Source organism: Nocardiopsis sp. CC223A, from assembly GCF_030766825.1.
Classification (GTDB): domain Bacteria; phylum Actinomycetota; class Actinomycetes; order Streptosporangiales; family Streptosporangiaceae; genus Nocardiopsis.
Genome location: NZ_JASFDV010000044.1, coordinates 1 through 52,749, shown reverse-complemented (window position 1 = coordinate 52,749; position 52,749 = coordinate 1). Strand labels below are relative to the sequence as shown.

Sequence of the window (52,749 nt, the reverse complement as noted above, 5' to 3'; positions counted from 1 at the left end):
GGGCGCCTGGTGGCCCCCGGCCGCCGTGGCCCTGACCCTGGGCACCGTGCGGATCACCCGGAACCTGCGGCGCGGCCGCAGACCCGCCGCCACGACGGTACTGGCCACGGCGGCCACCGCCGCGGCCCTGGTGGCGCCGCATCCGTTGGCCTGGCGGACCGCGCGCGGCACCGCCCGGGTCGATCCGCTCACCTGGACCGTGCTGGGCATCGCGGGCGACGCCGCCCGCGGCCTGGGGGCCTGGTGGGGGATGGCGCGGTCGTGCAGCGTCGCGCCGCTGCTGCCCCGGGTGCGCCGACCGGGCGCGGTCGCGAGCGAGGCGGACCGGGCGCCGGCCCCCGGACGGGCTGAGGCGGACTCACGCGTCCTCGTTAGGCACGGTTAAGTCACCTCACGCTGGGTGATGCCGGACGGCCGGGGGTGCGGTGCCCCTTTCGTGCGGCCGGGGCGACCCCGGGGCGATCCGGAGCCGGATCCCGGTGGGGCGGTGGCGGGTTTCCCGCAGATGACGACTTGCCGGCTCTTGGTCATATGATTGCCGGTTTTGTCGGGTTTCGTGTAAACGGTGATGACACGTCGCTTCGATTGCCGGACACGTCTTCGCAGCTCAGCGAGTTTTTATGGCTGCGTGTGACGCTCCCGTGTCTTTCTGTGCAAAGATTGACAAATCGACAGGAGTTCACCCGGCAAAGGTGCTCCGTTGTCTTTTCTTGATGCACTGGTTACCGTCGAGTGTCTAGCGATGCCCCAGACTCTTGACATTCCGGTCACGGATCGTGAATCGGACGCAATTGTGTTTCGGCAGTCACCGGGAGTGACCCCCACCGGTGGTGGCGGGATCACGGATGCTTAACAGGCCACCAGCCACACGGGCTCCGAACCGCTCACCTCCGGTGCTCTTGGCGAACGACCATCCCTGTCAACAGACCACCGCGCCGGGCTCGGCTGTGAGGTTCGGAGAGAGTTTTGGGCAAGTTCCTGGTCAGACGACTGTTGAACTACGTCGTGCTGATCTTCCTCGCGACGAGTTTCGCGTACCTGCTCGCCGCCGCCAATCTGTATCCGCGCGGCTACTTCGAGCAGATGCAGCCGCCGCCGACGGACGAGGTGATCAACACCCAGCTCGACACCCTCAACCTGAACGACCAGACGCCCCTGGCGCAGCGGTACGTCACCTGGTTGAGCGGCGTCGCCCAGGGCGACTTCGGGCAGACCATCCAGGGCGGCGACGTCACGCCCCAGATCTGGCTCAAGGCCGGCGTCACCCTGCGGCTCATCACCGTGGCCACCCTTCTGGGCAGCGCCCTGGGCATCGCCATCGGCGCCTACGCCGCGGTGCGCCAGTACCGGATGTTCGACAAGGCCGCCACCGTCGCCTCGTTCTTCGTGCTGGCCATCCCCACCGTCGTCATCGCGCTCAGCGTGCAGGTGTTCGCCACCGGGATCAACGAAGCGCTCGGCTTCCAGTTCTTCCTGTTCTCCGGCGAGTACTCGGCGGGCTTCCAGGGGAACGGCTGGGAACTCCTGCTCAACCGGATCCACCACGCGATCCTGCCGACCTTCGTGCTCGCCGTCGCGCTCTTCGCGGCCTTCGCCCGCTACCAGCGCAACATGATGCTGGACGTGCTCGGCGCCGACTTCGTGCGCACCGCGATGGCCAAGGGGCTCACCCGGCGCAAGGCGCTCTTCAAGCACGCCCTGCGCACCGCGCTGATCCCGACCATCACCTACTTCACCTTCACGTTCGGTGTGATGGTCTCCGGCGCGACCTTCACCGAGAAGATCTTCGGCTGGCACGGGATGGGCGCCTGGCTCATCGACGCGATCTTCCAGCAGGACGTCCACATCGTGGCCGCGGCCTCCTGCTTCATGGCCGTGACGATCATGCTGGCCTCGTTCCTCTCGGACATCCTCTACGCCTGGCTCGACCCGAGGGTGCGGGTGTGACAGTGACACGGAACCGCGCGTCCGCGCACATCCCACTCCGCCAGTACGTCCCCGCTGCCATCGAGCTGGAGAGCCAGTCATGAGCACGATCGAAACGAGCACGGAGCCCGCGAAGGCCCCGACCGTGCCGCCGGCGCCCAACCGGATCAAGGGCATCGCCAGCCAACTCCTGGGCACCCCCCGGGTGATCATCGGGCTCGGCCTGCTCGCCCTCCTCACCCTGCTCGCCTTCGTCGGCCCGCTCGTCAGCGGCTGGGAGGTCGGCGAGCGCGACTACGCCGCGCTCTTCGCCTCCCCCTCGGCCGACCACTGGATGGGTACCAACAAGACCGGCCAGGACGTCTGGACGCAGTCCACCGCCGGACTCCAGAAGTCGCTGCTCATCGGTCTGCTGGTGGCGCTGCTGTCCACCGGCATCGCGGCCCTGGTCGGCGCGTTCGCCGGCTACTTCGGCGGCATCACCGACCGCGCCCTGATGTGGATCGCCGACCTCGCCCTGGTCCTGCCCAGCTTCGTCATCCTGGCCATCCTCGCGGAGCAGTTCGGCGGCGAGGGGGGCTGGATCGTCCTGGTCCTGCTGCTGGCGATGTTCAGCTGGATGGTCACCTCCAAGATGATCCGGGGCATGACCATCTCGCTGCGCGAACGGGAGTACATCCACGCCGCCCGGTTCATGGGCGTCCCCTCGCACAAGATCATCCTCCGGCACATCCTGCCCAACATGTCGTCGCTCCTCATCGCGGACGCCACCATCGCGGTCAGCACCGCGATCATCGGTGAGACCTCGCTGAGCTACTTCGGCTTCGGCGTCCAGCCGCCGGACATCAGCCTCGGCGTGGTGATCGCGGACGGTTCCAAGTACGCCAACAGCGACTGGTGGATCTTCGCGTTCCCCACGGTGCTCCTGGTGATCCTGGTGCTCGCGGTGAACATGATCGGGGACGGGCTGCGTGACGCCCTGGACCCGCAGTCCAAGTCGCGCCGGTCCTAGGGGGGAAGCACACATGAGCGCACAGACCATCGAGAACACCGAGGCGACCTCGGAGCGACCGGGCGACGAGACCCCGGTGCTGGAGGTCAGAGACCTCACCGTCACCTTCCGCGGATTCAACGGCAACCCGGACGTGAACGCGGTCCGCGGCGTCAGCTACTCCGTCCGGCGCGGCGAGGTGCTCGGCATCGTCGGCGAGTCCGGCTCGGGCAAGTCCGTCTCCTCCATGGCCGCCATGGGCCTGCTGCCCGACCACGCCGTCATCACCGGCTCGGTCAAACTCCACGGCGAGGAGATCCTGGGCCTGGACGACCGCGAGATGGCCACCCGCCGCGGCAAGGTCATCTCCATGGTGTTCCAGGACCCGCTGTCCGGCCTGACCCCGGTCTACACCGTGGGCGACCAGCTCGCCGAGGCCGTCCTGGTCCACAACCCCAAGGCGACCAAGGAGGAGGCCCGCGAGCGCGCCGTCCGCCTGCTCGACCTGGTCGGCATCCCCAACCCCGAGGGCCGCTACCGCTCGTTCCCGCACGAGTTCTCCGGCGGTATGCGCCAGCGCGTCATGATCGCCATGGCGATGGCCAACGACCCCGACGTCATCATCTGCGACGAGCCCACCACCGCCCTGGACGTCACCATCCAGGCACAGATCCTCGACCTGCTGCGCACCGCCCGCGAGGAGACCGGCGCGGCGATCGTCATGATCACCCACGACCTCGGCGTCGTCGCCGGGTTCGTCGACCGGATGCTCGTCATGTACGCGGGCCGCCCCGTCGAGATGGGCACCGTCGACGAGATCTACTACGGCAGCCGCATGCCCTACACCATGGGCCTGCTCGGCGCCGTACCCCGCATGGACCTGGAGCGCCAGGGCGCCCTCGTCCCCATCAAGGGCACCCCGCCCTCGCTGACCGCCCTGCCGCCCGGCTGCCCCTTCGCGCCGCGCTGCCCCATCGCCGAGCCCGAGTGCTCGCTGGCCGAACCCGACCTGCTCCCGGTGGGCGGCCAACCCTCCAAGGCGCAGATCCGGGCCGCCCAGGAGGCGGGCACCTCCGGCGGGGCCGTCGCCGCCGACACAGGCGTCCAGCGGGTGGCGTGCCTCCGCTCCGGCGAGATCGCCGAGAACGCCTGGACGGCCCAGGACATCTACCCGATCCCGGAGATCCCCGAGGTCCCCGCCGCGAAGGTGCGCCGCGAAGACCGTGCCGAGATGCTGCGGGTCGAATCGCTGATCAAACACCACCCGCTCACCAAGGGCGCGGTGTTCAAGCGCAGGGTCGGCACCGTCTACGCGGTCGACGGCATCGACTTCGACATCCGGGAGGGCGAGACCCTGGCCCTGGTCGGCGAGTCCGGCTGCGGCAAGTCCACCACCCTCATGGAGATCATGGGGCTGGAGAAGCCGCAGGGCGGCAGCGTCAGCGTGATGGGGCGCGAGACGTCCAAGATGAGCGGCTCCGACCGGTTCGCGCTCCGCCGCGACATGCAGATCGTGTTCCAGGACCCGATGAGCTCGCTCGACCCGCGCATGCCGGTCTTCGACATCATCGCCGAACCGCTGCGCACCCACCGGTACCCCGAAGCCGACACCACCGCCCGCGTCTACGAGCTGCTGGAACTGGTCGGCCTCAACGTCGAGCACGCCACCCGGTACCCCTCGGAGTTCTCCGGCGGCCAGCGCCAGCGCATCGGCATCGCCCGTGCCCTGGCCCTGGAGCCCAAGCTCCTGGTGCTCGACGAGCCGGTGTCCGCCCTGGACGTGTCCATCCAGGCGGGCGTGGTCAACCTCCTGGAGGAGCTCCAGGCCCGGCTGGGCCTGTCGTACCTCTTCGTCGCGCACGACCTGTCCGTGGTCCGGCACATCGCCGACCGCGTGGCCGTCATGTACCTGGGCCGGATCGTCGAGATCGGTGACACCGACTCGGTGTACACCCGGCCCGCACACCCCTACACCCAGGCGCTGCTGTCCGCGATCCCCATCCCCGACCCGGAGAAGGAGCGCGCACGCACGCACATCGTCTTGGACGGTGACCTGCCCAGCCCCGCCAACCCGCCGTCGGGCTGCAGGTTCCGGACCAGGTGCCAGAAGTTCGTCACCCTCTCCGCACCCGAACAGGAGCGGTGCACGAGCGTCGAACCGGCGCTGGAGGCCACCAACGGTGGCGACCAGGCGACCGCATGCCACTTCGCGGAGCGGCAGTCGGTCCTCTAGCTCCCGTCCGGCCCGACCTGGCACGGGCCGACGCCGCCCCGCGCGTCGGCCTACCCATCCCCATAGGAGGAATCCCCATGCGAATCGGGAAGGCGCGTTATCTCGCCCCCGTCGCGGCACTGGTCGTCATGGCCAGCGCCTGCAGCAACGACGACGGACAGTCCACCGAGGAGGCCCAGGAGGAGAACGCCTCCCTGGAGGCGACCGACCTCAACCCGGCGCCCCGCGAGGACCTTCAGGAGGGCGGCCAGTTCGTCTGGGCCCTCAGCGAGTACGAGGACCAGTACAACATGGTCCACATCCAGGGCAACAAGGCCGACGTCCGCCGCGTCATGGCCGGCCTGATGCCCTCCATCACGCGCTTCCAGCCCGACGGCACCTACGAGCCGCGCGAGGAGTACGTGCTCGACTACGGGGTGAGCGAGGACGGCCTCACGGTCGACTTCACCCTCAACCCCGACGCCACCTGGTCCAACGGCGAGCCCGTGACCTGGGAGGACTACGCCGCTCAGGTCGCCGTCATCAACGGCGAGGTCGAGGGCGAGTTCGAGATCCAGGGCGACGACGGCTACAAGTACATCGAGGAGGTCGTCGAGGGCGAGGACGAATTCTCCTTCACCCTGGAGTTCTCCCAGCCGTACTCCGACTGGCCCGCCCTCTTCGACATCGTGTACCCCAAGGAGTACATGCAGGACGAGGAGCTGTTCGCCGAGGGCTACACCGAGGGCGAGGAGTTCGTCACCGCCGGCCCGTTCGCGAACCCCGAGTTCGACGAGGTCACCCAGCGCATCACCGTCAGCCGCAACGACGACTGGTGGGGCGACCCCGCGCTGCTCGACGAGATCATCTTCGTGAACGTGGCGATCGACGGCCAGGCCACCGCGTTCAACAACGGTGAGATCGACGGCTTCTACCTCGGCTACGACTCCGCGGGCTACAAGCTCCTGGAGGGCAAGGAGGGCGCGTACTTCACCCGCGCCGTCAACAACGGCCACCGCTTCGTCTCGGTGAACGCCGGCAGCGAGATCCTGTCGGACAAGAACGTCCGCCACGCCCTCGCCATGGGCATCAACCGCGACACCCTCGCCAACGTGGCCCTGAGCCCCGTCGACTGGCCCATCACCGGTGAGGTCAACCGCCTGCTGCGTTCCAGCCAGCACGGCTACCAGGACAACAGCGGCGAGCTGGGCGAGTACAACCCGGAGCGGGCCGGCGAGCTCCTCGACGAGGCCGGCTGGACCCTGGAGGAGGGCGCGGAGTTCCGCACCAACGCCGACGGTGAGACCCTGACCCTCAGCTACGTCGCCTCCGACGACATGCAGCTGGCCAAGGACGAGGCCGACATCACCCGCGAGATGCTCGCGGAGATCGGCATCGAGGTCGACGTCCAGCACGTGCCGGGCAACGCCCTGTTCTCCGACTACATCATCCCGGGCAACTACGAGCTGGCCGCGTTCGTGCTCACCGGCTCCAACCCGTACGCCACCAGCAGCGCGGGCAACTTCGGCGGCCCGTACGACGAGGACGGCGAGGACTGGGGCAACAACGTCAGCTTCCACTCCACCCCGGAGATCAACGACCTCTTCGAGGAGCTGGGCCAGGAGACCGACCCCGACCGGTACGCGGAGATCGCCAACGAGATCGACGCCGCCATCTGGGACGAGGTGCTGACCGTTCCGATGTTCGAGCGCCCCGGCCAGTACGTCCTCAAGGACAACCTGCACAACTGGGGTGAGTTCGGCCTCGCCGGCGACTACGTCTACGAGGACATCGGCTGGGCCAAGGACGAGGAGTAGCCTCCCCGGCCGTGGGAAACGGTCACCGGCGGCCCTGACCCGCCGCCGTTGACGTCCTTTCGGGCGCCGACCCCCTCGCGGGGCCGGCGCCCTCCTGTGTTCCGCGGGCCCGTGCGGGCCGGGTTGGGACCGTGGCCCGCGCTGTGGCAAGGTGTGGCTCGACCCCCTCGGTCCCCCCGACCGCCCCGCTCGCTGGAAAGCTCTCCATGACCGCACGTTCGCTTCTCACCGTTGTGACGGCCCTGGCGCTCGGCGCCGCCCTGGCCGCCTGCTCCGGTGGGGAGGACCCCGCTCCCGAACCCGCCCAGGCCGGGGCCGACTCCCCGGCGCCCGACACGGTCGACGAGAGCCCCGTCCCCTCGGAACCGGCCCCCGACGACGGGCCGGCCGCCCCCGTCGGCTGGGCCGCCCAGCCGCTGGAACGGGACGGTGAGGAGTTCCCCGCGGTCACCGGTGGCGCCGCCGGAGAGACCGTCACCGCCACCGGCGCCGACGAGCTCGCCGAGCACCTGGCCGCCGAGGAACCCCTCGTGATCGAGGTCTCGGGCGACGTCGACCTGGACGGGACCGTCGAGATCGGCTCCGACAAGACCCTCACCGCCGCCGCGGACGAGGCCGCCGTACTGACCGGGGGGCGCCTGGTCGTGGACGGGGCGGCCAACGTCATCGTCAGCGGCCTGACCCTGGACACCGCCGGCACCGCGGTGTCGGTGCGCGGCGGCGCCCACCACGTGTGGATCGACGGCAACACCCTGCGCGACGGCGGCGGCGACCCGCTCGTGAGCGTCACCGCCGGCGCCGACCACGTGACCGTCTCCCGCAACCACTTCCGCGACGCCGCGGCGGCGCTGAGCATCGGCGGCAGGGAGGAGGAACCGGGGGCGCTGCGGGTCAGCGTCCACCACAACCTCTTCGACGGCACCGCCACGCGCAGCCCCCGGGTCCGCGGCGGCGAGGCGCACGTGTTCAACAACCTCTACCGGGGCGACGCCGAGTACGGGGTGGAGTCGGGGTACGGCTCCGCCGTCCTGGTGGAGGGCAACTACTTCGACGGTTTCGGGATCTCCGTCCGCGTCGACCCGGAGGAGCCCGGCGCCGCCTTCACCCGCGACAACCTCCTGGTGGACACCGCCCAGCCCGAACTCTTCGGTTCGGTCGACGACCCGCCCTACGCCTACGAGCTCGACGACACCGCCGACGTCCCCGACATCGTCTCCGCCTCCGCGGGAGCCCCCGGCTGACCCCGCCGCCCGCAGGCGGCCGCCCGGCCCCGGGGTCGCGGCTCCGAGGCGGTTTCCCGGGCCCGCCGCCTGCGGGCCCGGTCCTTCACCGCCGTCCGCCCGTGCCGGTACCGGTAGTGGTACGGCCCCATGGTCGCCGTTCGCGGGTGGCGGCCACCGGCCGGAGGGTGTCCGCCCGGTGTTCCTCCGCCCGCCCGAGCCGGTATCCGCCCGGCCCCGGGACCGCGGTCCCGACAAGGTGCCCCGGGCCCGCCGCCCGTGGGCTTCCGCCGACGGCGGTTCGCGCCCGGCGGGGGCCTCAGACGGGCGGGTGCCCGTACTCGTAGAGCTCCTCCAAGCCGGTCGGGGTGCCGTAGGCCAGGCGCAGGGGGTCCCCGTCGGGGGAGAGCCACAGGGTGAACGGCACCCCCTCCACCGACTCCAGGGTGTTGGTCCCGGTCTCGGGGTCGTGGCCGCCGACCCACGCGGTGAACGTCCCCTCGTAGCGCAGGGCGGCGCGGGCGCCCGCCTCGGTGTCGAGCTCCTCCCGGCCCACGAGCTCCAGGTCGGCGGAGGTCTCGGCGATCTCGTGCAGCTTGGCGGCGCCGAACATCGCCGAGCACAGGTACCGGTCCGCCTCGGAGGGCTCCTCCGGGATCTGTAGCCCGTGCCCCGCCGTGGTGATCGGCACGCCGTCCCCCAGGTCGTAGTGGTACACCTCGGGGCCGTCCGCGTAGGTGAAGGACAGCTCGAACCGCGGGTTCCCGGACGCGTCGTAGGACGCGGTGCCCTCGCCCACCCGCCGCCCCTCCCGGAGCCGGGTGAAGGACAGCGCGTAGGAGTCGGCCCCCTCCATCCGCTCGGCGGCGTCCAGCACGAACGCGGCGGCGTCCTCGGGGGAGGGCCGTTCGGGTTCGGGCTCCTTCAAGACCACCCGGGCCACCCACCAGCCGCTGGCGGCCACGGCCAGGCACACGGCGAGGAGTACCAGGGCCATCGGCCACCCCAACCGCCCGACCGGGGCGGCGGGCTCGTTCTCGGGCACGGTGTCGGGCAACGACGACATCGACGACACGGCCTCGACCTCGATTCTGCGGTTCACGCGACCGCGCGCGGATCGCGGGGGGTACGGGGGGTCGTCGTCCGGAGCGCCCGGACGACATCGCGGTGTTGTGCGTGCCCAAGGTACGACGCGGTGACGCAGTGTTCTGTTCGATGATCGCGTACACGCGATCACCACCCGTGCTCACGAACCCCAGGACCCAGTCCCCGGCGGGGGAGTCCAGGGCCGGCCCCCAGAACCCGAACGTCCCGGTCCGTGCCAGGCGGCGCAGTACCTCGTCCGAGGCGTGCTCCCACAGCAGCCGGACGGCGATCCGGGCGGCCGGCACCTCCGAGAAGGAACGGCTGGAGAAGAGTTCGTGCAGCTCTTCCGCCTCCAACCGCAGGACGGTCGCCTCCAGCACGTCCGAGTCCAGCAGCGCCAGCACGGCCAGGGCGCAGTCCACCCTGCCCACCGGGTCCGGGCGCGGCAGTCCGCGGCCGCAGCGCAGCAGGACGTCCGCCGCGGCCACCGGGTCCAGGGTCCGGTCCGGATCGGCGGCGGGCCCCTGCACCACCCGGTGCAGCGACCGCTCCACCCCCTCCCAGACCGGGCGGACGGGGAGCACCGCGACGACCAGTACCGCCACCAGCGACAGCACCGCCGCGTACTCCAACAGCGCGTGTCCGCGATCCATGGCGCCCCCTCACCGCAGCCGGGGCGGCCGGCGGCCGAAGCCCCGGATGCGCAGACGCATCCGGTCCCGGTGCTCCTGGGGGCAGCTCCAGCCCCGGGCGAACAGTTCGTCGCGGATCCGGGTCAGCAGCTTCGGGGTGTGGCACTGGAGCATGTGGATCGTCACCGGGACGACCTGCCAGTCCGCCGCGCGCATCAGCGTGTACCGGGCCCGGTCGCGTCTCTCCGGCCGCGGCCCGTGATGGTGCAGCTCGCTGTCGTACTCCACCGCCAGCCGGTAGCACGGCCACCCCAGGTCGGCGTGGAGCGTCCGGGGGCCCACCGGCACCGGGCACTGCACCAGCGGCGGGGGCAGGCCCGCCTGCCGGATCACCGCGCGCAGCCACGACTCGGCGGGGGACTGGCTCAGCGGCGACGCGTAGCCGACCGCCGTGCACAGCCGCTTGGCATGCGTCCCCGTGAACAGGTGCCGGTGCCCCAGCACCCGCCCCGGGTCGACCAGCCCCCGGGCGAGGAAGGCGTCGATGCGCGCGGTCGCCACCGGCACCGACGGGGCCAGGGCCGTCACCTCCGCGGCGGTGCGGGCCGCCGAGGTGACGGGGATCCCCGCCACCGCCACCCGGTCGACGGGCGGTACCACCTCCCGGCGCACCGCCACCGGCAGGCCCCGCAGCGGTGTGCCCGGCGGCAGCGCCACCCGTGGCGGCAGCCGGATGATCCGCTCCTCGGGGGCGGTCAGGTCCACGCCCCACAGGTAGGCGGCGGTCAGGCCGCGCACCACCGCGTCCGGGGACAGCACGGGGACGATCGGCCGCAGCGTCCGCAGCAGCGGCTCCCGGTCCGGCAGCGGCTCCCGGTCCGACGGCTCGTGCCCCGGGACAGGGGGGCACTCGGGGTTCAGGGGGTCACAGGTCATGGATCCAGGTTCGGCGCGGACCCGGGCCCGGACAAGCCCTTCCCCGAACCTGTGGACAACCCTGCCGGTGGTGTCCCGCCGAGTGGTGTGACTTCGTTCCGCCCCCGGGTACCGAAGGCGACAACGCCCCGGTCGGCGACTCGTCCTCGTCCGAACAGCCGGTGTTCTCACACCACTCGACGGGACATGACCACCCTCCCGGGCCGCTACCGCATGTCCCCCGGCCCCGCGGCCAGGTGGATGTGGTCCACATGGTCCTGGGTGAGGTCCCCGGTGCTCTGGTGGAAGCGCCGCACCTCCATCCAGGGGCCCACCGGGTCCTTGGCCGAGTTCCAGAGGTGGTGGTCGTAGATCAGCCCCTTGACGCCCAGCCGGTGGGCGTTCTGGATGACCCAGTCGATCACGCCCAGCGCGCTGTCGTGCATCGGCGCGGTGGGGACGGTACCGATGGGCGCCATCATGTAGTCCACCGCCATGCCGTAGCCGTGGTCGCTGGTGGGCTCGTTGCGGTAACCGCCCGCGCTCAGGTAGAAGCCGCCGAACTCCGCCTGGAGGGTCTCGTGCACCTGGCACATGACCGGGTGCAGTTGCCCCAGCGAGGCGCAGTCCACGATCGCCCCGCCGCCGAACACCACCCGGCTGGGGTCGAACTCGTAGCGCCCCTCCTGGTCCACCAGGTGCACGCTCACCACCCGGCGGGCCTGGTCCAGGCTCGTGATGTCGCCGCCCGCGCAGTAGATCCCGCCGGCGTCGCGCCCGCACTCGGGGAACTCCGCGATCGCGATCGCCGCGGCCGTCCCCACCCGTGTGTTCCCGTCCTCCTCGCCGTCGCAGGTCACATCGCCCCAGTGCCGGGAGCCGTCCGCCTCCAGCTCCTTCTGGCAGATGGCCCCGCGCACCTCCACCCGCACGATGTTGCCGTTGCGCCCCATGACGTTGTCGCTGGCCCGGATGTCGGTCACCACCGCGTCGTTGGCCCTGGCATACTCCTCGGCGCGCTTGCGGGCGACGTCCTCGTCGAACAGGGGCATGGGGAAACGCCCCTCCACCAGGTCGTCGGCCGCCGACTCCTGTAGGGCGCTCACCGCCGCCAGCGCGGCGGCGTCCGCCGCGGTCTGCACCCGCGAACGCTGGTCCCCGGCCGCCCCCACGCGCACGAACAGCAGCGTCAGCGCCAGCAGGGCCAGGGTCAGCCCGAACAGGAGCAGGATGTTGGCCTGCCCGTCTTCGCGGTGACCGAGCAGGTGACGTCGTCGGGGGGCGGGGGGCGGCGATCCCATGCTGTCGTCCGAGGGGGTGAAGGGGCGGGCGGGGAGGTCCGGGGGTGGCACGGGGTGAGCACCCGGCCACATGGGGGCCCACCGGGCGCAGCCTACCCCGAGGTTCCCGGGACCGGTAGGGGATCGGGGTTCCCTGTGGACGGAAGGCCCGTGGCCGGGTGCGGCCGCCGGGGTGCGGTCGGCCGGGAACGTGGGAAGGGTGTGTTCGGCATCGGTTCCGTGACACACCCCGGTTTCCCGCGCGTGTGTCCGACAAAAACCGACTCCAGCGGAGAGGATGGACGCTGTCCGACACATTCCGTATCAGCAGATCCACCGCCCGGTCGGCGGTGGCCCGGTGAGCAGAAGGCGAGAGTATGCATCCACGTACTCCGATGACAGCGGTGGAACAGGACCGGTCCCTCCGTCGGATCGGGACGGTGCTCCTGGAGGCCGCCCCGCAGGACTGGATCAAACTCCGCCTGGTGTACGCGGGCCTGGTTGACTGCGAGTCCATCCACCTGGAGGCCCTGATGCCCGGCGGCGGCTGCGTCGGCCGCATCCCGCCCCTGGCGCTGCTCGACGAGCTCCGGGAGCTGCGGGCGGGGATGGCCGCCCCCCGCACCGGAACCTGGTACACGGTCTACTACGACCTGGAGCGCCCGGCCCGCTACCGGGTCCGCTACGACCACGACAACGAACCCCACTTCGACGAACCCCGCGACAACGACAGCTACCTGCTGGACCTGGAGCACTTCCCCCGGGACCGCGCCCACATGCCGGACTGGCTGCTGGAGCGCCTGGAGGGCGGCCTGGTCCCGGAAACGGTGTCGCCGTGGATGGCGCTGGCCGCCCCGGGAGCCTCGCGCGAGGGCCGCATCGACCCGGGCGACATGACCCCGGAGGAGATGATGGACACCGTCCAGGAGATCGCCGACCGCACCATCGCGGCGGTCTGGGGCCGGTGGCGGGAGATCGTCATCGACCACAAGGCGCTGATCGGCGTGGCCTCCACCCGGGTGGAGGTCACCCGCGAGGACGGCCCGGAATGGGACCTGCTGCCGCCGGAGGCGACCCGGCTGCTGGGCCGGCTGCGCACCGGCATGTACCAGCCGGGCAAGGGCACCTGGTTCACCGCCAGACTCACCGTCAAGGAGTCCCGCGAGATCGGCGTCCACTTCGATCACGGCAACCCGCCGGAGTTCGACGCCGAACCCGACCCCCGCGACTTCTACCGGGACGCGGTGCGCTTCCCCCGCACCGCCGACCACATGCCCGACTGGCTGCTGGAGCGGCTCGGCCGCGCGCAGCGCATGATCCGCGCCGAGAACGGCGGGCGCGACCCGTTCACCGGAGCCGCCGGTTGATCGCCGACCACAGGTGAACGTCGGCCACGGTGACCTTCAGGTCGCCGTTGGCCAGCGGCGACGCGGTCACCGAGCGCACGTACGGCCCGTGGTTCCAGCGCCGGGCGGTGTGCCCGAGCACGCTCCCGGCGCCGATCCGGCTCAGCGCCCCGGCCGGGCCGACCAGCAGCCGCACCTGCCAGGACGCCCGCATGCCGTCGGCGGCGGTGTACTCGGGGCGGGCCGGCAGCGGCGGCGTCCCGGTCAGCAGGCGGCCCTCCACGTCCAACGGGTACCGCTGTCCGGCGTCGGTGCCGCGCACCACCTCCACCGCCGCCTCCACCCCCTCGGGCAGGGCGTCGGTGAGCCGGAACGCGAACCGCAGCCGGTCGCCCCGCCCGGTGGCGCGCACCCGCACGTCCTCGACCTCCACGGTGGGCGCCAGTGCCGAGGTCATCAGCCCCAGCCGGTCGTTGACCGTGTAGTAGGGGCGCACCCGCGACCCCGGGCCGCGGGCCGGGCGGACGTCCTGGGCCGGGTACTCGATGATCCGCTTGTACCCGACGACCCCGGGCAGGTGGCGGCCCACGGTGCACTCGGTGCCGTTGGACAGCACCAGCCGCAGCTCCCAGGTCTCGGAGTCGCCGTGGCGGCCGCGCACCACCGCCGCCGGGTCGATGACGGCGGTGAACAGGCCGCCGATCGCCACCGGGGAGGAGAACTCCCGCAGCGTCCTGGGCGAGTTGCGCAACCGCACCACCATGCGGGCGCGGGCGTCGGCCTCGCCGTGCCCCAGCACCCGGCCCTGGACGGTGATGAGCCCCTCGGCGGCCTCCACGTGCTCGACCTCGGCGTGGTGGGCCGACCTGCGCACGTGCAGCAGCAGGCCGCCCTTGGCCGAACGGGTCGGGATCACCAGGGACAGCTCCGGGGTCCGTTTGGGCGCCAACGGGTAGCCCTGCTGGTGGATCTCCACGTCCCGCACCGGGGTGATGAGGTCGCCGTCGACCCGGGTCACCTCCCAGGTGTCGGCGGCCAGCCGTTCCCGGGCCGGGTCCACCAGCACCTGCCCCCGCCAGTCCGGGGCCAGGGTGATGCGTCGCCCCGAACGCACCAGTTCGATCAGGTCGGGCGGGTCGGTGAACGACAGCGTCACCAGTCCGTCGCCGCCGGCGCGCACCCGGCAGGCGACGGGGCGCTCGGCGCGCGGCGCCGGGACCGGGGGCGGGGGAGCGACGTCGGAGGCGGTCATCGGCGTTCCGGCCAGGTCGGAGAACAGGCCCTCGTGCAGGCGGACCACGTTCGCCGGGTCGAACCGCTCGGAGTCGGCCAGCGCCGCCGCGGACATGCGCCGCCGCAGCCGGTCGTCGGCCATGAGCCGGGACATGCCCTCGGCGATGCCCCGCACGGACTTGTTGGGCACCAGGAAGCCGTCCTCCTGGTCGCGGATGATGGCGGCGGGCCCGTGCGGGCAGTCGGTGCTCACCACCGGCAGGCCCGAGCGCATCGCCTCCACGATGGTCATCCCGAACGGCTCCTCGCTGGAGGTCACCGCGGCGAACGCGCCCTGCGCCCAGGCCTCCTCCACGTGCGTGTGCGGGCCCATGAGCCACACCCGGTCGTGCAGCCCCAGGGAGTCGACGAGTCCGGCCAGCGTCCCGCGGCGGTCGCCGCGGCCGTAGATGCGCAGCGTCCAGTCGGGGTACTCCTCGGCCAGCGACGCGAACGCCTTCACCAGCAGGTCGTGCCGTTTGCTGGGGGCCAGCCTGCCGGCGGAGACGATGGTGCGGCTGTTGTGTCCGTTGGTGGTGAACGGCGGGGCCGGGACCGAGTTGGGGATGGACAGCACCCGCACGCCCGGCAGCGGCATGTTCCGGGAGTAGGTGCGGGCGTCGGCCTCGGTGACGGTCACGAGGGCGTTCAGGCCCCGGTACTCCTCGGCCATGACACGCCGCAGCGATTCGGCGTGCTGCTCGTAGGTGAGGTGCTCCTGCCCGACCTTGACCACGTGGTCGGGGGCGCATCGGGCGATGACGATGTTGAGGCCGGGCCGGGTGCCGACGACGACGTCGGCGTCGGTGGTGGCCAGGTACCGTTCGAGCCGGTCGTCGGTGAGCCTGCTGTGGGTGGCGCCCCGGGTGTCCTCGGTGGGGAAGAGGACGGGGGGGAGACCGGCCCGTTCCGATCCCTCGTACAGCGGTCGGCCGCCCACCCCGGTGGACCCGTCGTGGTCGCGCACGTCGACGAGCGGGAGCAGGCGCACCCCCGGGGGCACGGGCAGGGCGGGCTCGTCGCGGTGGCGGAACACCGAGACGATCTCCACGTCGTGCCGGGCGGCCAGGGCCGCCGCCTGGTTGGCGACGGTGCGGATGGTGCCCCCGATGCCGTACATGTCGTTGATCAGATAGGCGATCTTCACCTGGCCCCCGTGTTCTCGGGGCCGGTCCGCGCCCCCGCACGGACCGGCCCCGGTCTTCGTCTCCCCGCACCGGGCACCCCCGCCGCCGAGGCGGCCTGAGCGGTACAGGAATGCACAGGCTAAAAGCGCAGATCGTCCTTGATGTGCTGTTATGTGAATTTCTGCCGGAAGGTTTGCCGCCGCATGTCGGTGTTTTACGCGCTGTTCACGGGGCCACCGGCACGGGGTGACAGGAGACGGGAGCATGTCCGCACCCGGCCGCCTCCACGCGGGGCCGGTGCCCTGACCCGGTCCGTGCATGCCCGCCGCACGAAGGACCGGTCCGTGCCCGAACACCCCTCGCCCGCCGCGACCCTACGCCCGGCCCACGGCAGACGGCGGCACTCCGCCGGCCGGTCGTGACCGTCGAAGCGCGGCGCCCGGCCGCGGGTGCGGCCATCCACCCGGTGGTGCGCCCCACCTGCAAGGAGGAGTTCACCGCAGAGGTCCACGGCCCGGAGCCGCTCAAGGACCGTGCGCGCCCCAGGTACCCGGCCCGGGGCGGTGCGCTGCTCGCGGCGGCCGTCGCGATGGCGGTCGCCGCCGTGCCGGCGTTCCCGGACATCTCGCTGACCTACCCGGCCGGGACCCGCTACGACCAGGGCCTGGGCGTCCCGTGCCGAGCCTCGGACGACCGTGCCCTGCCCCCGGTGGGATCCGCCGACCGTTCCCTCTTCCGGCCCCGGGCGGTCGGTGCCGGCCGCAGCCGCGCCCGGAGCGGGGGCGCGGCCGGGTGGTACCGGGTACGTTCCGGAGATGTGGAACGTCGCTCGGGACGGACCCTCAGAGGTATCTCCAGCAGACGGTGTAGGCGTGTTCCGGGAAGTCCCGGCTCCGCCAGGTGCTCCAGCCGTCGTAGCCGCAGAAACCGGCGGCGTTGTACTCACCCGTGCGTCCGGTCACCACGGCGTTCGCACTCGCGCAGCTGGTGGCGAAGATCGCGTGCGGACCCGAGGCCGTCTGGCTCACGCTCAGGCACTCGTTCCCCCGGGCATAGCCCAGGTCGTCCGGGTAGATCATCGACAGGCACAGCACGACGTCCAGGTAGTCATCAGAGTTGGTGAACGCCTTGGCATCGGTGTAGCGGGTGCTGTCCGTGCACCGGCCCATGTCGTTCTCGCGGCCGAAGCGTTGCAGAACCTCGAAAGCCCCCGTGCTGCAAGCGGTGATCCCCCAGGGGGACTCCGTGTCTTTCGGCCCGTAGACGCACTCCCCCACCTGCGCGTGGTAGGCCTCGCCGCCGATGTGGGAGAAGCTCAGGCACAGCACCCTGTCCGCGTCCGCGGAGGAGACGGCGAGGGAACTCCTGTCCACCCCGTCGCAGGAGTCCGGTGCGGTGGTGCCACGGAAGATGTCGACCACTTCGAACATGAGCTCGTCGCAGGGACCCGCCGGCACCGGTTCCGGGAGGAATTCGCTACCGGTGTCGTGGAAGCAGTCGCCGATCTCGGCCTCCGCGACCGGGTCGGGTTCCGGAGCCGGCTCGGGCTCTCTGAGCGGATCCGGTTCGGGCTCCGGGGGTGTTAGGGGCTGTGTCGTGGTATCGGTGCTGATCGGTTCGGTCGGTTCGCAGTACCGCGCCGCTCTCGAACCCTTCGCCGACGGCTGAGCCCGTTCGGCGCGCCGTCGCCGCGGGGGAGGACGGACCCCCGCGGGGCGGGGCGCCGTGCGCGCTCAGCCCGCCGCGGCCTCGGCGGGCCTCCCCGGGCGCAGCCCCGCGACGGCCCGCCGGTGCCGGGCGAGCCGGGCCGGCTCGTCGTCCATGTGCTCCACCTCCTGCGCCGGCAGCGGATCCAGGCAGGGCTCCACATCGCCCTCGCCCCCGCACGCGCACTCCAGAACGGTGCGGATGACCCTGGTGCCCGGCCCCGCCGCCAACAGCCGGCGGATCCGGTGCACCGTCTCCACGTCACCCGGCGCGTACACCCGCTGGCCCGCCGCCGTGCGCCGCGGCGCCAGCGGCCCCTGCTCCTCGTAGTAGCGGAGCAGCCGCACGCCGACACCCGTCCGCGCGGCCAGGTCCCCGATCCGCATTCCGGTGATCCGCACCACGTTCCCTTGCCCCTCTCACCGATGTGAGCTCTTGACGTCCGCGCATCTTCCCGGTGGCGATGGGCGGGGCGGTGGCCGCCCCACCGGTGGCCGAGGTCGCCGCCGAGACGGGGGCGACCCCCGTCCAGGTGCAGCTGGCCTGGCTGCTGCGCCGGGGCGCCCACGTCCTGCCGATCCCGGGGACGACCTCGGTGGGCCACCTGGAGGAGAACGCCGCGGCCGCGCGGCTGGAACCGACCGACGACCAGGTCCGCCGCCTGGACGCCCGGCCCCCGGCCGCGCCCTGACCGGGCCACCGCCCGCATTCCCCGGCGTGCGGGGAGGGACCGGCCCCTACAGGGCGGACCCGGCTCTGGGCCGCCTCACCGCACGTCGGTCGCCGAACGGGGAAGCGTTGATCGGCAGGGATGCCGCGACCGCCTCGTGGTGGTGCTCCGCGGCGAGCCCGTCGCGTCGCCGGGCTTTCTCCGGGGAGCCCGGCACGCCGCGGATACCCGACACCGTGCGGTGGGCGTTTCCCGGTTCGCTGAAAGAGGTGGGCGCGGCGGAGCCGGCTCCGTGCGGTCGGATCCCCCACGGACTCCCGGCCTCCCGGCATGCGCTTCAGGAGGCCCCTGCACCCGGGCGTCGGACACCGCGGGCGGTGCGCGCCCTTCGACGTCCGGAACCGCGCCGGGGGGGCGTCGGTGCCGTCTCCTGACCGGCCTCTGGAGCGTCCGCCTGGATTCCGACCGGTATGGCTGCTGACCTGGGCTGGTTGACAGGAAATCGTTTTCCCGTGAGTATCGGCCCCGACATTTGTGCAATTTATTGCACGATGGCCGTTCTCATCAGGACTGCTCCGGTGCCCGCCGCCCTGCCCCCGCACCACGCGCCGGTCGAGAGGAAACCCCGCTCATGACCACACGTGTACAGGCGTGCGTCCGTTCCCTGCTCGCCGCCGCCGGAAGCCTCACCCTCATCGCTGCGGGCTGTTCCCCGGACGCCGACCCGCAGGAGCCGCCCGCGGCCCTGGCCGCGGACCCGGCCCCGGCCGAACCCGGGCCGACGCCCTCCGCCGACCCGGCGCCGTCCGCGAGCCCGACCCCGGACCCGCGGGCGAGCGAAACCCCCGCAGACGCCGCCCAGGCCGACACCTCCACCGCCGAGGAGTCCGGCTCCGCCGTGGACCCCCACGCCGACACGCCCCTGGGCTACGCCGCGATGAACGGCGGCACCCGCGGCGGATTCGGCGGTGACACCGTCCGCGAACTGGTGCTCAGCCAATACCGGGACTGGAGCAGCGCGCCCACCCCCGGGCAGGCCCTGTACGACGTGCTCCGAGAACACCGGGACGCCCCCGACGGCACCGGACTGGTCCTCTACGTCGACGTGGCCGTCACCCGCGACCAGGTCGACGCCGAGGACATCGTCCTCAAGGACGTGTCCCACGTGTCCGTCCTGGGTGTGGGCGGGACCGGTGAGTTCGACGGGATCGGCTTCGCTCTCAGCCGCGCGCACGACATCGTCCTGCGCAACCTCACCGTCCACCACGTGTCCGAGGGCCAGGGCGACGCCGTGGGAGTGGGCGGTGCCAGCACCAACATCTGGATCGACCACAACGCGTTCTTCAGCGACATCGACGGTGTGGACAAGGACCTCTACGACGGCCTCGTCGACATCAAGCAGAACACCGAGTACGTGACGGTCTCCTGGAACGAGTTCAGCACGCACTGGAAAGCGTCGCTGGTCGGTCATGAGGACCGGGTGGAGAGCGCTCCGGACGGGATCACCTTCCACCACAACCGCTTCACCGACATCAACAGCCGCACCCCCCTCATCCGGGGCGCGGACGTGCACATGCTCAACAACGTGTTCGAGGACGTGCGGAGCTCGGCGATCAACGCCCGGATGGGTGCCCGGGTGCTGGTCGAGGGCAACCACTTCGAGGCGGTCGGCTCCGGTGGGACCGACCGCGAGACGGGACATGTGTCGGGCCCGGTGGGCTGGTGGTACGGCGGCGGCGAGACGGGCACCTGGCACCTGGTGGACAACGAGTACGTGGACACCCCGCACGAACACCTGGAGTCGACCACGGACTTCACGGTGCCCTACGAGTACCCGGCGCAGACCCCGCAGGAGGCGCGTGCGGCGGTCGAGGAGTACGCGGGCCCGGGGGTCGTGGACGTGCTGTCCGACTGAGGCCGTGTGCGGTGCCGGGGACCGGACCCCCGGTCTCCGGCACCGCCGGGAGGCCCGCGCGTCGGTACGGCCCCGGCCGACGGCCCGGGTCCCGGGGGACGGGGGACCGCGCCGACCGCGTGGTCCGTTCCGCGGAGGCGCGCGCGTATCCGGCCGATAGACCACGCGCCGGCGGCCGACACCGGGAGGCCGTACGCTCCCGGGGCCGCCACCCGGGCGGGGAAGGCGGTCTCCGCGCCGATCGGCGGCCCGGCGGTACCCGGGCCCGCCGCGGAGGCGGACACCAGGACGGCGACGATGCCGGACCGGATCGAACCGAGGCGGGCCGTTCCGTGCGCCGCCCGGGCTGGCCGTGGCCGGAACCGGCTCGCCCGGGCGAACGGCCACCGCGGCCGGGGGCCGGGCGGTAGCCTCGTCCTGCGTCCCGGGCGTCCGCGGCGCGGGGGCGGGCATACCGACGACACATGGGCCGAGACGACCGGAGGCGACCGCGGGGTCTCCCCGGGGAACCGGTGCGGGTCCCCCCGACGGGGGCGACCGGCGGAGAGGACGGTGTGGAGCGTGCTGCCGTTGCGGGCCACCGCGCTGCTGGGGACGATCATGGGCATGCACCGCTGCGGCTTCCCCTGGCCGCTGCGCCGGGCGGCGGTGGAGGAGCTGCACACCCACTTCCTGCCCGAGGACACGGGCCCCGGGGCCGACGACGGCACCCGGCCCCGCGACCCCGAGCCCCTGTCCGAGGCGTGGGCCTGGCTGGCCGCCCCCCGGCCGGGGGTGCCGCGGCTGTTCCTCACCGCCGACACGGTCACCGCCATGGACCCGGAACCGCCCCGCGGGTACACCGAGCCGGTCCCGGACGCGGAGTTCCAGGTGTGCCTGGGGTGCTCCTCCCGGGAGGAGGCCCTGCACATCGCGCGCACGCGGCTCGCCGACGGCGCCTGGCGGCAGGCGGAGTCCGCCTACCGGCGGGTGCGCCGGCTCCGCGGCCGGGCCCGCCGCGACGAGCGCAGGGCCGGGTTCGCCCCGCACCGGGCACGGTTGCAGGACCGGGCCCGGGAGCTGGCCCGGACATCGGGCCCCGACGCCCCCGAGACCCTGGCGGCCCGGGAGGAACTGGCCGCACTGCTGTGGGAGCACCGGCGCGAGTCCGCCGTGCCGGAGTACCGGTCGGTGTGGCAGGGGCGCTCGCGCACGCTCGGCCCCGACCACCCGGACACCCTGGCCGCCCGGCAGAGCCTGGCCCTGACCCTGCGCGCACTCGCCCGTCCGGAGGAGGCCGGGGCCGAGATCGGCGAGGTCCTGCGGGACCGGCGGCGGGTCCAGGGAGCGGACCACCCGGACACGCTCAAGGCCTGGGAGCTGGCCTGCCGGGTCGACGAGGACCTGATGCGGCGGGGCGTCCGGGACCGCGGCACCGGGCCCGGGACGATGCCCGACCGGGAACCGGGCCGGCTCGCGGACCTGGAATCGGAACTGCTCTCCCTGGTGGCGGCCTCCTGCCGGGTGCTGGGCCCGGACCACCCGGACACGCTGGCGCGCCGCTGGGAGCTGGGGCGGATGCCCCGGTGGCGCGGGGCCGAGGCGGAGTCGGCGTTCGAGCTCGCCCCGGTGGTCGAGACCGCCGGACGCGTCCTGGGGGAGGGGCACCGGCAGGTGCGGCGCTTCCACCGGGAGTGGACGGCCGGCCTGCGCGACGTGGCCGCGCGGCACCCGGAACACCGCACCGCGGTCGCCGACCTGGTCCGGGACCTCGTGCAGAGGCTGGGCGGGGCGCTGGGCGAGGACCATCCGCACACCCTGATGATGCGGACCGAGCTGCTGCGCGCGCTGCGGTGGGACCCGGTGCGGCAGGAGGCCGAACTCACCGAGGCGCTGGGGGCGCATCGGCGGGCCCTGGAGGCCGCCGACCCGCCGCCGGTACCGCCGGACACGGACGAGGCGGAGGTGATGGTGCGGCGTCTGGAGGCGTGCCGGGCCGCCGCGTCGGAGACCGTGCGGGCGCTGACCGCGGCCGACCGGCTCCCGGGGCGGGGACCCGGTGACCAGGAACGCCTGAACCTGCTGTTCACCGCCGCCTGGACGCTGAGCGAGATGGGGGTCCACGACGAAGCGGTCCTGGGGCTGCGGGCGATCGTGCGGGGGTACCTGCTGCGGCACGGCGACCGGGACCCGGACACCTGGCGGATCTGGCAGGCGCTGGTGGTGACGCTGGTCCGGGCGGGCGGCCGGGAGAACCTGGAGGGGGCGGCGACGGAACTCGGCGACCTGGTATCGGCCCAGACCCGGGCGCTGGGCGCCGACCACTCGGAGACCCTGCGGGTCCGCAGCCGTATGGCGGCGACGTGGGTGCGGCTGGGCCTCCTGGAGGAGGCGGAGGCCGAGTACCGGGCGGTGCTGGCGGCGCTGCGCCGTGTCGTGGGCCCGGATGCCCGGGAGACCCTGGACGTGGAGCAGCAGCTTGCGGAGGTGATCGGCTCCATCGAGGAGCAGGCCGAGCGTGAGGACACCCCGCCCTGATCCGGCGCTCTCCCGGCCGCCCGGGGTGGGATCCGGGAGCCGGTTCCGGATAGCTTGGAACGGGCGCCCTCCGCCCCCGAGCCCCGGACAGAGAGCAGCACGAGCAGCCTTGGTAGCCGACGACCCCACGGCAGTCACCGACGTCAAGCGCCTCTACGAGTTCCTCCTGCGGTCCGAGGAACTGCGCACCTCCTCCGTCCGGGACCTGGACGGCGCCCGCCGCATCCTGTGGCTGGGCGACCTGCCCGAGGACGAGCCGGGCGTCGTCTCCGGGCTCACGGACCCCTACGCGGGCGAGACCTGGCTCGCCATGGACCGGGTCCTGCGCTACCCGCCGCCCGCCCCGCCGGAAGCCCTCGAACCCTGGCTGGACCGCGACCAGATCCGCGACCCCGACCGCACCGAGGCCCCCGCGCTCCTGGACGAGCCCCTCCCGCCCGCCGCCCACCGCCACCCCCGACCGACGCCTACGGCGCAGCCCCGCCACGACGGGGACCGCGCCGCCCCCGATTCCGACACCACCGCCCCCGACGACCCCGAGCACCTGCGCACCCTCCACGCCACCTGGGCCGAGTTCTGGCTGCTGTGGGCCGAACGGGAACCCCGTGTGGCCCCGCTCGCCCGCATCTACGAGACCCTGTTCACCATCCACCAGGAGGCCGCCGACCTCGGCGACACCCACGAACTCGTCCTTGCCGTCGGCTACCTGACCTGGACGGCCGACGACCAGCCCGTCCGCCGCCACCTGGTCACCCGCCGCGTCTCGCTCGCCATGGACGACCGGGGCCGCATCAGCCTGGTCCCCGACCCGGAGGCCTCCGGCTACGTCCTGGAGGAGGACATGCTGGAGGCGGCCCAGCGCCTCACCGAGACGGCCCGCGCGCGCGTCCTGGAGCACCTCGCCGAAGCCGGCGCCTCCACCGGGCCCGAGGGGGCCGGACACCTGCACGCCGCCCTGCGCGACTGGGCCACCTCCGCCGAGGCGGGCGCCTACTACGACGAGACCCTCCACCGCCACACCGCCGACGACCACCCCGGCCGGGCCCACGTCGGCTATGCCCCCGCCCTGATCCTGCGCCCCCGCCGCCAACGCGGCCAGGTCAACGCCCTGCGTGAGATCGTCGCGGCCCTGGACGGCGCAGGCGCCGCCACCACTCCGCTGCTGCGCCACATCACGGGGGCCGCGACCGAGCCCGAACCCGTCAGCCCCGGGGGCGAACAGATCCACTTCCCCCTGGAGACCAACGCCGAACAGCGGCTCATCGCCGAACGCCTGCGCCGCAGCGAACTCGTCGTCGTCCAGGGACCGCCCGGCACCGGCAAGACGCACACGATCGCCAACCTGGTCACCGACCTGCTCGCCCGCGGCCGGCGCGTCCTCATCACCAGCCAGACCACCCGCGCCCTGCGGGTGCTCAGGGACAAGCTGCCCGAGGAGATCCGGCCGCTGGCCGTCAGCCGCACCGGCGACGGGGCAGAGGCCCAGCGCGAACTGGAGTCCTCCGTCCGCGCCATCCTCGAACGGCAGGCCGCCCACGAGCCCGCCGACGCCGACGCCGAGATCACCAGGCTCCAGGCGCGCCTGGACGCCGCCTCCCGCGAACGCGACGAGGCGCTGGGCGACCTGCGCGCCATCCGGGAGCGGGAGACCCACCGCCACCCCCGCCGGACCGGCGACTACGAGGGCACCCTGTCCGCCATCGCCGCCCGTCTCGCCGACGAGGAGGACCGCCACTCCTGGATCGGGCACGTCCCCGCCGAAACACCGGCCATCGGCGCCGCCGACGCCCTGGCCCTGCTCGCCGCCGCCCGCGCCTACACCGACGAGGACCGGGCCCTCGCCGCCTCCGTGCCCCCCGCCGACTCGCTCCCCAAACCCAGCCGGTACGCGGCCGCGCTGGCCACCATCGCCCGGGCGCGCGAGGCCGCCGACCGCGCGGCCGGCTCCTGGGGCGGCGACCTCGACGACCTCATCACCGGCATGGGCCGCAAGGACCGGGCGGACCTGCGAGCCCGCGTGGACGCCTTCACCACCGCCCGCGACGTCGCCGCCCGCCTCGCCCCACGGTGGGGCGACCCCCGCGCCGACGTCCTGCGGGGCCGCGACCGCAAGGTCCTGCTCCAGGCCCGGACCGCCGCGGACCTCCTCGACCGGGCCGAACGGGAACTCGACCGGATCGGGGGCGTGCGCTTCGACGGCCTCGACGCCTTCACCCTCACCGACGCCCTCCGCCACGTCACGGCCCTCACCGAGGGGTTCGAGGCGGGCAGGAGACTCACCGGCCCTTTCGGGATCCGCACCCGCCTGTTCAAGGAGAACGCGGTGTTCCTCCAGGCCGCCGCCATCGACGGCAGCCCCCTGGACACCGAGGACGAACTGCGCATGGTCCGCCACCGCGTCCACGCCGAACGCCACCTGTCCGAGGCCGAACGCACCCTGGACGGCTCCGACCACGCCTGGCAGGACCCCGCGCTGCGCCTGGCCGACCTCCGCGAGACCCTCGACGACCTGCACCGCCTCGTCGAACTGTCCCGCGCCCGCACCGAACTGGTCCGCTTCACCGACACCCTGCCCGGCCTGGCCGGGGTCGACTGGACCGACACCACCCGGGTCGACGCCATCGCGCTCATCCTGGCCGCCGTCGACGCCGACCATGCCGCCGTGCCCGAACGCCGCCTGGTCGCCGACGCCCTCGACACCCTGCGCGCCTGGGCCGACCTGCCCGAACCCGAGCCAGCCGCCCTGCGCCGCGCCCGCACCGCCGTCGAGGCAGCCGACCCCGACGCCTACGCCGAGGCGTGCGTCGGCCTGGAGCGCGTGCGCGAGGCCGCCCGGCGCCGCGACGAACGCGACACCGCCCTGGCCCGGGTGCGCGAGGGCCATCCGGACCTGGCCGACCGCGTCGCCGCGGACCCCCACCGGACCCACTGGGACACCCGCCTGCCCGACCTTGAGGACGCCTGGGCGTGGTCGGTGTGGAACCGGCGGCTGGCCGAACTCACCGACCCGGCCGCCGAGGAGCGCTGCCGGACCCGGCTCGACGCGGCCGACCACGAGGTCCGGTCGACACTGGGCGGCCTCGCCGCCGCCAAGGCCTGGCGGGCCTGCCTGGGGCGGCTCACCCACGCCCAGGAGGTGGCGCTCGCCTCCTACCAGCGCAGCATCCGCCGGATCGGCAGGGGCACCGGCAAGTACGCCGCCCGCTACCAGAACCAGGCGCGCGAGAGCCTGCGCGAGTGCCGGCCCGCGATCCCCGCGTGGATCATGCCCCTCCACCAGGTGGTGTCCACCGTGCCGATGGACACCCCCGGCTCCTTCGACGTGGTCATCGTCGACGAGGCCAGCCAGTGCGGCCCCGACGCCCTCCTGCTGGCCTGGCTCGGCAGACGCCTGGTGGTCGTCGGGGACGACAAGCAGGTCAGTCCGCGCAACGTCGGCCTGGACCAGGAGCAGGTGTTCACCCTCCAGCACCGGCACCTGGAGCCGCTGCCCGCCTCGCGCCGCAACCTGTTCGCGCCCAACAACAGCCTGTTCGACATCGCCTCCGCCCTCGCCGGGAGCCGCGGCAGGCTCATGCTCCGCGAGCACTTCCGCTGCATGCCCGAGATCATCGGCTTCTCCAACGAGCACTTCTACGACGGCAGGCTCCAGCCGCTGCGCCAGTACGCGGCGGACCGCCTGCCGCCGCTGCACACGGAGTACGTCGACTCCGGCGCGCTGGAGAGCCGGGGATCGGGTCAGGTCAACCGCGCCGAGGCCGAGCGGCTCGTGGAACGCCTCGGGGAGTGCTGCCGGGATCCCGCCTACCGGGGGCGGACGCTGGGAGTGGTGACCCTGTTGGGAGATGCCCAGCAGGCGCTGATCGAGAGACTGGTCGCCGACCGGCTGTCGCTGGAGGAGCGGATCGAGCGGCGCGTCCGTGTCGGCAACCCGGCGGCCTTCCAGGGGGACGAGCGCGACGTGATGTTCCTCAGCGCCGTCTACGCGCCCGTCGGAACCGACGGCGAGCCCCGCCGGGCGGCGCCGTTCAGCGCCGAGGGCTACCGCCAGGCCATCAACGTCGCCGCCTCACGCGCCCGCGACCAGGTGTGGTTCTTCCACAGCTTCACCCTGTCGGACCTGGGCGGGACCGACCTGCGCCGGGCCTACCTCGACTACCTGCTGCGGCCCGCGGCCGAGGCGGACGCCGCCGGGCCGGTCGAGGTCCCCGCCGACGTGCGCGTGGACCCGTTCGACAACCTCTTCGAACAGCGCGTCTACCGGGCCCTGACCGCGCGCGGGTACCGGGTGCGGCCGCAGTGCCCGGCGGGTCGGCACCGCATCGACCTCGTGGTGGAGGGCGGCACCCGCCGCCTGGCGGTGGAGTGCGACGGTGACGCCTTCCACGCGGGGGACACCGCGGCCGACGACGCCGACCGGCAGCGCGAGCTGGAGCGCGTGGGGTGGACGTTCGTGCGGCTTCGGGGCAGCCGCTTCTTCCGCGACCCGGAGGAGGCCCTGCGCCCGCTGTGGAAGCAACTGGAGCGGATGGGCATCGAACCGGCCGGGCCGGGGCTGTGAGGGAGAGGGGCCCGTTCCCCCGGACGGTTGCGGGCTCCGGGTCCCACGGTCTCCGGCGGGCCCGCCGGCGGGGTTTCCTTTCCGGGTGAGCGGCACGTCGTTCGGCCACCCGCGGTGGGCCGGGGGCGGTGGGTCCCGGCCGGTGGACGCGGCCGGTGCCGTGGAGGCACCGGCCGCGAGTGGTCACAGGGGCGATCAGGTGTACGGGGCGAGGCGGCCGCGGATGCGGACGGTGCGCCCGGCGGACCCGTCACCGGGCCCGGCGGGCTCCGGGCCTCGGGACCGAAAGAGGGCAACGCTCACGGAGCGGTGATCATCCTGTGCAACGCGCTCCGATCGACCTTGCCCACCGGCGTCTCCGCCAGGGAGGGAACGACCGTGATCCTGGTGGGGACGCCGAGCACGTCGGACAGCTCCCGGGTATCGAACTCCGGCGTGTCCGCCTCCGCCACGACGAAGGCGTGGGCGGTGTCCTCGGTGAACACCACCTTGGCCCTGCGCACCCCGTCCGAGCGCAGGAGGGTGTCCTCCACGTCGCGGCTGGTGACGCTCCTGCCGTTGAACTCGGCCACCTCCGCGATGCCTTCCTGGCGCAGGAACCGCCCGTTCACGTGGAGGCGTCCCGCGTCGTCCACGAAGCCGATGTCCCCGGTGTCGATCCACTCGGAACGGTGCGGTGCCCGGCCCACGTACCCGGCCATGGCTGTCGGGGCGCTCACCCAGATACGGCCCCGGCGGTAGAGCGGCAGGGCCTCTCCCCCGGGACCGCGGACGGCGATCCCGACCCCCGGAAGCGGTAGGCCGACACAGTCGGGGGCTTCGGCGCCGACGGCGGCCGTGAAGCACAGCAGGAGGGCCTCGCTCAACCCGTACCCCTGGGCCATGGGGCGTAGGAAGGTCCGTTCGAACGTCTCGCGCAGCGCGGGCAGGACCGGGTCGTCGCCGCACATGCTGACCGCCCAGTTCGACAGGTCCAGTCCGGTCGGGCCGTCGGCGCTCCTCTCCCGCCACTCCTCGACGAACCCGTGGAAGTGCGTGGGGACCCCGACGGCGTGCGTCGCCCGAGTCCTGGACATCGCCTCCAGGCCGCTCCAGTCCGCCCGGGGGAGCGTCAGGCAGGAACCCGCCCGAAGGGCGGCGGGGACGACGATCCCGGCGGCGAACGCGTGGAACAGCGGCAGCAGGAGGGCGATCCGCTCCGAGCCGTCCAGACGCGTGGCCCGGGCGGCCGCCCGGCCGCTCATGGCCGACGAACCGCTGGTGTGCTGGACGAGTTTCGGCCGACCGGTGGTGCCGGAGGTGGCGAAGGCGGTGCCCCCGGCGAGAGCGGGGTCGGGGGCGGGGTCGTGCCCGGACGGCCGCCCCCGGGGGGTGAGGACCGCGGTTCGCCCCCACTCCGGGGGCGGGGACGCCCCCTCGGGGAGCAGGAGCACGTTGGCGCCGGCCCTCACGGCCCCGAGGTAGGTGATGACGGAGGCGGTGTCGTGCGCCATGGTGAGCGTCACCCGGGTCCCCGGGCCGACCCCGTGTCCGGTGAGCGCCCGGGAACGTTCGTGGACGCCGGCCTCCAGGTCCGCGTAGGTGAGCGTGCCGTCCGCGGAGACGAGCGCCGCCTTCCCGGGCGTGCACTCGGCGGTGCGGGCGAGCGTCCCGTCGAGAGTCGTCGGGTCGGTGCGGCGGGCCGCCGACGCCCCGCTCCTGCGCGCAGGAGCGGGCGCGGTCGCCGACGAGGCCGCGCGTCCCCGACGGGAGCCGAAGCCGTGGTCCAGGGCGTAGGACCAGACGCGCTCCCCGTAGTCCTCCAGTAAGGGCGGGTGTACCCCCGTGGCCTGGATCGTCGCCGTGATGTCGAACGAGGGGACCCCCGGGCTCAGGAACGGCAGGTAGGCCGAGATGAGTCGGGAAGCACTCCGCATACGGGAGGAGGCCAGGCCGTGCGGCGCGGTTCCCATGCGCGTGATCAGGTCGGGCGGGAAGAACCGCAGTTCGGGAACGCCGTGTCCGCCCCGGTGGCCGACGAGCGTCCGCCTGATGTTCTCGTAGAGCTCATGGGCGGTCGGAGCCCTGTCACCCGCGCAGATGTGGAAGGTGAGGTTCTGCCCGGTGCGCGCCAAAGCGGCGATGCTCTCGCCGACATAGTCCGATGGGACGATGTCGAGAACGTGGTCGGGCTCGGCGGGAACGAACGGGAGCCGGTCGTCGGCGTAGGCGCGGACGAAATTGTAGACGGTGTCGAAGCCGAACGCTCTTCCCGTGCGCGAGGATCCGATGATGATCGATGGGCGGTAGATCATGAAGGGTATTCCGGAGTTCCTCACCTCCTGTTCGGCGAGTGCTTTCGAGTATTCGTAGGAGTTCCTGAATCGCGCTTCCACGTCCGGCGGTGAGGGCGACGCCACGCCGTCCGCCGTCGTCGCGACGTAGGCGGTGGACACGTAGTGCAGGGTGCGCGGACATCCTGAAGTGCGGAGTTCGGTACAGGTGTCCAGGAAGTTCCGTACAGTGCGGACGTTGGCCTCCAGGGCCTCCTCCTCGGACATGGCGAAGGAGATGTTCGAGGCGAGGAAGAAGATCTCGTCGACGCTGTTCAGGAGAGCATTGCCGGAATCGTCGAGACCGAGGCCGGAACGCGACAGGTCGATTCTCAACGGGATGAACCGCGACCGTTCCCTGTCGGCCTCCGGGCCGATGGACCAGGCGACGGCCTCGCCGATGCGCGCACGCAGGTGATCGTCCGATCGGGCCCTGGCCATGAGGACGAAATCCGCATCGGGGAATTCGCTGGCCAAGATGCCGAGCAACTCCCGTCCGAGGTGTCCGGTCGCTCCGACGATCGCTATGCGATGCCTTTTTCGGGTGCTGGTGATAGGGGGTTGTGGCATGGTGACATGTTAGGAACGAATTCTTTTCTGTCAATTTTTTCACCGCTTCGAAGTCTCTGATCAGGGATTTCATGTACAGGCGGTGGGTGGGCTGCGAAAGAGGTCTTGACGCGTAATGCGATGGTGCTCTATATCTCGCCACCTGGTTGGTCGGCTCCGGCTCTGGCCCGTGGGCCGAGATGTGTGTAGGGTCCTCGGTATTCGGGTGGAGCACAGGCCCCGGGCGCGGGGAAAACTCTGCCTTTTTCGTTCGACGGTTCGCGGTTCCGGATGGGTGTGACAGATAAGATGAGTGAAGAGATCCACCGCAAACGCGCGCTCGGAGCCGTCTTCATCACCGTGTTCGTCGACATGATCGGCTTCGGGATGGTGGTCCCGATCCTGCCGACGTACGCACGTGAATTCAGCGCCTCACCGGGCACGATCGGTGTGCTCGTCGCCGTCTACTCCCTGGCACAGCTCCTGCTGGCACCGGTGGTCGGACGCGCGTCGGACCGCTGGGGGCGCGGCCCCGTCATCGCGGCCACCGCCGCGGGCGGACTCGTCGCCTACCTCGCCATGGGCCTGGCCGGGTCGCTCATCGCGGTGTTCGCCGGCCGGATCCTCTCCGGTGCGTGCGCCGCGAGCACCGCCGCCGCGCAGGGCGTCGTGGCCGACGTCCTGCCCGCCGAACGCCGGGCCGGCGGCATGGCGGTCGTCGGTGCCGGGATCGGCCTCGGGATCGTGCTCGGCCCCGGAATCGCGTCCCTGCTCGTGGCCCTGGGAGACGAACGCTGGCCCTTCTTCGCGGCCGCGGTGCTGTGCGCCGCCAACATCGTCTGGGCACTGGCCGCGCTGCCCCGCCAGGGAGGGGCCGCGCGTGAGGGGATGCGACCGGCCGAGGCCCGCGCGATCCCGGGCCTGGTGCCGTTGCTCGCCGTCTCCGGCGCCGTCATGGTGGGCTTCTCCATGATCGACTCCCAGTTCCCGCTCTTCACCGCCGACAGACTGGGTTTCGGGCCGGTGGAGAACGGGGTGCTGTTCATGTACGTCGGGGTGCTCATCGTCCTCGTCCAGCTCACCGCCACACGCTGGCTGTCGAGCAGGGTCGGGGAGGTCACGCTCATGGCCGTCGGCGCTCTGATCCTCGCCCTCGGGGCGGCACTGGTGCCCCTCGCGCAGGACTGGTGGTACGTGGCGCTGCCCGCCGCCCTCGTCGCGGCCGGGAACGCCACCAACGCCCCGTCCACCATGGCGGCGATCTCCCGGGTGACGCCCCAGGACCGGCAGGGTGTGATGTTCGGGGTGTCGCAGTCCGTCAACGCCGGGGCCAGGGTCGTCGGTCCGGTGCTCGGCGGGTGGCTGTTCCAGCAGTTCGCGCCGTCGGCCCCCTACATCGCCGCAGCCCTCGTCCTGGTCGTCGCGGCGGCGGCCGCGTGGGCGCTGCGGGGGCCCGCGCGGACCTGGACGGCGTCCCAGGAGGAGGCCGGATCACAGGTGTGATCCAGGGCCCGCACCGCGACGGCTCGGCCCGCGGTTCCGCCGCGCCGGGTCGGCGACGAGGAAACGGGATCGGCCGCCGGGCCGGCGGCACACCGCAGCGGCCACCGCCGATCATCGTGGGCCGTGCGGACGAACGAAGATCGAGCGGTGGCCGCGGGCCCCTGCGTAGCGCCCTCCCGCCGGCAGCAGATGTTCGATCAGATGACGGGCCGCATCGCGGGCCGGTCCACCAGGGCCGGTCCACCAGGGCCGAACCCCGGCGTCGGGCACGCGGACCGGTGCTCGGACCGTTGGCGGACCTGCCGCGCAAGAACCGCCGGACCATCGCCGAACCCGTCGGGGGGCACCACCCCCGACGGGCCGCAACACCTGCTGGGCCGCGCCGGGTGGGGCGCCGCCGCCGTCCGTGACGACATCCGCGACCACGTGCCCGACCACCCGGCCGACGACCGGGCCTTCCCGGCGGCCGACGGGACCGGCGACCTGAAGCGCACACCGTGGGCGTGCAACGCCGGTCCCCCGGCGCCGTGGGACGGATCCCTCTCCGTCAGTTGGATGAAACATCCCGTCATGTCTGGTTCGACAGGCAGAGTCACATCAGGGGAGCACCACCCGCATGACCGGCAAGAACACCACCGACCCGGCTCCCGGACCCAAATGCCGGACCTTAATGCCGGACCTTCACCGCCGAGTTCGCCTTCTACCGGTGCTTCGCCCCTCACCCGGCGCCGCCGGCCGACCTCTCCGGGGACCGGGCCTCGGCCACCGGCCGGTACCTGCACGAGGTGGCCGACCTCCGGGCCGTCCGAGGGCAGGACCGGATACGGGGCCCGGCCCGAGCACGGCCCCGCCTCCCACGGGCACATCCTTGCGGCCCCGTACCGCCGTGGCTCCGGTGTCCTTCGCGTGGTCTGTTCTCGCGGGCGGCGGGTATCCACCAATGGGGGCGGATATGCCCGCTCTTGCACCGAGAACGCGATCCCCCTGGTGAGGAGGTGTGGGGTCCGCCCGGTCGGCCGGGACTCCACGGAACCGATGACGTATCCCCCTGATGACCGCCCCTTCCCCGGTGCGGGACGGCCCCGCCGCCTGGCCGGGAGCCGCTGCCCGAGCGGACACGCGAGACCCTCCCCGGCGCGCGAACGCGAGGAGGGGACGGGACATGGTAGGTGTCGGTGACACGGTGGGTGAGCACCGACTCGTGAGCGAACTGGGTTCCGGCGGGTTCGGAACCGTCTTTCTGGGGGAGCACCCGTCGGGCTCCCTCGCCGCGGTCAAGGTGCTCCACAGCAGGCACGGACAGGATCCCGAATTCCGTGAGCGCTTCGCGCGGGAGGTTCATCTGGCCCGCAGGGTGTCCTCGTTCTGCACAGCCCAGGTGATCGACGCCGACCCTCATGGCGACCCGCCCTGGATCCTCAGCGAATACGTTCAGGGCACCCATCTCCTGCGGTCGGTCCGAGAACAGGGGCCGCGTACGGGGAGCGACCTGTACAGGCTGGCGGTGCACACGGCCACCGCGCTGTCCGCGATCCATGCGGCAGGGGTGGTGCACCGCGATTTCAAGCCCGAGAACATCATCATCGCTCCGGACGGGGCGAGAGTCATCGACTTCGGGATCGCGCGGGCCCTGGACGGGGCGGGGGCGACCGCCAGCGGGCTGATCGGCACCCCCGCTTACATGGCTCCGGAACAGTTACGGGGCGAGCAGGTCACGCCGGCGATCGACGTGTTCGCCTGGGGAGCGACCATCGCCTTCGCGGCCACGGGGAGGGAGGCGTTCGGCGGCCCCCATCAGGCCGCGGTGCTGCACCGCGTACTCGACGGCGAACCGGATCTGGCGGGTGTGCCCGAGGAGCTGTCCGTGACCGTGCGGAGGTGCCTGGCCAAGGAGCCGGGGCATCGGCCGGACGCTCGTGCGCTCCTTGCGACCCTGTTGGGGTACGGCGACGAGGGGGGACGCCCGGACCCCGGGGAACTGTACGAACGCAGCCGCGCCGTCGGCGGGGGACAGGTGCCCTCGCGTCTTCCGGAACCGGGGAGGGCCCCCTTCCGCTTCGCGGGCCAGGAGCTCACCACTGCGGGAGCTCTGGCCGAGGCCATGCAGTTGAACTGGAACGCCGCCGTCGACATGCTGGAGTCCGCGGCGCACCGGCAGGCCCTCATCCGCTGGTCGGCCGAGGAACCGGAAGTGATCCGCGCCCTCGGTGAGGGGGTTTCCACGGACGTCGAGGTGGCCTGGGTCATCGCGGTCCTGCGCCCGGACCTGCCGCCCTGCTTCCGCAAGCATGACATGTCCCTGGGCTCCGTGACCCGGATGTTCCAGGGAAGCGAGCGGTGGAGCGGGGCGAGGTGGAACAACGTCGACTCCCGGATCCTGGCGGCCGTCGATGACCGGATCCTGTCGGTCTTCTCCTTGCACCACTGTGTCGACGCGGAGCACGGCTGTCCCCCGGGGAAGGCGTGCGAGCGGTACGTCGCGCTCCGCGGGCTGATCGAGTCGGCGGAGCCCGTCCGGTACCGGTACCACCAGTGGGCATGGGACGCACTGTCCGGCTTCGCCGACATCCGGGAACAGGAGCTCAGGAACTACCGACGGCGCGCTCTCGTCGGCCCGGCGACCGCGTTCCTGGTGGAATCCAGCGGGTCCGACGGCCGCTTCGACGCGGAGGCCGTGGGCCGGTGGGCGGTCGAGAGGCTGCCCGACGGCCCACGGCGGTCCCGGGTGGCCCAGGGGATCCTGCGGGCGGACGAACGGGTGAGGGCGCCGGTGGCGGTCGCCACCCGGGCTCTGTGGCGGATCCTGTTCCTCCACGAGGCGCTGTCCGACGGGGCCCGTGAGTACAAGCGGAAAGTGATCGGCAGAAGACCTGTCCGGAACGGGATCCTCATCGGCATCGCCATCGCCGCTGTGGCTCTGGAACGCGGACTCTGGGAGCTGCTGTACGGCTGGGTCAACCCTGAGGGAACCTTCTACCCGAATGAGGACCCCTCCATGGGATGGGGGTGGCTGCTTTTCGTCCCCGGTGCGCTCGTGATCGCCCTGGCGGCCCTCTTCGTGGGTGCCGGGGTCTTTCATGAGATGAGTGAATTTGCCCTGAAGGGGCTGCCGGCGGCCTCCGGCGCGGGCGGCGATCGTTATGAGCGTCACATTTCTTTCGATGACAGCACCGTGAGCACCATGGATATCGACCTGCGGGGCTTCGTGCAGGCTCAGGCCGAGGGATGTTGGGAAGCGCTCGGTGGTGCCATGGCGTCGTAGCGACATCCGAGTTCGGAAGGGTGTGGTGTGACGGCGCTATGGTCGTCGGCGGTCAAGGGTCGCGGGGAGATCGTGATCCGCCGCGGTAGGGGGGGGAGCCGTCCACGGGATCTCTCGCGTCCTGGGCCGGGATCCGCCGGTGGTCGGTCGCGAGCCACGCCGGGGCGGTGCGCGGATGCGGAAGCGAGGTCGTCCTCCGTGGTGCGGCCGTGTGCCGACTCGCGCTTGAGCCCTTCAGCCGCCGGCCCATGACACCGTTGATCCGGATGCGCCGCCGGCGGTGCGGTGCGTGCGGTCGGGCGGCGTCCGAGCGGGTGAGGTTCTCACACGGCGGTATGCCGCGGGTGCCGGAGGACACGGTCATCGACCACTTCGCCGTCTCCCGCGTCGTCGCCGGGCTGGACGTGTCGTGGTGCACCACCGATACGTGGTCCTGGCCGGAGGGCGGTGGAGGAACACCGCCGACTCCGAGGAAGAGGAAGGGGTGCGGCCGGTGGGGGCGGTCAGGTGTACAGGGTGAGGTGGTCGCGGATGAGGGCGGTGAGGTCGGCGAACTCGTCCGGAGGTGGGACGGGTTCCGGGGTGCGGGGCCGGGGGAGGGCGAGGCCGGCCGTGTAAGGGCGGATGAGGGCGCCCGCGACCTCGGGCACCTGGCCTATACCAGCACCGGGTGGGCCGACCTGCTCGCCGTGCTGAAAGCGCACTGATCCCCATCGCCGCTGCGATCAGGTGGGACCGGTGAGGGTGCCGCCGCGGTGGCGGTGGCGGCCGGGCCCGGGCCGGAACCCATCAGTAGGAGCCGCTGCCCTGCCAGTAGGACCAGGCCACACACGGGGTCCCGTGGGTGTCCCTGATATGCCCGAGCCCCCACTCGATCTGGGTCTGGGCGCTTTCGCGGAATCCGGACGGCAGGCTGCCGTGCGTTCCCGGCACGAACCCCGAAATGCCGATCGCCCCGGTCTCCGAGTCGGTGACCGTGTGGTCCCAGTGGGACATCGCACCCCAGAGGTTGCTCAGGCACTGCCATTCGGCATCGCGCCAGTCGTAGCCCTCGGCGAGGGTCCGGGCGATGTTCTGGTTGTCGAGCCGGTTCGGGTTGCCCTGGCCCCACTCGTATGCTTCGGGCTCCTCCGGCCGATCGGCTTCGGTCCAGGTCTCCCCACAGGAAGGCCCACGCACCAGGCACACCATCTGCCGCACACCATCGTTGAAGGTCTTGCTCAGCTCCAGCTGATACACCGCGACCATGACGGCGGCAATGAGGATGAGTACGGCCGCGGTTTCGGTCAGCGCGGCACCTCGGTCTCCGCCATGGGTGTTCGTAGGCCATAACCAACGCCGGAAACGCGGGGGCCCACTGCGTTCCCCCGCACGCCCCGCAGGCCGCGAAGGCGATGGCCTCCGCGACTCCCCGAAGTTCATGTGTCGGGAGCCAAACAAATCATTCTCCAGGGGGTGTTTGAAGGCGGTCAGGAGATGGGGATGTCCTCGATCGGATCGAACCCAGGGATCTCCACGGAGATTCTCTCTACGCCAGTTGGCACAGAGAACATAGACCAATACGAGATCTTTTCCCCCGGCTCGATTCTCTCCCTAAACGTGGACGAGTTATCCCCGGAGCACAGGCATTCTCCGGATCCGTCCATGACCGGATGGTATCTAGTCCCCCCGTTGGATTGTGTTATTGTCACTCCAGCATAGTTGGCTCCGGAATATGTATATGTTTTTCCTTCGAGCCAGGTTAGGACGACTCTTTCTGTCCCTGTATTCTCGATGCTCCAAGTGACGGACAGAAGATTTCCTTGAGAGTTGTTTTCGGCTTGGTTTACTTCCGCCGTAAGATTTCCAGATTGCCTTCCGTTTCCTTGGGATGAACCAAGAACATCAAGGTCTCTGGCGCTTGGCATGGGGGATGCTGAGCTCACACCCACAGACATGAGTGCTGCCGCCAAGGAGGTCGATGTAAACAGGCTAAGTCGTGAGGCTATCGCATTCTTCATGTCTGTCTACTTCTCGAAGGTTACTGAAACTCGTCGATTTCTTTCTCGGCCCTCTTCTGTGCCATTGTCTGCTATTGGATCACTGGCTCCGTGTCCGGCAACTTCGAAGGTCACGCTCTCGCGAGTGACGAGTTCGGAAAGAGCTTCCTCGACTGCCGCAGCCCTGTCTTCTGAGAGAGGGACATTGACGGCGTCGCTTCCAGTGTTGTCGGCGTATCCATCGATACTCACAATTGTTGCTGAAGCATCGTCGATCTCAGTTGCAACTTGCTCGAGAATTTCTCGAGCCTTGGGGCTGAGGGTTGAGCTGTTCGTGCCGAAAAGTACATCAGAGGAAAGTATGATGCTCACCTCGTCGCTATTTTCAGTTCTCCCAGTATGATCTTCCAGATTGTCGGAGATCATCGTGAGATCGAGGATCTTATCTTCCCCGACCCCTTCGTTCTGGAGGCTTTCTGAAGATTCCTCAACCGGCACGTCAAAAATTGGCGGCGCAATGGGGAGTATTACGGTCATTTCTTTGGGTATGTTTTCCGGCTTGGGGTATGCAACCCAAAGTTCTGCGCTTTCCCCACTGTCTAGGGATCCTGGGACTGCTGGAGAGCAGAAGCACCTTCCATTGCTTAAATCATGACTCAAATATCTCTGCTGCTTGTTCGCGTCGATAAGTGATATTCTGCTTGCGGTGTTCTGGTCCCCCATTTCGGATAGGCCATCGGCCAAAGAAAATCGTTCTCCGGAATTGTTTGTTACGCGTATACTAAGCCGGAGTATGTCGTTTTCTAGGGCTTCCAAGGCGAGTATGTCTATTTGGAGTTCCCCGCCAAGGATAGTGGTTGTGGTTGTGCTGCTTCCGATCGGCTCCAGGGGGTCTTCGCCGGTTGGGCTCTCGGGAGAAGTGTTCTCTTGGCTTGAAGGGGTTTCGGGGTCGCCTCCTGATGACTGTTCTTCGCTTGAGACGACGCATCCCGAAACGAAAATAGCAAGTGATGTTGCCATCAGCTTTGGGAAGAGGCCAAAAGTACTTCTCGCGTATGGCTGATAGTTTATTTTTTCTGGCAACCCTTTGGTTGTTTCGAGTTTTTTCTGCATCATTGAGTTTCGTCTGGTGCGAATAGATTTGATTTTTGTCAGGGGCCGCTGGGTCCGCTGAGAATGTCGGAGATGGCCGTGCCGATTGCTCCTGTAATGTTCTCGGGAATGCCGAGGGCAAAAAGTCCGACGGCGACAGCGGCGACGAGGATCAGGATGGCCGCATACTCAACGATTCCGGCCCCGTTGTCGTTCTTCTTCGACGGAGGGATGATCAGGGCGCTCAGGGTCGCCCACAGCTTGTTCATTGGCGTCTTCACAGGGGTCAGCTCCTTGGGGGAGGAGATCGGGGCGGCGGACCACGTCCTCGTGGTCCCACAACCAGGCATCTCTTCGGCCTGCCGGCCTTCGTCAGGGTGAACCAAGGGTCAGGATTCACCCACATCAACATCTTGGCTACGGCGCGAGGCCCCTGCACACGCAGTCGCCTCGGGGTTCTCACTATCCTGCACAGGTCTCGGGCATACACCTTGTACCTGTCCAGAAGAGGTCATCCTTCTTCACGATGCCCGTCGATCCCGGCCGGCACACCTTGTCCACAGGCCCTCCCCGCCTTTGCCGAAAACGCAGGTGGGGACACCTCTCGCGGCCTCACCTCCGTTCCCGGGTGTGAAACCGCATTCGGACGAACCGCCCATGAACACGTACAACGGTCGGTGCTCGACGCGTCACCATCTTCTCAGCCGACACGTGAGGCGTCACTACTTGGTCGGTGATTGGTGGGCAAGCATGCTTATGACCAGCGCTGATGCCATCACCCGAGTGTGCGGTGCGAAACGTGGCGCACCTTCTGCATCCGCTCCCGGGCGGGCAGACCCCAAGAGTTCATGTTCCGGAGGGATCTTCTGGTCCGGGCCGATGCACTCGTCACCGCGGGCCCGTCGCCCATCGCCGACCTGTGCAACCGGGCCGCCCCTGCCCCGGCGGCTCATCCCCGTGGTACCGGCCCACCGCACCACCGAGGTCGCCCGGTCCGGGCCCGCGCTCCGCAACACCGAAGGGCCGGGCACCCCCTACCCGAGGGGTGCCCGGCCCTTCGCTTTCCCCACCCGGGAGGGGCGGCCCGCGCCGCCTGCCAACAGCGCCCATCGGCCGCCACCCTTGCCCGGTGTCCCCCCGGGGCGGGGACGGGACTCAGCCCAGACCGGCGACCTCCGCCAGCAGCTCGAAAGAGCGCAGACGGGCCTTCTTGTCGTAGATCATCGACGACACCATCAGCTCGTCCACACCGGTGTCGGTGACGAACAGTTCGAGCTTGCGGCGCACCGTTTCCGGGGAACCCACGAACGAGTAACGAAGCATGTGGTCCAGGCGTTCCCGTTCCCCGGGACGCCACAGGGTGTCGAGCGAGTCCACCGGCGGGCGCAGCAGTCCGCGTGCCCCGCGCAGCGTTCCCAGGAATGCCTGCTGCATGGTGGTGAACAGGCTCCGGGCCTCCTCGTCGGTGTCGGCGACGAACGCGTTCACCCCCGCCATCGCGTACGGGGTCTCCTGCTGGCGCGAGGGGGTGAAGTTCTCCCGGTACGCCTTGAGCGCCTCGTACAGGGCGTCGGGTGCGAAGTGCGAGGCGAACGCGTACGGCAGCCCCAGCTGCGCGGCCAGTTGGGCGCCGAACAGGCTCGACCCCAGGATCCACAGCGGCACCCGCAGTCCCTCGCCCGGAACGGCGCGGACCGGCTGGCCGGGGTCGGCGGGCTCGAAGTAGGACTGGAGTTCCTGCACGTCGTGCGGGAACGCGGAGGCGGCGGAGTGGTCGCGGCGCAGCGCCATCATGGTGCGCGGGTCGGTGCCCGGGGCCCGCCCCAGGCCCAGGTCCACGCGGCCCGGGTAGAGGGACTCCAGGGTGCCGAACTGTTCGGCGATGACCAGCGGCGAGTGGTTGGGCAGCATGACGCCGCCGGCGCCGACGCGGATGGTCGAGGTGCCCTCGGCGATGAAGCCGAGCGAGACGGAGGTGGCGGCGCTGGCGATGGCCCGCATGTTGTGGTGCTCGGACAGCCAGAAGCGCCGGTAGCCGAGCGATTCGACGTGTCGGGCCAGGTCGCGGGCGTCGCGCAGGGCCTGCCCGGGTGTGGACCCCTCGGAGATGCCGGCATGGTCGAGCACGGACAGGGTGATGGGCATGCTTGTCCCTCGGTGTTCGATGATCGTCGAATATCGAAGATACACCCGCCCCACTATGCTGGTGCGAAACGCCGGTGTGAGGAGGTTCGCGTGGCGGCGAGGGAGCAACACCATCCACCGCTCGACGGGGTCGAGCTGGTGACGGTGCTGGCCGCGCTGGCCGAGCCCACCCGGCTGAAGATCGTGCGCATGCTCGCGGCCAGGGACGGCGAACGCGCCTGGAAGGACATCGATCTGCCGATCGCGCAGTCCACGCTGAGCCATCACCTGAAGATCCTGCGCAACGCGGGCCTGGTGCAGAGCCGCACGGAGGGCACCCGGTGCTTCATCTCCTTGCGGGACGGGGACGTGTCCGAGCGGTTCCCGGGGCTGCTGGAGACGGTGCTCTCGTGTGAGCGGGGTGTGCTCGCCTGCGGGGACGCGACGGCCGCGGACGGTGACGCGGGTGCGGTGCCCCCGCCGTCGGCGGCTCCGTCGGTCTGATCCTTCGGGCGGGACCGGTCCCCGGTCGGTTCTCCGCCCGACCTCCGATCCCTGTCCCTGATCCCTGTTCCCCCGCCCGGGACGTCGGCATACGGACGTGTCGGCGCCCTGGGTCACGTCCCCGGGAGTGGTGTGATTTTCGCGCGGGTGCGTCCTTGCGGGTCATCGCGATGGTCGGCCGAAGCCGGGCGGCCAGCGCGTACCGGGGGCCCGCCGGCCGGGATGAAGAAGCCGCCGGAGGCGGCGGTGCACCGATCCGCCCGACGCCGCTGACGCGCATCCGTGGGAACAGGGCCGGAAAAGTCACACCACTCGGTGGGACACCATCGCGCCCTGATGCGACGAGGCGAGCGGAACCCCGCGCCCCCGGGAGTAGGAGTGAACGGGAGCGCGGGGCGCCGCCCGCCCCCGGGACCGGCCGGCGGCCCCGTTCCCTCACTTTAGAGGAAAGGGAGAAGGCCCGGGCGTATTCGAGAGAACATGCCGGTTCTCGCGAAAAAGTGGCAGGTAGGCCCGTTTTCTCCCCCAAGATCGGACCCACCTGCCATCCCCCGACGCATTATGGCATGTGGGGGGCCGGGTTCGGAAATCGGAGTTTCTTTCCTCGGCCCCTGGCCGTGTTGTATCCCTTCACACGAACCCTGCGCGAATGAAGTGTTCGAACGCGGCCGTTGGCGGCTCCCGGTCGGTGCCCGGCATGCGCACACGAGTGCGCACCCCTCTCGCCGGGTGCGTCGTGCCCAGTCGCTTCCCCTTCCCGGAGCCGCTGCTCTGAGTATGCACGAGAACACGGGTGTGCGGTGCCGTTTCGGAGAACGCACCCACGCGGATTGTCACGGTGCAGGGTGGGGCGGTGGCCCGGTGGTGGGATTCACCGGTCGGAGACGGTGCGGAAGACGGGTCCGGGGGCGACCATCGACCGTTCCTAAGGGGTGAATCGGTACGGAACCCCCGAGTCGCCGGTGTCGCACATCACAGGATCGGTGTGATGGTTTTCCCGGCCTTTTTCTGGTGCTGCAAAATTCCTTCCGTGCGGGTTTTCCTTTTTGTCGCCCGCGCTGCTGTCCGGTGCGTTGTCCGGATCGTTGTCCGGCTTGCCGGGCGGCCCGCCGTTCCACCTGCTCCCGGGCCCGCGGCGCGGAGCGCGATGGTGTCCCACCGAGTGGTGTGGTGTGACTTCGTTCGACTCCAGAGCCCCAGAGGTGACGGCGCGCCGGTCGGTGATTCGTTCTTGTTCGAACAACCGTTGTTGGTCACGTCCCCGGGAGTGGTGTGATTTTCGCGCGGGTGCGTCCTTGCGGGTCATCGCGATGGTCGGCCGAAGCGGGGCAGGCCGCCGCGTACCGGGGGCCCGCCGGCCGGGATGAAGAAGCCGCCGGAGGCGGCGGTGCATCGATCCGCCCGGCACCGCTGACGCGCATCCGTGGGAACAGGGCCGGAAGAGTCACACCACTCGATGGGACACCATCCCGTTGTTCCCACACCACTCCACGGGACATGATCCGCAGCGCCGGTGCCCCGCTCCGCCCTACTCCGTCCCGATCCGCCCGAGCCGGGCCCGCCCGGAACCGATCCGGCACCGTCCGTTCCGGTCCGCCACCGGCGGAGGCGGAAGCGGTGGCGGAGGCGGAACGCATCCGCCGGGGTCCGGGACGGGAAGGGGCGGCCCGGGGCGCCGATTCCGCACTGACCGGTTCCGGTCAGCGGGTGCCGCGATCCTCCCGGGTCCGAAAGAGTGTCCCCGGGCGCCGTGTATCGTGCGCCTTGCCCCGGCCCCCAGTGCCCCGGCAGTCCCCCCGGCTCCGCCCCGCCCGACACTCCCGAAGCGTTCCCGTCACCCCTCCCGGCCCCGGCGGGGCCGCCGCCTCGGAGAGAACGACAAGGAGTGCCCCCCGTGGTCGACATCGGTTCCGAGATCGGTGGCCACCGCCTGGTCCGCCGCCTCGGTTCAGGAGGGTTCGGCACCGTCTTCCTGGGCGAGCACCGCCACGGCCACCGGGCCGCCGTCAAGGTCCTGCACCGGCACCACCTCGACGACCCGCGGGTGCGGGAACGGTTCGACCGCGAGGTCGAATCCGCCAAGAAGGTACGGCAGTTCTGCACCGCGCGGGTCCTGGACGCCGACCCCCGGGCGGACACGCCGTGGATCGCCACGGAGTACGTGGACGGACCGCCGCTGTCCGCCGTGGTCCGGGAGAAGGGCCGCCGCACGGACGGCGACCTGTACCGGCTGGCGGTCTCCACCGCCACCGCGCTGGTGGCCATCCACGAGGCGGGCGTGGTGCACCGCGACTTCAAGCCCGACAACATCCTGCTGGGCACCGACGGGGTCCGGGTCATCGACTTCGGGATCTCCCGGATCCTGAACCCGGAGAACTCCCGGGAACAGGCCAGCATCATCATGGGGACCCCGCGTTACATGGCCCCCGAGCAACTGCGGGGCCGGGCGGTCACGCCCGCCATCGACCTGTTCGCGTGGGGCGCGGTCATGGTGTTCGCGGCCACCGGCCGACCCGCGTTCGACGTGACGCGGCCCGCCGCGGTCATGCCGCAGATCCTGCACGGGCGGCCGCAGGTGGAGGGGGTCCCCGACGAACTGCTCCCGCTGGTGCGGCGCTGCCTGGACAAGAACCCCGAGAACCGGCCGAGCGCCTGGGACGTGCTGGTGGCGCTGCTGGGCCGTGCGGGCGGGACGCCCGGGCCGTCGGCCCCCAAGGCCGGGGGCGCCGGAGCGTGGCCCGGCGGCGCGGTCACGGCGCAACTCGCCGACACCGTCGTCCTGACCAGTGAGGAGCTCCAGGAGACCCTCGGTGCGGCGGGCGACCCCACCACCACGGTCGTCGTGCCGGTGGAGGAGGTCCGCGAGGTCTGGGAGACCGTCCGCAGATCCCATCCGCCCCTCACCTTCGGGGGAGAGGAGTACATCTCCCCGTCCGCCCTGGCCGCCGCCTTCCAGGCCAACTGGCGCGACGCCCTGGACCTGCTCCAGGCGCGCGGCGGGCGCGGTGCGGAGCGGCTCGACGCGTTGAAGAGCTGGGAGCTGTTGGGCGCCGCCGCCCGGAAGCACCTCGGCCGCCCGCTCCCCGACGGTGCGGCCGAACGGGGCGTCTTCCTCGCCGGGCTCGTCGCCCGGATGGATCCCGCACTGCCGCCGACCTACGACGGCAACCGGTACTCCTGGCACCGGCTGGTCGACGACGCGGGTGCGCCGGAGGCCTTCCTCGCCAGGAACGAGGAGGCGCTCCGCTCCGGTCTGCTGGACGCCTTCGCCCTGCACCACTGCCGCACGCCCGACGACCACCGCGACCCCGAACGCGACGAGGAGGGGAACGAACGCGGGTGCGTTCGGGGTGCTCCCTGCAAGCGGTACGGGCGGACCGCCGAGAACCTGCGCGGACTCCTGCCCGTCGCGGACGCCCGGCGCGGGTGGAATGACCTGGTCGCGGGCATCCCCGCCGACACCGTCCTGCGCGTTCCGCTGGACGTCCCCGACCTGGTCGCACTCGCCCACCGCAACGCCGCGTCCCCCACCGCCGGCTCCGAGGACCTGAAGGCCCGGGCCACCGGGGAGCTGGACCTGGCCGGCGCGGAACTGCTGCACCGGGTGGGCAAGGCCGTCGAGGACGCCCCCGAACCGGAGAAGTGGGCGGTCGCCACCGTGTTACGCGAGGCCCGGCCCCAGTTGGCGGCGGCCTCCCGGGCGCGGATGGCCCTGCTGCTGCGTTCCGAGCGGGCACGGGTGGTGCGCAGGGAACCGGTCCAGGACGAGACGGCCTTCTTCTACGGGGGGATGTCCGCCCTGCTGATCGTCTTCGCCGGGGTCGCGCTGCTGCTGGGGGCGGTCGAGGTGGCCGCGATCCTGGGCGCGATCGGCGCGGGTGCCGCTGTGGTGGGCGCGGCCACCGCGCCGGGGCGACGCCGACGCCTGCGACGGGCCCGGCTGGAGCAGGAGGCCAGCAGCGAGGACCCGCCGTCCGACGGGATCGACGCGGAGCGGTACGACGGGCAGGCGCGGGCGCTGGAACGGGCCTTGGAGGTCCTGATCGAAGGGCGCGACCGCCCGGCGGCATGAGGGCGACGAGGGGGGTCCGTGATCGATGTCGGATCCGAGGTCGGCGGCCACCGGCGGTGCGGAGGCCGTCGGCGGACGGCACCGGCAGGTATGAGCAAGGCCGGGAGTCCGAACGGGGCCTCCGGACCGGGGGACGCGAACCGGTGGGCCCGGGCCGGGAGGGCCTGTTTCCGATGTGGCCTTCCGAAGAACGGAAGAACATATACGGAACAGTCGAGAACCCGCCTTTTCGGCGGTGTGCTTACTCTGCTCCGCACCCGTGATCGGCCGCGGAGCCGCTCCTGGGCGGGATGTGCGGGACCACTGGTGCACATATCCTTTTCTGTGCGAAGGTCGGTAAATAACCGGCCATGAAGTGAACCTCCGGTCACCGGCCGGGTTCTCACTGAAGCGTACGACCAAGGGGCATGAGCCCCGTTGGCCCCGGAGCGTCGGGGAATGTACGTTCGGTACCCGCTGAATACGAACGCCGTGTCACGATATTCCCGACCCCTGGGCCCAGGAGAGTGGAAGCGAACCCCCCATGGCATCGACAGTCGTCCTACCGCCGAACATCCGGCCCCTCGTGCCCGACGACCCGCCCTGGGTGGGCGCGCACCGGCTGATCGGCCGGCTCGGCGACTCCGCCCTGGGCTCCGTCTACGCGGCCCTCACCCCCGAAGGCCATCCGCTGGCGCTCAAGGTCATGGGCGAGGAGTGGGTGTCCGCGGCCGACCCCGGCGACAAGGTCGTGCACCTGCGCCGGGTGCCCGGCTCGTGTGCGCTCGGGGTGCTCGACAGCGGCATCCACCGCAACCGCCCGTGGGCCGCCGTCGAATACCTGCCCGCCCTCGACCTGGCCCGCCACACCGGGGTGCGCGGTCCGATGGGCGGTGCCGCACTGCTGGTGCTGGCCGCCGGGATCGCCGAGGCGCTGATGGACGTGCACAACGGCCGGGTCCCGCACGGCGACGTCAAACCCGGCAACGTGCTGGTCACGGCCACCGGCCCGCGCCTGGTCGATTTCGGGCTGGCCCGCCAGGTGGACGACGGGGACTCGCACACCACCGTCGGCAGCCCCGGCTGGATGGCGCCCGAACGCTACGCCGGCAGCCGCCCCGACGAGGCGTCCGACGTGTTCTCGTGGGCGTGCACGGTGGCCTTCGCGGGCACCGGCCTGCCACCGTTCGGCACCGTGGTCTCTCAGGCCGACGCGGCCGTCCGGGCCCGCGGGTACGTGGACCTGTCCGCGCTCCGGCCCGAGCTGGCGCGCGTCCTGGAACGGGCCCTGGAGCGGGACCCGGCCCGGCGGCCCTCCGCCGAGGACGTCTACCTGGAGTGCCTGTCACTGCTGGGGATCCCCGAGGACACGGTCCGCGAGGAGTGGAGCGACCGGCTCCACGGGGCGGTGCGCGCGCACTGGCCGTACGTGGACGTGTCCTGGCACCGGCCCGAGCGGTGGACGCAGGCGGCCCAGGGGCTGGACGAGGAGGCGGCGGCGTCGGGCCGGCGCACCTGGACACCCGGCACCAGGGTGCAGAACGCGCGTCGGCTGGTCAGCACCCGCGACCCCATCACGGGCGAGCTGATCATGGTGCCCGCCCCCGATGACGCGCCGGGGGAGGCGCACAGCGGGTCCGGGGCCGGACGCGACGGTGGCGGCCGGGGCGAACAGGGCGGTCCGGGCGGCGGCCGGGGCGGGCGCTCCCGCCGGCGGCGGCGTGAACGGCACAGCGGTGCCGGGCGGGTGCTGGCCATCGGTGCGGCCGGCTGCTTCGCGCTGGCGGTGGCCGGGGGCGGCGGGTACGTGCTGTTCGACGCCCTGGCCCAGGAGGCCGAGCCGGTCTCCGAGAACCCCGGCGGAGACCCGGCCGACCCGCAGGAGGGCGCCACACCCACCGGTATCGACCTGGTGGCGGCCTCCCTGGACCGGCTGACCGCGGCCGACAGCCTGGAGCTGACCATCCTCACCCACGCCGGGAACGGCGAGGGGTACGGGCAGCCGCTGCCGGTGGACACCACGGCCGACCCCACCCTGTTCGACCGGGTGCTGTACCAGGCCGACCCCGAGGCGGTGCGCTGGAGCAGCACCGTCAGCGGGGCGCGCGCCAGCGACCTGATGCTGGTGGACGGGGAACTGCTGTACAGCGACACCACCGCCTGGAACGGGCCCGCCGTGTGGCGGCCGGCCGCCGCCGAGGAACTGGGCGCGTCGGAGGCGGTGTTCCAACCGGAGAGGTTCCTGGAGCCGATGGCCCGGGTGGTGGAGACCGGCACCGTCACCTCGGAGGAGGAGACGGAGTTCGCCGCTCCCGGACCGACGGAGGACGCCTACGGGCACCTGGCCGGGGAGGACCCGCCCGACGGGGTCCCGGCGGTGCTGGTGGAGGGGACGTTCCAGCCCTCGGAGGAGTCCCCGGAGGAGTCGACGTTCACGCTGGTGGCCACCGAGGACGGGGAGCCGCTGGCGTTCGCCACCGAGGGCGCGCCGCAGGGCGGGTACGTGCTCAACGGGCGGCCGGTGGCGCAGGCGGTGCCGGTGGCCTTCACCGAACCGGTCCCGGCGCCGGAGTACTGGTACACGCGGTACACGTTCGCGGGGCTGGACACGGACCTGGAGGTGGGGGTCCCGGCGCCGGAGGACATCCAGCGGTAGGGGCGGGAGCCGTCCCGGACGTGCGGAAGGGCCGTCCTGCCGGGGCGGCCGGGGCACAGGTTCGGGCGAGGGGCCGGGCACACGTCCGGGCCCGGTGCGCCGGGCGGGTGCCCGGCCCGGGGTGCGGGGCTGGGCGCTCTCCGGGTGCGGGCCGGGGCACGGGCCCGCCGGTCAGGAGGAGCGGACCAGGGGCTCGCGGCGTCGGGTGAGGCGGCGCATCAGGACCTCGGCGGGACCGCGGCGGCCCGTACGGCGCAGGGCCTCGGCCGCCGCCACCGACACCAGCCAGGTGGCGATCGCCACGGCGGCCGCGGCCGCCGTGCCGAGGGAGGCGCCCAGACCCAGGCCGTACGGGGCGAACACCGCGGTGAACACCAGGGATTGCAGGAGGTAGCCGCTCAGCGAGCGTTCTCCCACGGCAGCGACGGCCGTCACCACCGGTCCGGCGTGGTGCGCGACGGGACCGTGCTCCCCGGAGACGGCGGGGCGATGCTCCCGGCGGACCGTGAAGAGGGCGATCAGTGCGGCCCAGCCGATGCCGCCCGCCCAGCCGCCCAGGTCGTGCAGCACCACCAGCATGCCGCTCGGGCGCGGGTCCGAGCTCGCCCACCCGGCCGCCACCACGGCGTCCGGCAACCCCGACAGCACCCCGATTCCCAGCCCCCAGGCCGCGGCCGAGCGCAGCAGCGGCCGGTGCTTCCCCGGCTCCTCCAAGAGGCGCCGGTGTCCGGCCCAGATACCCAGGACGATCAGCGGCATCGCCTTCAGCAGCATCGTGACCGGCGTGTAGAGGATCCACTCGTTGAACCGTTCGGCGGACGCCGCGATGAAGGACGGCTCCAGCAAGGACGGCGCGGCCGCCCCGCTCCCGCCGTCGCCGCCGTTTCCGCTGTTCGGTGGGATCGACAGCGCCCACGCCACGTGGGCGGCCACCGACAAAGCCGCCAGCACCGCCGTCGTCCACCACAGCGTCACGTCCCGCGCCCGCACCAGCCCGACGAACAGCAGCAGCGCCAAGCCGTACGCGCCCAGGATGTCCACCGGCAGCAGCAGGGCCCCGTGCACCGCCCCCAGCGCCAGCAGCACCCACCCGCGCCGCCGCAGCAGGATGCGCGCCTGCACCCAGCCCCCGCCGGAGGCGCGCACCCGGCGCATGATCATCACCGCGCCGTAGCCGAACAGCAGGGCGAACAGCGGGATGGCCCGCCCGTTCACCAGGGTGAGCTGGACGAACGTCACCGCCTGGTCGGCGAGGGTGCGGACCGTGTCCGGGGCGGTGAGGAAGAATCCCGCGTTCACCAGCGCGATGAACAGCAGCATGAACCCCCGGGCGAGGTCCGGGGCCGGTGAACGCGGTGGCGGTCCGGGGCCGTCCGCCCGCGCGGACCCCGTCCGGTCGTGGGGGGTTTGTGAGGCCATCGGTGTCTCCTGTCCCTTCGATCCCGTTGATTCCTCGATTCCGCCGAGGTTCCGAGGCTTTCGAAGTTACGGAGGACCGGGTACCGCGGTCGCTGGGGCGGCCCGGTGGATCGGGGGTGGGGCGGGCCCTACCGCGTTCCGACCTCGGCGGTTGACGCACCCCGCGGCGTGGCATACCGTTTCGCGCGTGCCACGTGTCCCCGACCACGAGCAGTGGGCCGGTCGGGTCGACGGGTGAGCACACGATCCGAGGGAGAGCCGACCATGAGCACCCAGCACGCCTGATCCGCGTTCCGGTGCGGCGCACAGCCGTGCCCGGCGGCCTCCCCGTTCCCGCATTCCGATCCCGTTCGCGTTCTCGCGCGTCCGTGGGCGTCGGCATGCGCCTCTTTCCCTGAACCCGTGTCCGCGGCGTCTGTGCGCACGGTCCTCTCGGGGCGGCCGCCCACCCGCATCCCCATCCACCGAGAGGAGATCTTTTGCAGAACACACAGGACACGAACGACGGACAGGACACCCGCGGCGGTGGTGGCGGCGGGGCCGCCGCGCCCGGCGGCCCCGGGCCGTACGTCGCCGACTTCAACCGGCCCGTGGTCGCGGAGTTCCGCGCCAACGGGGGCCGTGTCGGCGGCATGTTCGAGGGCGGCGACCTGCTGCTGCTCACCACCGTCGGCGCGCGCAGCGGCCGCGAGACCACCAGCCCGCTCGGGTACGTCCGGGCGGACGGGCGGCTGTTCGTCGTCGCCTCCGCCGGGGGGTCGGACCGGCACCCCGCCTGGTACCACAACCTGCTCGTCCACCCGATGGTCCGGGTCGAGCTGGGCACCGAGGAGTTCGAGGCGGTCGCCGTCCCCGCCGAGGGCGAGGACCGCGACCGGCTGTTCGCCGAGGCCGTCCGGGCCGCCCCCGGGTACGGTGACTACCAGGCCGGGACCGACCGGGTCCTGCCCGTGGTGGTCCTGGAACCGGCGGTCGCCGGGGACGGACCGGAGCGGGGGGAGTCCGCGGCGAACCTCGCCGAGAAGCTGGTGGAGGTCCACCGCTGGCTGCGCGGGCACCTGGCCAGGATCCGCGAGGAGACCGACGCCTACCTCGCCGATCGCGACGAGCGCGCGGCCCGGGAGGGGAGGGTCCCCGCGCCCGGGCTCAGCCTCCGGCTGCGTCAGCACTGCCTGGCGTTCTGCGAGTCGCTGCGGTTCCACCACGACGGGGAGGAGCAGATGCTGTTCCCCGCCCTGGCCGAGCAGCACCCGCACCTGGCCGACACCCTGGAGCGGCTGTCGGAGCAGCACCGCGAGGTCGACCGGATCCGCGACGGCATCCAGGCACTGCTGGCGGAGGTCGCCACCGCCGACCCGGCCGCGTTCCGCGCGGACCTGGCGGGGATGAGCCGGGAGCTGGAGGCCCACCTCGACGAGGAGGAGGCCGGCCTGCTGCCCGTGCTCGCGGAGATCCCCCTGCCGGGCTGACACCGGCTCGCGACCGGCCCGCGGACGACCTGCGCGGACCCGTCGGCCCCGAAGGCCGCGACCGGCTTACGGGGTCGGCGGACCCCGGGTAGGTAGTGGCCGCCGGGGCACTACGTAGCACCCCCGGGCGCATACGAAGTTACGTAGTGAACACGTATGGTCAGGGTCGCCCTCCGTGACGGATTCTTGATTCCGGGTGGCCACCCTTCCACATCCCCCGTCCCCCACACCCCCCGAAGGGTTCTCCGCATCATGCGCAAGAGCAAGATAGGCGCGGTCCTTGCGGCCGTCGCCCTGCTGCCTGTCATGTTCGCAGCACCGGCCCTCGCAGAGGAGGTCCCGGACTTCCTCGACACCGCCGACACCACCGAGCGCACCTACATCGTCGTTCTGGACGACTCCGCCATACCGGACGAGGTCGCCGAACGCCACGGCGACGACCCGATCGGCGTCTACGAGCACGCCCTCACCGGCTACGCGGCCGAGATGAGCGCGGCCGACGCAGCCGAGCTCCTCCAGGACCCGGAGGTGTCCTTCGTCCAGGAGGACCAGCCGGTCCACACCTTCGACCAGGACGTGCCCGACGGCATCGCCCGCACCTTCGCCCCCGACAACCCGAACCTCGACATCAACGGGCAGGACGACTACGTTCCCGACGTGGCCGTCGCCGTGCTGGACACCGGCGTCGACGGGTCCCACCCCGACCTCAACGTGGTGGACTCCGTCGACTGCACCAGCGGCACCTGTGTCGCCAACACCGCCTCCGACGGCAACGGGCACGGCACCCACGTGGCGGGCAGCATCGGCGCCATCGACAACGGCGAGGGCGTCGTCGGCATGGCGCCCGGTGCGGACATCTGGAACGTCCAGGTCCTCACCTCGGGCGGCAGCGGAACCCTGGCCGGCATCACCGCCGGTGTGGACTACGTGGCGGCCAACGCCGGGGACATCGCCGTCGCCAACATGAGCCTGGGCTGCGAGGGCTGCACCGACCAGGCGCTCAGCCAGGCGATCACCTCGGCCGTGGACTCCGGGGTGGCGTTCGCGGTCGCCGCGGGCAACAGCTCCCGCGACGCGGCGAACTTCTTCCCCGCCAACCACCCCGACGTGCTCACCGTGTCCTCGATGGCGGACTCCGACGGCGCCCCCGGCGGCAACGGCGGAACGCTGTCCTGCACCGGTGACGACGACGACACCCTGTCCTACTTCTCCAACTTCGGCCAGGTCGTCGAGATCGCGGCCCCCGGGTCCTGCATCCTCTCGACCGCGCCCGGCGGCGGGTACCAGACCATGAGCGGCACCTCCATGGCCTCCCCGCACGCCGCGGGCGGCCTGGCGCTGCTGGCCACCGGTTCCGCCAAGCCCGACGACCGCAACGGTGTCATGGCGATCTACGACACCCTGATCTCGGCCGGCAACCAGAACTGGGACGACACCTCCGGCGACGGGTACCACGAGCCGCTGCTGGACGTGGGCGACCCCGACACCTTCCCCGCCGACGGTGACGTCACCCCGCCCGACGGCCCGGTCGCCTCGATCGACCACGCCTGCGACGACACCACCCTGACCTGCTCCTTCGACGGCTCCGGCTCCACCGCCGACGGTGAGGTCACCGACTGGGAGTGGGAGTTCGGCGACGGCTCGGGCGACAGCGGCGCCACCGTGGAGCACACCTACGGCGCCGAGGGCGACTACACCGTGACCCTCACGGTCACCGACGACTCCGGGGCGACCGACAGCGCCACCGCGACCGTGTCGGTGGGGTCCCCCGGCGGCGACGGGCCCACGGCCGACTTCGGCGGCGGGTGCTACTCGTTCTGGTACCTCTGCGAGTTCGACGCCTCCTCCTCCACGGAGGGCGACGCCCCGATCGTCTCCTACGCGTGGGACTTCGGCGACGGGTCCACCGGCAGCGGTGACTACACCTGGCACTTCTACCCCGGCCCCGGCACCTACGTCATCACGCTGACCGTCACGGACGCCGACGGGGCGACCTCGACGGCGACCAAGACGGTCACCCTGTAACACCCACCCCATCACCCATCCCCTGCACGGCCCCTCCCCGATCCCCCGGGGAGGGGCCGTCCGCGCGGGTCGGGACCGGGCCGGGGCCGGGGTTGCCCGGTGGCGGATACTCGGCCACCAGTGGCCAACAGGTTTGCCGGGGGGCGCGCCAGACGCGACGATGTCCGGTATCGGAACAGGACAACGGAGGCATACCCCTCATGACGTCGCACCCCTCGCAGAGTCTCTGCGCGCGCACCGAACCCCTCACCTCCGATGACCCGCGGGAGGTCGGCGGGTACCGGATCGAGGGGAGGGTGTCCGACAGCGGCGGCGGTGTGCTGTACGCGGCGCGCCGCGACGGCGGGGTGCCGGTGCTGCTCGGCCTGGCGCGCGCAGAGGCGGCGGAGGAGGCGCTCCCCGAGCCGGAGGGCGGGGGCGTGTGCGCGGTCGGGGCCACCGGGACCGGTGAGCACGAGGGGCGGCCGTGGTCGGTGCTGCCCGACCAGCCGGGCCCGGACCTGCGCAGGCACGTGGCGGCGCACGGGGCGCTGCCCGAATGGGGCGCGGTGGTGCTGGCGGCCGCGACGGCCGAGGCGCTGGCGGTGCTGCACGGAGAGGGGACCGCGCA

Annotated in this window: 31 protein-coding genes and 2 pseudogenes; 19 read left to right on the top strand and 14 right to left on the bottom strand. The window is 71.7% G+C overall.

Annotated features, from left to right (window positions below; translation table 11 throughout):
• From QJS33_RS18185 to QJS33_RS18160, 6 genes and pseudogenes are all read left to right on the top strand, one after another.
• Positions 1-385: pseudogene (locus QJS33_RS18185) on the top strand (family 2 glycosyl transferase); the annotation flags it as partial.
• A 581-nt stretch (positions 386-966) separates the two neighbouring features.
• Entirely contained in the window at positions 967-1,947 is a 981-nt protein-coding gene (locus QJS33_RS18180; RefSeq protein WP_306369201.1) for an ABC transporter permease, read from the top strand.
• Positions 1,948-2,026: 79 nt separating this feature from the next.
• A complete protein-coding gene (locus QJS33_RS18175; RefSeq protein ID WP_306369200.1) occupies positions 2,027-2,938 on the top strand; it encodes an ABC transporter permease in 912 nt (303 codons plus the stop codon).
• A 13-nt stretch (positions 2,939-2,951) separates the two neighbouring features.
• Positions 2,952-5,150: an ABC transporter ATP-binding protein gene (locus QJS33_RS18170; protein ID WP_306369199.1), complete on the top strand. Its 2,199-nt coding sequence runs from the start codon at positions 2,952-2,954 to the stop codon at positions 5,148-5,150.
• Between the two features lie 77 nt (positions 5,151-5,227).
• Positions 5,228-6,946 carry an ABC transporter family substrate-binding protein gene (locus tag QJS33_RS18165; protein ID WP_306369198.1) on the top strand — a complete coding sequence of 573 codons (1,719 nt, stop codon included), beginning with the start codon at positions 5,228-5,230 and terminating at the stop codon, positions 6,944-6,946.
• A 206-nt stretch (positions 6,947-7,152) separates the two neighbouring features.
• Positions 7,153-8,187, top strand: coding sequence for a polysaccharide lyase family 1 protein (locus QJS33_RS18160; protein ID WP_306369197.1), 1,035 nt, complete (start codon positions 7,153-7,155; stop codon positions 8,185-8,187).
• 298 nt (positions 8,188-8,485) lie between these two features.
• Here QJS33_RS18160 and QJS33_RS18155 read toward each other — a convergent pair whose 3' ends face one another.
• The 3 genes from QJS33_RS18155 to QJS33_RS18145 all read right to left on the bottom strand — a co-directional run bounded on the left by QJS33_RS18155 (position 8,486) and on the right by QJS33_RS18145 (position 12,100).
• Complete coding sequence (locus QJS33_RS18155; protein WP_306369196.1) at positions 8,486-9,268, bottom strand: hypothetical protein; 783 nt, start codon at positions 9,266-9,268, stop codon at positions 8,486-8,488.
• Positions 9,269-9,914: 646 nt separating this feature from the next.
• Complete coding sequence (locus tag QJS33_RS18150) at positions 9,915-10,820, bottom strand: endonuclease domain-containing protein (RefSeq protein WP_306369195.1); 906 nt, start codon at positions 10,818-10,820, stop codon at positions 9,915-9,917.
• Positions 10,821-11,026: 206 nt separating this feature from the next.
• The gene (locus tag QJS33_RS18145; RefSeq protein ID WP_306369194.1) at positions 11,027-12,100 is read right to left on the bottom strand and encodes a pilus assembly protein TadG-related protein; all 1,074 of its coding nucleotides are present in this window, start codon (positions 12,098-12,100) and stop codon (positions 11,027-11,029) included.
• A 374-nt stretch (positions 12,101-12,474) separates the two neighbouring features.
• Here QJS33_RS18145 and QJS33_RS18140 point away from each other — a divergent pair, with 374 nt between their 5' ends.
• Positions 12,475-13,446, top strand: a complete 972-nt coding sequence (locus tag QJS33_RS18140) for a hypothetical protein (protein ID WP_306369193.1) — start codon at positions 12,475-12,477, stop codon at positions 13,444-13,446.
• Here the strand turns inward: QJS33_RS18140 and QJS33_RS18135 are convergent.
• The 3 genes from QJS33_RS18135 to QJS33_RS18125 all read right to left on the bottom strand — a co-directional run bounded on the left by QJS33_RS18135 (position 13,427) and on the right by QJS33_RS18125 (position 17,932).
• On the bottom strand, positions 13,427-15,844 hold the full coding sequence (locus QJS33_RS18135) for a glycosyltransferase family 4 protein (protein WP_306369192.1): 2,418 nt from the start codon (positions 15,842-15,844) through the stop codon (positions 13,427-13,429). The genes QJS33_RS18140 and QJS33_RS18135 overlap by 20 nt on opposite strands.
• An 822-nt stretch (positions 15,845-16,666) precedes the next feature.
• A complete protein-coding gene (locus QJS33_RS18130; RefSeq protein ID WP_306369191.1) occupies positions 16,667-17,254 on the bottom strand; it encodes a hypothetical protein in 588 nt (195 codons plus the stop codon).
• A gap of 303 nt (positions 17,255-17,557) precedes the next feature.
• On the bottom strand, positions 17,558-17,932 hold the full coding sequence (locus tag QJS33_RS18125) for a MerR family transcriptional regulator (protein WP_306369190.1): 375 nt from the start codon (positions 17,930-17,932) through the stop codon (positions 17,558-17,560).
• A 62-nt stretch (positions 17,933-17,994) separates the two neighbouring features.
• On the opposite strand from QJS33_RS18125, the gene QJS33_RS18120 reads away from it, so the two are divergent.
• The 4 genes from QJS33_RS18120 to QJS33_RS18105 all read left to right on the top strand — a co-directional run bounded on the left by QJS33_RS18120 (position 17,995) and on the right by QJS33_RS18105 (position 27,194).
• The gene (locus QJS33_RS18120) at positions 17,995-18,222 is read left to right on the top strand and encodes an aldo/keto reductase (RefSeq protein WP_306369202.1); all 228 of its coding nucleotides are present in this window, start codon (positions 17,995-17,997) and stop codon (positions 18,220-18,222) included.
• A gap of 610 nt (positions 18,223-18,832) precedes the next feature.
• Complete coding sequence (locus QJS33_RS18115) at positions 18,833-20,116, top strand: polysaccharide lyase family 1 protein (RefSeq protein WP_306369189.1); 1,284 nt, start codon at positions 18,833-18,835, stop codon at positions 20,114-20,116.
• 552 nt (positions 20,117-20,668) lie between these two features.
• The gene (locus QJS33_RS18110) at positions 20,669-22,633 is read left to right on the top strand and encodes a tetratricopeptide repeat protein (RefSeq protein ID WP_306369188.1); all 1,965 of its coding nucleotides are present in this window, start codon (positions 20,669-20,671) and stop codon (positions 22,631-22,633) included.
• 109 nt (positions 22,634-22,742) lie between these two features.
• Positions 22,743-27,194 carry an AAA domain-containing protein gene (locus QJS33_RS18105; protein WP_306369187.1) on the top strand — a complete coding sequence of 1,484 codons (4,452 nt, stop codon included), beginning with the start codon at positions 22,743-22,745 and terminating at the stop codon, positions 27,192-27,194.
• Between the two features lie 299 nt (positions 27,195-27,493).
• Here QJS33_RS18105 and QJS33_RS18100 read toward each other — a convergent pair whose 3' ends face one another.
• A complete protein-coding gene (locus QJS33_RS18100; protein WP_306369186.1) occupies positions 27,494-30,076 on the bottom strand; it encodes an AMP-binding protein in 2,583 nt (860 codons plus the stop codon).
• Positions 30,077-30,364: 288 nt separating this feature from the next.
• On the opposite strand from QJS33_RS18100, the gene QJS33_RS18095 reads away from it, so the two are divergent.
• Together QJS33_RS18095 and QJS33_RS18090 are read left to right on the top strand one after the other, a co-directional pair.
• Positions 30,365-31,558: an MFS transporter gene (locus QJS33_RS18095; RefSeq protein WP_306369185.1), complete on the top strand. Its 1,194-nt coding sequence runs from the start codon at positions 30,365-30,367 to the stop codon at positions 31,556-31,558.
• A 1,201-nt stretch (positions 31,559-32,759) separates the two neighbouring features.
• Entirely contained in the window at positions 32,760-34,820 is a 2,061-nt protein-coding gene (locus tag QJS33_RS18090; RefSeq protein WP_306369184.1) for a serine/threonine-protein kinase, read from the top strand.
• Positions 34,821-35,323: 503 nt separating this feature from the next.
• On the opposite strand, the gene QJS33_RS18085 is transcribed toward QJS33_RS18090, so the two are convergent.
• From QJS33_RS18085 to QJS33_RS18060, 6 genes are all read right to left on the bottom strand, one after another.
• The gene (locus QJS33_RS18085) at positions 35,324-35,524 is read right to left on the bottom strand and encodes a hypothetical protein (RefSeq protein ID WP_306369183.1); all 201 of its coding nucleotides are present in this window, start codon (positions 35,522-35,524) and stop codon (positions 35,324-35,326) included.
• A gap of 85 nt (positions 35,525-35,609) precedes the next feature.
• Positions 35,610-36,068, bottom strand: coding sequence for a hypothetical protein (locus QJS33_RS18080; protein ID WP_306369182.1), 459 nt, complete (start codon positions 36,066-36,068; stop codon positions 35,610-35,612).
• 221 nt (positions 36,069-36,289) lie between these two features.
• Complete coding sequence (locus QJS33_RS18075; protein WP_306369181.1) at positions 36,290-36,820, bottom strand: hypothetical protein; 531 nt, start codon at positions 36,818-36,820, stop codon at positions 36,290-36,292.
• 6 nt (positions 36,821-36,826) lie between these two features.
• Positions 36,827-37,912, bottom strand: a complete 1,086-nt coding sequence (locus QJS33_RS18070) for an OmpA family protein (protein ID WP_306369180.1) — start codon at positions 37,910-37,912, stop codon at positions 36,827-36,829.
• A gap of 38 nt (positions 37,913-37,950) precedes the next feature.
• Complete coding sequence (locus tag QJS33_RS18065) at positions 37,951-38,172, bottom strand: hypothetical protein (RefSeq protein WP_306369179.1); 222 nt, start codon at positions 38,170-38,172, stop codon at positions 37,951-37,953.
• 874 nt (positions 38,173-39,046) lie between these two features.
• Positions 39,047-40,036, bottom strand: coding sequence for an LLM class flavin-dependent oxidoreductase (locus QJS33_RS18060; RefSeq protein ID WP_306369178.1), 990 nt, complete (start codon positions 40,034-40,036; stop codon positions 39,047-39,049).
• 90 nt (positions 40,037-40,126) lie between these two features.
• Between QJS33_RS18060 and QJS33_RS18055 the strand changes: the two genes are divergently transcribed.
• The 3 genes from QJS33_RS18055 (at position 40,127) to QJS33_RS18045 (ending at position 47,226) form a co-directional block, all read left to right on the top strand.
• On the top strand, positions 40,127-40,519 hold the full coding sequence (locus tag QJS33_RS18055) for a helix-turn-helix transcriptional regulator (RefSeq protein WP_306369177.1): 393 nt from the start codon (positions 40,127-40,129) through the stop codon (positions 40,517-40,519).
• Between the two features lie 1,894 nt (positions 40,520-42,413).
• Complete coding sequence (locus QJS33_RS18050; protein ID WP_306369176.1) at positions 42,414-44,591, top strand: serine/threonine-protein kinase; 2,178 nt, start codon at positions 42,414-42,416, stop codon at positions 44,589-44,591.
• A 523-nt stretch (positions 44,592-45,114) separates the two neighbouring features.
• The gene (locus tag QJS33_RS18045) at positions 45,115-47,226 is read left to right on the top strand and encodes a serine/threonine-protein kinase (protein WP_306369175.1); all 2,112 of its coding nucleotides are present in this window, start codon (positions 45,115-45,117) and stop codon (positions 47,224-47,226) included.
• Positions 47,227-47,397: 171 nt separating this feature from the next.
• On the opposite strand, the gene QJS33_RS18040 is transcribed toward QJS33_RS18045, so the two are convergent.
• The gene (locus tag QJS33_RS18040) at positions 47,398-48,645 is read right to left on the bottom strand and encodes a DUF418 domain-containing protein (RefSeq protein ID WP_306369174.1); all 1,248 of its coding nucleotides are present in this window, start codon (positions 48,643-48,645) and stop codon (positions 47,398-47,400) included.
• A 479-nt stretch (positions 48,646-49,124) separates the two neighbouring features.
• Here QJS33_RS18040 and QJS33_RS18035 point away from each other — a divergent pair, with 479 nt between their 5' ends.
• The 3 genes and pseudogenes from QJS33_RS18035 to QJS33_RS18025 all read left to right on the top strand — a co-directional run.
• The gene (locus QJS33_RS18035) at positions 49,125-50,114 is read left to right on the top strand and encodes a nitroreductase/quinone reductase family protein (RefSeq protein WP_306369173.1); all 990 of its coding nucleotides are present in this window, start codon (positions 49,125-49,127) and stop codon (positions 50,112-50,114) included.
• A 252-nt stretch (positions 50,115-50,366) separates the two neighbouring features.
• A complete protein-coding gene (locus tag QJS33_RS18030; RefSeq protein WP_306369172.1) occupies positions 50,367-52,139 on the top strand; it encodes a S8 family serine peptidase in 1,773 nt (590 codons plus the stop codon).
• Between the two features lie 200 nt (positions 52,140-52,339).
• Positions 52,340-52,749, top strand: a pseudogene (locus QJS33_RS18025) (hypothetical protein); the annotation flags it as partial.

Bases quoted from the DNA above. Each gene is read 5' to 3' on its own strand.
- QJS33_RS18175 (WP_306369200.1), top strand. From the start codon at position 2,027: ATGAGCACGATCGAAACGAGCACGGAGCCCGCGAAGGCCCCGACCGTG.
- QJS33_RS18170 (WP_306369199.1), top strand. From the start codon at position 2,952: ATGAGCGCACAGACCATCGAGAACACCGAGGCGACCTCGGAGCGACCG.
- QJS33_RS18165 (WP_306369198.1), top strand. From the start codon at position 5,228: ATGCGAATCGGGAAGGCGCGTTATCTCGCCCCCGTCGCGGCACTGGTC.
- QJS33_RS18160 (WP_306369197.1), top strand. From the start codon at position 7,153: ATGACCGCACGTTCGCTTCTCACCGTTGTGACGGCCCTGGCGCTCGGC.
- QJS33_RS18150 (WP_306369195.1), bottom strand. From the start codon at position 10,820: ATGACCTGTGACCCCCTGAACCCCGAGTGCCCCCCTGTCCCGGGGCAC.
- QJS33_RS18145 (WP_306369194.1), bottom strand. From the start codon at position 12,100: ATGGGATCGCCGCCCCCCGCCCCCCGACGACGTCACCTGCTCGGTCAC.
- QJS33_RS18140 (WP_306369193.1), top strand. From the start codon at position 12,475: ATGACAGCGGTGGAACAGGACCGGTCCCTCCGTCGGATCGGGACGGTG.
- QJS33_RS18130 (WP_306369191.1), bottom strand. From the start codon at position 17,254: ATGTTCGAAGTGGTCGACATCTTCCGTGGCACCACCGCACCGGACTCC.
- QJS33_RS18120 (WP_306369202.1), top strand. From the start codon at position 17,995: ATGGGCGGGGCGGTGGCCGCCCCACCGGTGGCCGAGGTCGCCGCCGAG.
- QJS33_RS18115 (WP_306369189.1), top strand. From the start codon at position 18,833: ATGACCACACGTGTACAGGCGTGCGTCCGTTCCCTGCTCGCCGCCGCC.
- QJS33_RS18100 (WP_306369186.1), bottom strand. From the start codon at position 30,076: ATGCCACAACCCCCTATCACCAGCACCCGAAAAAGGCATCGCATAGCG.
- QJS33_RS18095 (WP_306369185.1), top strand. From the start codon at position 30,365: ATGAGTGAAGAGATCCACCGCAAACGCGCGCTCGGAGCCGTCTTCATC.
- QJS33_RS18080 (WP_306369182.1), bottom strand. From the start codon at position 36,068: ATGGTCGCGGTGTATCAGCTGGAGCTGAGCAAGACCTTCAACGATGGT.
- QJS33_RS18075 (WP_306369181.1), bottom strand. From the start codon at position 36,820: ATGAAGAATGCGATAGCCTCACGACTTAGCCTGTTTACATCGACCTCC.
- QJS33_RS18070 (WP_306369180.1), bottom strand. From the start codon at position 37,912: ATGCAGAAAAAACTCGAAACAACCAAAGGGTTGCCAGAAAAAATAAAC.
- QJS33_RS18060 (WP_306369178.1), bottom strand. From the start codon at position 40,036: ATGCCCATCACCCTGTCCGTGCTCGACCATGCCGGCATCTCCGAGGGG.
- QJS33_RS18045 (WP_306369175.1), top strand. From the start codon at position 45,115: ATGGCATCGACAGTCGTCCTACCGCCGAACATCCGGCCCCTCGTGCCC.
- QJS33_RS18040 (WP_306369174.1), bottom strand. From the start codon at position 48,645: ATGGCCTCACAAACCCCCCACGACCGGACGGGGTCCGCGCGGGCGGAC.
- QJS33_RS18030 (WP_306369172.1), top strand. From the start codon at position 50,367: ATGCGCAAGAGCAAGATAGGCGCGGTCCTTGCGGCCGTCGCCCTGCTG.